Annotated in this window: 51 protein-coding genes and 2 tRNA genes (1 of these 53 cut by a window edge); 17 read left to right on the forward strand and 36 right to left on the reverse strand. The window is 69.6% G+C overall.

Features of this window, described 5'->3' with window-relative positions:
- Window positions 1–636: ISAs1 family transposase (locus ACFE8Y_RS03250; protein WP_375463030.1), on the reverse strand; the 636-nt coding region annotated here is incomplete at its 3' end.
- Window positions 637–815: 179 nt separating this feature from the next.
- On the opposite strand from ACFE8Y_RS03250, the gene ACFE8Y_RS03255 reads away from it, so the two are divergent.
- Window positions 816–899 (forward strand) — tRNA-Tyr (locus ACFE8Y_RS03255).
- Between the two features lie 97 nt (window positions 900–996).
- A tRNA-Gly gene (locus tag ACFE8Y_RS03260) sits at window positions 997–1,070 on the forward strand.
- 114 nt (window positions 1,071–1,184) lie between these two features.
- Here ACFE8Y_RS03260 and ACFE8Y_RS03265 read toward each other — a convergent pair.
- The 7 genes from ACFE8Y_RS03265 to ACFE8Y_RS03295 form a co-directional block, all read right to left on the reverse strand.
- Window positions 1,185–2,363, reverse strand: a complete 1,179-nt coding sequence (locus ACFE8Y_RS03265) for a hypothetical protein (protein WP_375462953.1) — start codon at window positions 2,361–2,363, stop codon at window positions 1,185–1,187.
- Between the two features lie 171 nt (window positions 2,364–2,534).
- Complete coding sequence (locus tag ACFE8Y_RS03270) at window positions 2,535–2,981, reverse strand: hypothetical protein (protein ID WP_375462954.1); 447 nt, start codon at window positions 2,979–2,981, stop codon at window positions 2,535–2,537.
- A 52-nt stretch (window positions 2,982–3,033) separates the two neighbouring features.
- Window positions 3,034–4,230 (reverse strand): restriction endonuclease, encoded by a 1,197-nt coding sequence (locus tag ACFE8Y_RS03275; RefSeq protein WP_375462955.1) that lies wholly within the window; start codon window positions 4,228–4,230, stop codon window positions 3,034–3,036.
- Window positions 4,231–4,395: 165 nt separating this feature from the next.
- Complete coding sequence (locus ACFE8Y_RS03280; protein WP_375462956.1) at window positions 4,396–5,319, reverse strand: McrB family protein; 924 nt, start codon at window positions 5,317–5,319, stop codon at window positions 4,396–4,398.
- 1 nt (window position 5,320) lies between these two features.
- Entirely contained in the window at window positions 5,321–5,962 is a 642-nt protein-coding gene (locus ACFE8Y_RS03285; protein WP_375462957.1) for a hypothetical protein, read from the reverse strand.
- Window positions 5,937–7,097, reverse strand: a complete 1,161-nt coding sequence (locus ACFE8Y_RS03290) for a DNA-methyltransferase (RefSeq protein ID WP_375462958.1) — start codon at window positions 7,095–7,097, stop codon at window positions 5,937–5,939. Before ACFE8Y_RS03290 ends, ACFE8Y_RS03285 begins: the two co-directional genes overlap by 26 nt.
- A gap of 489 nt (window positions 7,098–7,586) precedes the next feature.
- Window positions 7,587–8,060 (reverse strand): hypothetical protein, encoded by a 474-nt coding sequence (locus ACFE8Y_RS03295; protein ID WP_375462959.1) that lies wholly within the window; start codon window positions 8,058–8,060, stop codon window positions 7,587–7,589.
- A gap of 144 nt (window positions 8,061–8,204) precedes the next feature.
- On the opposite strand from ACFE8Y_RS03295, the gene ACFE8Y_RS03300 reads away from it, so the two are divergent.
- The 4 genes from ACFE8Y_RS03300 to ACFE8Y_RS03315 all read left to right on the forward strand — a co-directional run bounded on the left by ACFE8Y_RS03300 (window position 8,205) and on the right by ACFE8Y_RS03315 (window position 10,975).
- Window positions 8,205–8,693, forward strand: a complete 489-nt coding sequence (locus tag ACFE8Y_RS03300; RefSeq protein WP_375462960.1) for a hypothetical protein — start codon at window positions 8,205–8,207, stop codon at window positions 8,691–8,693.
- An 84-nt stretch (window positions 8,694–8,777) separates the two neighbouring features.
- Window positions 8,778–10,385: an AAA family ATPase gene (locus ACFE8Y_RS03305; protein ID WP_375462961.1), complete on the forward strand. Its 1,608-nt coding sequence runs from the start codon at window positions 8,778–8,780 to the stop codon at window positions 10,383–10,385.
- 10 nt (window positions 10,386–10,395) lie between these two features.
- Window positions 10,396–10,647, forward strand: coding sequence for a hypothetical protein (locus tag ACFE8Y_RS03310; RefSeq protein ID WP_375462962.1), 252 nt, complete (start codon window positions 10,396–10,398; stop codon window positions 10,645–10,647).
- Window positions 10,625–10,975 carry a hypothetical protein gene (locus ACFE8Y_RS03315; protein ID WP_375462963.1) on the forward strand — a complete coding sequence of 117 codons (351 nt, stop codon included), beginning with the start codon at window positions 10,625–10,627 and terminating at the stop codon, window positions 10,973–10,975. Before ACFE8Y_RS03310 ends, ACFE8Y_RS03315 begins: the two co-directional genes overlap by 23 nt.
- 497 nt (window positions 10,976–11,472) lie before the next feature.
- Here ACFE8Y_RS03315 and ACFE8Y_RS03320 read toward each other — a convergent pair whose 3' ends face one another.
- The 15 genes from ACFE8Y_RS03320 to ACFE8Y_RS03390 form a co-directional block, all read right to left on the reverse strand.
- Window positions 11,473–11,871: a dATP/dGTP diphosphohydrolase domain-containing protein gene (locus ACFE8Y_RS03320; protein ID WP_375462964.1), complete on the reverse strand. Its 399-nt coding sequence runs from the start codon at window positions 11,869–11,871 to the stop codon at window positions 11,473–11,475.
- 2 nt (window positions 11,872–11,873) lie between these two features.
- Window positions 11,874–12,071 (reverse strand): hypothetical protein, encoded by a 198-nt coding sequence (locus ACFE8Y_RS03325; protein WP_375462965.1) that lies wholly within the window; start codon window positions 12,069–12,071, stop codon window positions 11,874–11,876.
- 14 nt (window positions 12,072–12,085) lie between these two features.
- Window positions 12,086–12,280, reverse strand: coding sequence for a hypothetical protein (locus ACFE8Y_RS03330; RefSeq protein ID WP_375462966.1), 195 nt, complete (start codon window positions 12,278–12,280; stop codon window positions 12,086–12,088).
- The gene (locus ACFE8Y_RS03335; RefSeq protein ID WP_375462967.1) at window positions 12,277–13,569 is read right to left on the reverse strand and encodes a metallophosphoesterase; all 1,293 of its coding nucleotides are present in this window, start codon (window positions 13,567–13,569) and stop codon (window positions 12,277–12,279) included. The genes ACFE8Y_RS03330 and ACFE8Y_RS03335 overlap by 4 nt, the downstream gene beginning before the upstream one ends.
- The gene (locus ACFE8Y_RS03340; protein ID WP_375462968.1) at window positions 13,566–13,883 is read right to left on the reverse strand and encodes a hypothetical protein; all 318 of its coding nucleotides are present in this window, start codon (window positions 13,881–13,883) and stop codon (window positions 13,566–13,568) included. Before ACFE8Y_RS03340 ends, ACFE8Y_RS03335 begins: the two co-directional genes overlap by 4 nt.
- Window positions 13,880–14,035, reverse strand: coding sequence for a hypothetical protein (locus ACFE8Y_RS03345; RefSeq protein ID WP_375462969.1), 156 nt, complete (start codon window positions 14,033–14,035; stop codon window positions 13,880–13,882). The genes ACFE8Y_RS03340 and ACFE8Y_RS03345 overlap by 4 nt, the downstream gene beginning before the upstream one ends.
- Complete coding sequence (locus ACFE8Y_RS03350) at window positions 14,032–14,406, reverse strand: hypothetical protein (protein WP_375462970.1); 375 nt, start codon at window positions 14,404–14,406, stop codon at window positions 14,032–14,034. Before ACFE8Y_RS03350 ends, ACFE8Y_RS03345 begins: the two co-directional genes overlap by 4 nt.
- A complete protein-coding gene (locus ACFE8Y_RS03355) occupies window positions 14,403–14,777 on the reverse strand; it encodes a hypothetical protein (protein WP_375462971.1) in 375 nt (124 codons plus the stop codon). The genes ACFE8Y_RS03350 and ACFE8Y_RS03355 overlap by 4 nt, the downstream gene beginning before the upstream one ends.
- Complete coding sequence (locus ACFE8Y_RS03360; protein ID WP_375462972.1) at window positions 14,774–15,070, reverse strand: hypothetical protein; 297 nt, start codon at window positions 15,068–15,070, stop codon at window positions 14,774–14,776. The genes ACFE8Y_RS03355 and ACFE8Y_RS03360 overlap by 4 nt, the downstream gene beginning before the upstream one ends.
- Window positions 15,070–15,534: a hypothetical protein gene (locus tag ACFE8Y_RS03365; RefSeq protein WP_375462973.1), complete on the reverse strand. Its 465-nt coding sequence runs from the start codon at window positions 15,532–15,534 to the stop codon at window positions 15,070–15,072. The genes ACFE8Y_RS03360 and ACFE8Y_RS03365 overlap by 1 nt, the downstream gene beginning before the upstream one ends.
- 215 nt (window positions 15,535–15,749) lie before the next feature.
- Window positions 15,750–16,349, reverse strand: coding sequence for a lysozyme (locus ACFE8Y_RS03370; RefSeq protein ID WP_375462974.1), 600 nt, complete (start codon window positions 16,347–16,349; stop codon window positions 15,750–15,752).
- Complete coding sequence (locus ACFE8Y_RS03375) at window positions 16,349–16,636, reverse strand: hypothetical protein (RefSeq protein ID WP_375462975.1); 288 nt, start codon at window positions 16,634–16,636, stop codon at window positions 16,349–16,351. Before ACFE8Y_RS03375 ends, ACFE8Y_RS03370 begins: the two co-directional genes overlap by 1 nt.
- Window positions 16,633–16,881 (reverse strand): hypothetical protein, encoded by a 249-nt coding sequence (locus ACFE8Y_RS03380; protein WP_375462976.1) that lies wholly within the window; start codon window positions 16,879–16,881, stop codon window positions 16,633–16,635. Before ACFE8Y_RS03380 ends, ACFE8Y_RS03375 begins: the two co-directional genes overlap by 4 nt.
- On the reverse strand, window positions 16,881–17,156 hold the full coding sequence (locus tag ACFE8Y_RS03385) for a hypothetical protein (RefSeq protein WP_375462977.1): 276 nt from the start codon (window positions 17,154–17,156) through the stop codon (window positions 16,881–16,883). The genes ACFE8Y_RS03380 and ACFE8Y_RS03385 overlap by 1 nt, the downstream gene beginning before the upstream one ends.
- On the reverse strand, window positions 17,156–17,401 hold the full coding sequence (locus ACFE8Y_RS03390) for a hypothetical protein (RefSeq protein WP_375462978.1): 246 nt from the start codon (window positions 17,399–17,401) through the stop codon (window positions 17,156–17,158). The genes ACFE8Y_RS03385 and ACFE8Y_RS03390 overlap by 1 nt, the downstream gene beginning before the upstream one ends.
- Window positions 17,402–18,299: 898 nt before the next feature.
- On the opposite strand from ACFE8Y_RS03390, the gene ACFE8Y_RS03395 reads away from it, so the two are divergent.
- From ACFE8Y_RS03395 to ACFE8Y_RS03405, 3 genes are all read left to right on the forward strand, one after another.
- Complete coding sequence (locus ACFE8Y_RS03395) at window positions 18,300–20,441, forward strand: hypothetical protein (protein ID WP_375462979.1); 2,142 nt, start codon at window positions 18,300–18,302, stop codon at window positions 20,439–20,441.
- Window positions 20,442–20,689: 248 nt separating this feature from the next.
- Entirely contained in the window at window positions 20,690–21,022 is a 333-nt protein-coding gene (locus ACFE8Y_RS03400; protein ID WP_375462980.1) for a hypothetical protein, read from the forward strand.
- A 100-nt stretch (window positions 21,023–21,122) separates the two neighbouring features.
- Window positions 21,123–21,392, forward strand: a complete 270-nt coding sequence (locus ACFE8Y_RS03405; RefSeq protein WP_375462981.1) for a hypothetical protein — start codon at window positions 21,123–21,125, stop codon at window positions 21,390–21,392.
- A 111-nt stretch (window positions 21,393–21,503) separates the two neighbouring features.
- Here ACFE8Y_RS03405 and istB read toward each other — a convergent pair whose 3' ends face one another.
- The 4 genes from istB to ACFE8Y_RS03425 form a co-directional block, all read right to left on the reverse strand.
- Window positions 21,504–22,247 carry an IS21-like element helper ATPase IstB gene (gene istB / locus ACFE8Y_RS03410; RefSeq protein ID WP_375462982.1) on the reverse strand — a complete coding sequence of 248 codons (744 nt, stop codon included), beginning with the start codon at window positions 22,245–22,247 and terminating at the stop codon, window positions 21,504–21,506.
- 11 nt (window positions 22,248–22,258) lie between these two features.
- A complete protein-coding gene (istA, locus tag ACFE8Y_RS03415) occupies window positions 22,259–23,773 on the reverse strand; it encodes an IS21 family transposase (protein WP_375462983.1) in 1,515 nt (504 codons plus the stop codon).
- A 269-nt stretch (window positions 23,774–24,042) separates the two neighbouring features.
- Window positions 24,043–24,357 carry a winged helix-turn-helix domain-containing protein gene (locus ACFE8Y_RS03420; RefSeq protein ID WP_375463031.1) on the reverse strand — a complete coding sequence of 105 codons (315 nt, stop codon included), beginning with the start codon at window positions 24,355–24,357 and terminating at the stop codon, window positions 24,043–24,045.
- A gap of 17 nt (window positions 24,358–24,374) precedes the next feature.
- Window positions 24,375–24,677, reverse strand: coding sequence for a helix-turn-helix domain-containing protein (locus ACFE8Y_RS03425; protein ID WP_375462984.1), 303 nt, complete (start codon window positions 24,675–24,677; stop codon window positions 24,375–24,377).
- Between the two features lie 483 nt (window positions 24,678–25,160).
- Here ACFE8Y_RS03425 and dapB point away from each other — a divergent pair, with 483 nt between their 5' ends.
- Window positions 25,161–25,958, forward strand: coding sequence for a 4-hydroxy-tetrahydrodipicolinate reductase (gene dapB, locus ACFE8Y_RS03430; RefSeq protein WP_375463032.1), 798 nt, complete (start codon window positions 25,161–25,163; stop codon window positions 25,956–25,958).
- A gap of 421 nt (window positions 25,959–26,379) precedes the next feature.
- On the opposite strand, the gene ACFE8Y_RS03435 is transcribed toward dapB, so the two are convergent.
- The 5 genes from ACFE8Y_RS03435 to ACFE8Y_RS03455 form a co-directional block, all read right to left on the reverse strand.
- Window positions 26,380–28,752, reverse strand: a complete 2,373-nt coding sequence (locus ACFE8Y_RS03435; protein WP_375462985.1) for a TonB-dependent siderophore receptor — start codon at window positions 28,750–28,752, stop codon at window positions 26,380–26,382.
- 247 nt (window positions 28,753–28,999) lie between these two features.
- Window positions 29,000–31,003: a Fe(3+)-hydroxamate ABC transporter permease FhuB gene (fhuB, locus tag ACFE8Y_RS03440; RefSeq protein WP_375462986.1), complete on the reverse strand. Its 2,004-nt coding sequence runs from the start codon at window positions 31,001–31,003 to the stop codon at window positions 29,000–29,002.
- Window positions 30,996–31,880 carry an ABC transporter substrate-binding protein gene (locus ACFE8Y_RS03445; protein ID WP_375462987.1) on the reverse strand — a complete coding sequence of 295 codons (885 nt, stop codon included), beginning with the start codon at window positions 31,878–31,880 and terminating at the stop codon, window positions 30,996–30,998. Before ACFE8Y_RS03445 ends, fhuB begins: the two co-directional genes overlap by 8 nt.
- A gap of 4 nt (window positions 31,881–31,884) precedes the next feature.
- Window positions 31,885–33,147, reverse strand: a complete 1,263-nt coding sequence (locus tag ACFE8Y_RS03450; protein WP_375462988.1) for an MFS transporter — start codon at window positions 33,145–33,147, stop codon at window positions 31,885–31,887.
- A gap of 24 nt (window positions 33,148–33,171) precedes the next feature.
- Complete coding sequence (locus ACFE8Y_RS03455; RefSeq protein WP_375462989.1) at window positions 33,172–34,248, reverse strand: DUF2218 domain-containing protein; 1,077 nt, start codon at window positions 34,246–34,248, stop codon at window positions 33,172–33,174.
- Window positions 34,249–34,479: 231 nt separating this feature from the next.
- Here ACFE8Y_RS03455 and ACFE8Y_RS03460 point away from each other — a divergent pair, with 231 nt between their 5' ends.
- Window positions 34,480–35,214: a thioesterase II family protein gene (locus ACFE8Y_RS03460; protein WP_375462990.1), complete on the forward strand. Its 735-nt coding sequence runs from the start codon at window positions 34,480–34,482 to the stop codon at window positions 35,212–35,214.
- A gap of 8 nt (window positions 35,215–35,222) precedes the next feature.
- On the opposite strand, the gene ACFE8Y_RS03465 is transcribed toward ACFE8Y_RS03460, so the two are convergent.
- The gene (locus tag ACFE8Y_RS03465; protein WP_375462991.1) at window positions 35,223–35,747 is read right to left on the reverse strand and encodes a sigma-70 family RNA polymerase sigma factor; all 525 of its coding nucleotides are present in this window, start codon (window positions 35,745–35,747) and stop codon (window positions 35,223–35,225) included.
- Window positions 35,748–35,984: 237 nt separating this feature from the next.
- Here ACFE8Y_RS03465 and ACFE8Y_RS03470 point away from each other — a divergent pair, with 237 nt between their 5' ends.
- Window positions 35,985–36,746, forward strand: a complete 762-nt coding sequence (locus ACFE8Y_RS03470) for a GNAT family N-acetyltransferase (protein ID WP_375462992.1) — start codon at window positions 35,985–35,987, stop codon at window positions 36,744–36,746.
- Here ACFE8Y_RS03470 and ACFE8Y_RS03475 read toward each other — a convergent pair.
- Genes ACFE8Y_RS03475 through ACFE8Y_RS03485 form a run of 3 tightly spaced genes read right to left on the reverse strand, consistent with a single transcriptional unit; the run spans window position 36,677 to window position 50,764 of the window.
- The gene (locus tag ACFE8Y_RS03475) at window positions 36,677–40,861 is read right to left on the reverse strand and encodes an amino acid adenylation domain-containing protein (protein ID WP_375462993.1); all 4,185 of its coding nucleotides are present in this window, start codon (window positions 40,859–40,861) and stop codon (window positions 36,677–36,679) included. The genes ACFE8Y_RS03470 and ACFE8Y_RS03475 overlap by 70 nt on opposite strands.
- A gap of 1 nt (window position 40,862) precedes the next feature.
- Window positions 40,863–50,519, reverse strand: a complete 9,657-nt coding sequence (locus ACFE8Y_RS03480) for an amino acid adenylation domain-containing protein (protein WP_375462994.1) — start codon at window positions 50,517–50,519, stop codon at window positions 40,863–40,865.
- Window positions 50,520–50,554: 35 nt separating this feature from the next.
- The gene (locus ACFE8Y_RS03485; RefSeq protein ID WP_375462995.1) at window positions 50,555–50,764 is read right to left on the reverse strand and encodes an MbtH family protein; all 210 of its coding nucleotides are present in this window, start codon (window positions 50,762–50,764) and stop codon (window positions 50,555–50,557) included.
- Between the two features lie 188 nt (window positions 50,765–50,952).
- On the opposite strand from ACFE8Y_RS03485, the gene ACFE8Y_RS03490 reads away from it, so the two are divergent.
- From ACFE8Y_RS03490 to ACFE8Y_RS03510, 5 genes are all read left to right on the forward strand, one after another.
- Window positions 50,953–52,008, forward strand: coding sequence for a GNAT family N-acetyltransferase (locus ACFE8Y_RS03490; RefSeq protein WP_375462996.1), 1,056 nt, complete (start codon window positions 50,953–50,955; stop codon window positions 52,006–52,008).
- 65 nt (window positions 52,009–52,073) lie between these two features.
- Entirely contained in the window at window positions 52,074–53,387 is a 1,314-nt protein-coding gene (locus tag ACFE8Y_RS03495; RefSeq protein ID WP_375462997.1) for a lysine N(6)-hydroxylase/L-ornithine N(5)-oxygenase family protein, read from the forward strand.
- A 31-nt stretch (window positions 53,388–53,418) separates the two neighbouring features.
- The gene (locus ACFE8Y_RS03500; protein ID WP_375462998.1) at window positions 53,419–54,252 is read left to right on the forward strand and encodes an ATP-binding cassette domain-containing protein; all 834 of its coding nucleotides are present in this window, start codon (window positions 53,419–53,421) and stop codon (window positions 54,250–54,252) included.
- A 467-nt stretch (window positions 54,253–54,719) separates the two neighbouring features.
- Entirely contained in the window at window positions 54,720–56,093 is a 1,374-nt protein-coding gene (locus ACFE8Y_RS03505; RefSeq protein ID WP_375462999.1) for an IS66 family transposase, read from the forward strand.
- An 87-nt stretch (window positions 56,094–56,180) separates the two neighbouring features.
- Window positions 56,181–56,275, forward strand: the 5' end (the start) of a protein-coding gene (locus ACFE8Y_RS03510; protein WP_375463000.1) for a hypothetical protein. Its footprint extends 118 nt past the window's final position; 95 of the gene's 213 nt are visible here — the first part of the coding sequence; it begins with the start codon at window positions 56,181–56,183; its stop codon lies beyond the right edge, outside the window.

The raw sequence follows: 56,275 nt of genomic DNA on the forward strand, positions 1-56,275 counted from the left end.
CTCGTCGTGCAGGGTCGGCTGGTTGCGCTTGAGCGCCAGCAGATAGTCGCCGCCCCTGCGCGTGATCGCTTCGGCCATGGCCGGGTTGGTGGCGATGGCGTTGATGGTGACGAGGGCGCCGGCGATGTCGAGGCGCTCCAGGATGGCGTGCATGGCCGCGCACGCGTTCGCCTTGGTCTCCACGGCCTCCTGCGCCAGCACGAGGCGTTGGGTCGAGGCCCAGGCCGAGACGAGGTGGAGCGGCTTGAGCCCCGCGGACGCGTCGCCCGAGCGCCGCAGGCTCTTGCCGTCCATTGCGATCAGGTCGGCCGCGTCCGGGCGCAGTGACAAGGCCCAGCCTCGGAAACAGGCTTCGAACAGGGCCGGGTCGATCCGGTTGAGGACCACCCGCAGCCAGTCCTCCTTGGGCGTTCCAAAGAAGTACTCTGCATAGCTCCGCAGGAACGACCGGTGACGCTCGCCCCACAGGGCGATCTCGTCACAATCGTCGCAGCCCGCGATGGTCGCGCAGGTCACGAGGAACAGCACCTCGCGCAGCGGATACTTGACCTTGGCCGGTTCACGCGGGTCCTCGAACTGACCCAAACGGTCCAAAAGCAGGCGAAGGCTGCTCTGCGTGAGAGGGGGGGGCCAGATCCAGCGCGTCCAGCTCCAAAAATCCAGACGCTCCTGAATCACGCGTATCCCAAGATGGCCATCCCCCCAACAAACCGCGTTAACCTGACCACGGCGCCGTGCTGGGGTCGCGCGGTCGGTTGACACCTGCCCACCCCCTCACCATAAGGGCCCCGCGCGGCCCGAAGGGTCGTCCTTTGGGGGGAATGTCCCGAGTGGCAAAGGGGGCGGACTGTAAATCCGCTGCGTAAGCTTCGTAGGTTCGAGTCCTACTTCCCCCACCAAGCCTTCCTTCCCCCCGGCGGTGCGATCCGGATCTCGCGGGCCGGCCCTCCGATCCGTCTTCTCAAGCGGACGGTGCCGTGCTATCCGGCCAAGCGCGCGGGTGTAGCTCAATGGTAGAGCAGCAGCCTTCCAAGCTGAATACCCGGGTTCGATTCCCGGTACCCGCTCCACTCCCTTCACAGTCGAAACCGCAGTCAGATGAGTGCCTTAGCCTTCGACGGCAAGGCCCGGCTGGTATCGCCGTGACCCCCTTGATACCAGCCTGATACCAGCCGCGGGACGAATCAGGCCTCGGGTTGAGGTCCTCCGCCGCCGTCCGGGCACGGACCGTCCCCGCCGAGAAGCGCCATCCCGTCGACCAGCGCACGGTAGCTGATGGGCGTCATCCGGATCTCCGCCGACAGGTCCGTGATGATCGGTCCCGGCCGGTAGGCGGCATCCCGGCCTGAGACGAAGCGAGCGCGGCGAACCGCGCGCGTTGCTGCCGGGGCGATCCGGAACGTCACGGTGTCGACGTCCCCAGTCCCGAACCCGATCTCACCGGACGGCATGACCTTCGGGAACACGAGGTCACCCAGGTTGAGCTTGTAGGTGCCGTCCTCGTTCTGGGTCGTGTGCCGGGCCGGGTCCCCCCCGAGGCGGACCGTGATCGTTTCGACGGCAGGCTCGTCACGGCCGCGGAAGTCCATGGAGGCCTCGTAACCGGTGATGATGCCTTGCCTCATGGCGGCGCTGATCGCCTCGTGGCGTTCACGGCCCCTCAGGATCCGGAAAGGTTCATTCGGCCCCGTCCTGTAGAGCACCGCCCCATCCGGGCCCGCGGGCGCCTCATCGCGGACGTCGCTGGCCGGGCCGGGCGTCAGGAATCCGGACGACCCGCCCCCGACGAGCTCGACCTCTGTGAAAGGCGCATCGGAGCCGGCCGGGCGAACCATGATCCGTCCGTAGACGATGCCGGCGTACGGGTTCGCTCGCCTCGCCGTCTCGGCCTTCCGGCGCGGCTCGACGGCGTCCTGCAGGTCCTGGGGCGCCTTGTCCGGCCGCCAGGTCCGCCCGTCCGCGCCGGTCAAGGCGATCTTCTCCGGGATGCTCAGGGTCGCCCCGGCATCGCGGAAGGCAACGACGAGTTGGCGTAGCTGGCGGATCGACCAAGCGGAGGGCTGGCTGTTCTGCGGGCCCGCGGCGTTCTCGACCTCGGCCTGCGTTCCTGCGCTGTGGGTGTCGATCTCGATCAGGAGGTAGCTGAGCCCGTCAGCCTTCCGAAGGGACCAGAAGCCATCGGACACCATCCTCTCGTCGCCGGTGAGGCCCTGGCCGTAGCCCCGGCTGTCGAGACAGTTGCCCATGCAGACGCCCTCGCGGCGCAGGGCCTGCTTCGTGACGAGGCGAACCCAATACCCGCCGTCGTCGGCCTCGATGCGGTCTGCGGTGCCCTTGTCGGTGGCGGGCGTCCGGTCGGACATGCGTCATCCTCGCGATGCGAGGAATGGCGGTACGCCTTTGGCCGAGGACCCGGCATGACCTCGGGGTCACCGGCAGCCGCGCCTATCCAGAGGCACTCCCTGCGATTCTATGGAAGGCGTCGATTCGCACCAGTGCGGAGCTCCATCGCGTGAGGCCTATGCCCTCGCGGCTTATCCCTCAAACGGGGCAAGCCGGGCCGCCATCTCCGTGGACAGCAGCACGCCGTCCTCGGGCTCCAGCTTCTTGAAGGCGGTCCGGAGGACGTGTGTCCAGTGCGTCTTCCCGGCGGTCAGCTTGAGCCGTTCCCTGACGTCCGACATCGGGAGCCATCGGTCCTGAGGGAGCGTGAGAGAGGGTTTCGTATCGACGCAGAACGGCAGGGCGATGTCATAGTCGCCGCCGCCCCGAAGCGTCCTGAGGCCGGATTTCGTCACCAGGCGGACGTCGGCAAAAGAGCTCTTCCCAGACACGTAGGCGAAGAGGCGGTCACCCTCCTTCACGCGGTCTTTCAGGTATTCGAAACGACTAGTCACGCCGAAGAAGGTGAACCCGTTCTGGGCATCGATCTTCCAGTTCCCCGGGCTCTCGACGATGAGCCAATCCGTGTTGTCCGTCATACGCCCCAAGCCTTACTCTCGGCGCGGACAGCATCGGAACGTCCTATTCCTGTCAAGCTGCAACGAGGGCGGCCACCGCCTCCACGAAGGCCCTTTCCTCATCCATGATGCTTTCCGCACCGAGGTCGATGTGGCCGGTGAAGAGGGAGAAGGCGCCGATCCTACCCACGAAGGCGACATGCCCCTGGGCCGGCTTCCGGCCGGCATAGAGGATCATGATCCTGTCGCACCCGAACCTCGCGCCGTAGCCTATCACCTGGTTCCTCTCCGACGGGTCCGGCACGTCCTGCGACGGCCGGTACTTCACGTCGATGATCAGGCGCGTCCCGGCGGCGTCCGCGATGACGATGTCGGGCGTCGCCGGCGGGTTCTTCAGTCCCGCCCGCAGGTCCGTGAAGAGCGGAGCCTTGGCGCCCCCCGCGCCGTCCACGTTCCCGTTCAGGACGCGTGTGGCGCCATCCCGGGAGAGCCACTCGGCGAGGAGGCGGCGGGCGTACCGCTCGTAGATCTCCTCCATGTTGACCAGGATGCTCGGCAGGGACGCAAGGCCGCCGGCGCCGCGTATCGCAGGTCCCATGTCGGCGACGACGATCTGTGCGATCACGAGAGCGTCCGGGTATCCTTCGTGATAGGCCGGCAGGCGCCTCACGTAGCCCGTGACAGCCGACGCAGTGACCTCCGCAGCCGTTGGTCTCCCGACCCCTTTGAGCCGCTCAAGGCCCCGTCGGATGCGGGTGAGCCGGTCACGTTGGATCGCGGACCCCGTCGCAAGGCCGCTGTAGTGTCCCAGCAGCCGTTCGAAGGCCTGCCGCAAAAGGCGGTTCGCACCGTTATCGGGCGTTCGTTCGAAGGCGCTCGATGATGCCACGGGGCGGCCCGCCTTGGCCGTTCGCCAGGCACTCTTGAACGGATCGATCTTCCCGACCGGCGAGGATCCCACGCGCTCGCGACGAGCGTAGTCCTTTATCAGGCCGTGCTCCCAGACCTGGTCGAAGGCGTCGAGCAGTCGATTCGCCAGGACGTCGAACAGCGCCGAGGGTCGCTCGGCCGTCCGGGAGAAGTGGCGCAGGTAGGCCAGCGTTTCCGGTGCGTAGTCCGTCAGCCCGATGAGCCGTTCGAGATTGGCGACCGGGACCCGCGTCCCGACCTCCAACGCGTAGCGCGCGTTCAACGGGATGAAACCAACCCAGCGCCCGCACTGCACCGCGGGAACGCCGTCCTTGAAGCGCAGGTCGAAGCGCTTCAGCACGTCCCTGTAGATGTCAGGCCGGCCGCCCGGACCGATGATGTCGGCCGGCAGGAGCTTGGTCTCGTGCTCGACCGCGGTGATGACCGTCCGGGCGGCCTGAGGGGGGCCTGCGAGCCCACGGGCGACGAGGACGGTACCAAGCGCCTCGATAGCATCCACGGCGGGCTACGCCTCCCCGCCGGCGGGCGCTGGACCCTCCATCGCGTGCTGCCAGCGGGCCTCGATGTCGGCCATGACCTGCGGGTGGAGACGGCACGCCTTCTGGAAGAAGGGCCGCAGTCGAAGCGCCCAGGTCTGGCGGGCGCGGTCCGGCGTATCACACGTGAGGAGATAGGCGTGTCCAAGATGGCAGAGCTCGTTCTCGACGGTCTGCACGCCCTCGAAGAACACGGCCATGCGGTCGATGAGGTCCGGAGCCGTCCCCCGTTGAGCCAGGATGGTGCGCAAGGCGGCCACGCTCGGCAGCAGGTCTAGTTGGGCGAACCGCCGTTCGAGGGCCACGTCGAGCTCATCCACCCCCTTGTCCCAGGGGTTCATGGTGGCGAGGATCGCCAAGTTCCGCGGGACGTTCATCTCGTTCCCTGACGCGAGGAGGAAATCCCGCCCGCGCTTGTCGGTCTCCAGGTAGGTGAGGGCCTCCCCGAAGACCCGGGCAACGTCGCAGCGGCTGATCTCATCGATGACGAGGACATGCAGCAGGTCCGGACGCTCGCGAGCCGCCTCGCAGATCAGCGGGAAGGTCTTCGACTGGAGGGTGAAGCCGCCGCTCTCGCGCGGGACGAAACCCTCCATGAAGTCCTCGTACTGGTAGGACGTGTGGAACTGCACCGTCCAGACCGTGGTCGGATCGCCCGTGAGGACCTCGGCCACCCGGCTCGCGTACCAGCTCTTCCCGGTCCCAGGGGGACCCGACAGGATCACGCCGGCAAACCCAAGGTCGAGGGCCATCCGGATCTGCGCAAGGATGGCGTCACCCTCCAGTTCGGGATGGAGCGCGACCACCTCGGGTGCGGGCGGGGCGTCGTCCCCCGGCAGCCCGAGGTCCTGCTTCGTAAGCGCGCGAACGCGATTCTCGGTGACACCGTCCATGCTACGCCACCGCCTGCACGGCTTCGAGGTCGCCGTCCTGATAGTTGAGGCTATCGTCCGCAAAGAGCAGGTCGAAGGTCGCCGCCTCCGACGACGTATCGGGACGTAGGCCGAACTCGTCACGGAACAGCGCGACGGTTCGCTGGATATCACGCGCCTCCAAGCGGAAACCGTAGTCCCGGTAGAGGAAGGCGGTGAGCGAGACCACGGGGACCTTGTTGTTCTTCAGGAGGCGGTCGAGGGCGGCCCCCGCGTGGTCATCGAGCAGGTCGTAGGTCGCGCTGCGATGCGTTCCATCGACCCGGATGACGTCGATGAGCTTCCCTTTCGAGCGCAGCGAGCTCGGGGCATAGGAGCCGGCGACGTTGGCATTGAAGGGTTCGAGGCCCTTCCCCCGGGACTTGAAGGGCCGCACATATGGTGCCGTATCCGGGTGACCTTCGGCCCTGAGATAGCGGTCGTGGAACTCGTTGATGTCCGCCGCCCTGGCGGGGTGGCCGCCATTGGCTCTCAGGGCCCGCAGGATCGCAAGGTACCCAGCGAAGTGCTCATGGATCGGGTGAGCCGACAGGTTGGCGATGGCCCGGAGGACGGCGTCCTTGGTGAATGCGTAGGTCTCACCCGACCCTGGACCTGCTGCCACCTGACGTTGCCCTCTTCGGCTCGGGGGGATTCGCCAGATCTATACCGTACGCACTCCGACCAGCGGAAGCGGCTGCGCGCAATGTTGAGCCGGTTCCCGAGAACGGGTCCAGGACGATGCCTGGACGGTACGGACCTTCGCAGCCGCAGTCCGTCCAACCGGCCGTGACGCGCTTCGCGAATGTGAACTCCCGGAAGTAGCCGCCTAGGGCGGCCTTGGCCTCGGCCGCCAGACGCTGCACGGCGGCCGAGTTCCTCCCGGTGCCTGTCTGCGTCTTCATTGCCTTGCCCGCGTCCGAGATGCCCGTCGCCTGGATGGCCGCGATGTGCGCGTCCGTCAGGCCCTTCTCGGCCGCCAACTCCATGGCCCGGCGAGCCTGCGGCCGAGCGGTATCCAGCATCGCGGTGCGTTCCACGACCCGCCGCCTCGGCTTGCCACAGCACGTGCAGACCTGCTCCGGGCAGGCCAGGGTGAGGATGCGGTCGACCAGTTCGACAGGGTATGGGGCCAGGTGGGCGCTGGTGTCCCGCCGCAACCCGATGGTCCAGACGTCGGTCGGTCCCGTTCCGTTGCCGTACTTCTCAGCGTAGCCGAACTGGTCGTAGTAGTAATTCTTGTTGCGGACGAAGTGGAAGATGAACTCGTGGCGGCTCTTAAGCCGATCCTTCGCGGGATCGGGCATCCCGCCTTCCTTCACCCAGATGATGCGGTTCCGGAGCTTCCAGCCCGCGTCCTCGGCCGCGACCTCAAGCCTGGCCGGGGTGCCGGCGAGCGAGTTCCGGTGGTAGGTGTCCCCCAGGTTGATGAAGACCGAACCCCATTCCGGAATGACCCGCTTCCAGTCCTCCATGCATTCGAGGAGCGAGGCGACGAACAGGTCGGCCGTCGGTTCCTGACCGATCTGCCCCGTCACCCCGTAGTCCCGCTTCAGCCAATAGGGTGGCGAGGTCACGACGAGGTCGGCGTTCCCGGCCTTGAGAGGCACGGCGCGGGCATCGCCGAAGAGGGTCTTCACGAACGCCGGTTCGCACACCGGTTCGAGCGGCGTCGCCTTCCCGCGACGGGAACGGATCGTCGCCCCATCGGCCGTTCCGGGACGGGGGTGCAACTGGTCGAGCTTGAGGTTTACGTTCATCGCGATAGCGGCCTACGTGAAGTTGCATCGATCCATCTGGCTGGCGACCTACCTGTCGCCGGCGCCCGCTCTCACGTGCGTTTCGATTTTATCTGCAACTTCGTAGATCCTCGCTTGGCGGCGTGCTCCGTCCATCATGTATTAACGTAAGCCGAGGCGCCAGCGGAGAGTGGGAAGAGCGTTACCAACAGCCTGGACGCCGCCTCACCCCCTGCCAATCGGGGCACGCACCGGAGCCGCGCGATCTGCGACGCGCATGCGACGGAGCGGTAGCGCGCGAAGGCGGAAGGGAGGGGTTAACGGTCGGGGCGAAGACATCCTCGGGACCAACTCATAAACGAGTTACCCGACTTGGCGGTTAGGTTGTCCTAATGTCCTGATTGTCGGCGTGAATCAGAGTCGCCGCCACCCAGCCAGACCCTGGGCCTCAACTCGTTTATGAGTTTGTTTTCCGGCCAATTCCACGACATTTGAGAGACCGCGTTAACATTAGAGACCGCCCATCGCGCGCAGTGCATCCTTGTCCTCATCTGCGATTAGGGTGACTTTCAAGTATTCCGCAACGTCCCCCCAAAGGTACTTCGGGTTGCCATTGAGGTATCCCGCGATATGTCCGTTCACGATTGAGTAGTGATAGTCCCAGTGGTTCGACATCATGGGGTTATCCCAGGTGGTTATTGGGAAAGCCCCATCGTACGTGGCGTCATGCCAGGGCCGGTTTGCCGGCGAGCGCATTCCACTGAACTCGATCAGCGTGGCGAAATGCGTGTCACGCTTGGGGAGGCGAACGAACCAGGCGGTCATCGGGCGCTGAATGAGCAGGGCCCGCGCCTGGTCGGTCCAGTCGGCCCGCTGCCATTGCGGGTCGCATTCGAGTTCGAGGTTGGACGTCGTCATCCTTGCCTCGACTTTGTATCCGTGGATCGTGCGGGGGCGCCATGACGGGCGGCGAATGGTCGGCATGGGCTCTCTCCTGTTGCCGGGCATCCTCGGGGCAACGGGTTACGACCGCCGGAATCCCGCGCGGCCTCATCGCGCCAGGGTTTCCAGTCCGTGAACTGGCGACGAGGGCTCCCGGCCTTCTCACCGGCCTGCTATCCCGGGGACATGCGTGTCGCTCTCCATCCCGTCCCAGACGTCCCGAATGCCGTCGGCACGGTCGACGGCGATATCCTCATCGCCGTCGGTCGCGGTCTCCACGCCGGTGGGCGTTCTTTCCTGCCGGAGGATATCGGCGACGCCCTGGCCGAGGCGGTCGAGGTCGCCGGCAGCGCACTGTTCGGAAGTGACTACCTTGCCCCTCTCGCCCGCGTTCTCGGCCTCAATCGACGGTCCGTCGTCGCAGACCGCGTGGCCCGGAATGGCCTGCCGGACTGGGCCCTTCACGTATTGGGCTACGCCGCCGGGCACCCGACCCCGAGAGCCCTCGGCTACCTACTGATGGCCGCCGCCGAGCTACTCGATGCAGAGGCCAGGGACGCCCCAGCGGCCACGAGGCGCGCCGAGCTCGGGACGCTCGCCCGCCAGGGGTTGGAGGATGCGTTGGCCCTCGTGGAGCGGGCGCGCACGATGAAGCTGCTGCCGAGGTCTGAGTAACGATTCCTTCAGAGATGGTGGGGTAGAGCTTGGGCTTCTGTGTCGGATTTCTGATCCGGTGCGCGGTGCCAAGGATTACCCGAAATGACCAACGATGCTTCCCTCCGGGAGGCTGCCGCGTGGACGCTTGACGCGTTTCTAGTAGGCACGCTACCCGCCCCCATCACATCCGACAGCTTCCTCGCCCCGCTCGCCCGGGCGTTGCTGCAGGCGTGTCCGAAGCGCCCATCCCGGCACCGGGTGACCCACTTTCACGGTGACCTGGCCCTTGCGCTTCTGTGGCGCTCGGCCTGGGACCTGTCCGTCCGGTCGCAGGGGGCGTCCCAGCGCGACCGCCGGCAGGCGGAGGCAATCGCGCGCATCCAGGCCGCCGCGCTCCTTGACGAGCTCGTGCGGCGCGAGGCGGAGCTCGAACGCCTGACCGCGTTCGATATCGAGGGCTTCGACGATCAGCTCGCGGCCCTGCAGAACGTTCGATCCCTCGCCGGGGTGGTCGCCCTATGCCTCGCTGAGGCGGGAGTTAGGCAGGGCCAGGAATACGTCGCGCAGCGCGTCCGCGACCTGCTGCAAGGGCAAGGGGTCGACAGCCACCGTTACCTCACCGCAGCGATTGGGCTCCAGGTCGTCGGCCCGTGGGACCGCGGCCGCCGTAACCGCGGTTGGCTTGCGACCGTGCTGCAGGCCGGGGACACGCTCCTGGACATGGCGACGCCACAGCGGCCCCCGACGTGGGCGACCGAGGCGATGGCGAAGGCGGCGGCCGAGAAGGCCGAGGTGGCCCGCATCGACGACGGACCGAGCCTCCTCGTGCTCGCCTCGGTGCAACACCTGCCCGGCTCGGCCGAGGACGGAAAGGGCAAGCCGGGCGCCTCCACGTCAATGCATGCCAGGGGCGAGTGGGGACCCTTCGCGGCGCGCCGCTGGCCGCTCGTCTTGGTGCCCGACCTGGTTGAGGCGCGCGAGATCCTCGTCGGCGAGTTCCCCTACGCGGAGGGCGTAGTCGACGCGATCCTGCACGACCTCGCCGGGCGTTCGCACGTATGGCTTCGTCCGGTCCTGCTCGTGGGGGCACCCGGGGCCGGCAAGACCCGGCTGGCCCGGCGGCTCGCCGAGGTGCTCGGCCTGGCCTTCCAGGTCTATGGCTGCTCGGGCGTTTCGGACTCGTCCCTAATTGGCACAAGTCGCCAGTGGTCTACTGGCCGCGCGTCAATCCCCCTTCAACTACTGAAGCGGGTTTCGGCAGCCTGTGCTGTGATGGTGCTTGACGAAATCGACAAGGCCGGAACGGGGACGAACAATGGGTCTCTCGCCGATGGAATTTTACCTTTCCTATCTGACCCGGCGCGGATTTTTGATCCCTACCTTGAGTGCCAAGTCGACTTGAGCGGCATCTCGTGGCTCGCGACGGCGAACAGCATCGAGGGGCTGCGCAGGAGCCATCCGGCGCTGGTCGACCGCTTCAGGGTTTACGTGGTCCCTCCGCCTGGGCGCGAGCACCTGCCGGTCCTCCTCAAGGGCATCATGGGCGAGCTCCGGGCTGAGCGGGGCCAAGACGAGGTCTGGTGTCCAGACCTTTCGCCGGACGAGGCCGCGTTGGTGCTGGCGCATTACCGCGGCGGTTCCGTGCGCGGCGTACGTCGGCTCGTCGAGGCGGTCCTAGCCGGGCGCGAAGCCCTTGCGCAGCGTCATTAGGGAGAGCGCCATGACGACGCCAACCCCCGGCCTGGACCGTGTCAAGGAATGCCTCAAGACGGCCTCGCAGGAGCGGCGGGCCAGCCTCCTGATGCTCTCCGCTGCCAGCCTTGAGCTTCAGCGCATGTGCGAGGCGGTCCAGGCCGGCTCCGCGACGGATGACGGCCTGATGCGCGAGGCGGCCGCCCTTCTCGGCGCGGCCCTCTCGACGCCGTATCGCCCCTTACCGGAGTGCCACGATGCCAGCCTGTCTCGGCGCTGAGGTGCAGGCATACTACAACCGGACGCGCCACATTTGGAGCGTCCGGCAGGCCGGAATCGTCGTCGACCGGCGGCCTTCTATGGTCCTCGCCGAATGCGTCCTGCACGTCGGCGAGAGCGCGCGGCAGCGCGTGCTCCGGACAGGGGACCGCGACGTCCACGCCTGGGTCCTGGGTACGCTTGCGGACCTCGCGATGCCTCCCGACGTCGTGCGCATCGGGTACCGCCCGACCGAGCCCGGGTTCCGCCGACGGGACACCGGCGAAGTCGTCACCGCGGCGGCCGCCGTGTTCTTCCTGGAGGACGGGTCATGCCACGCCTCGCTCTGACGCTCGCCCTGCTGATCGCCGTCGTCCCGGCGCCGGGATGCCCGAGCGGCCGTGGCGCACTATCGTCCGGCGATTAAACCGGCGATCCTCGCTGGGGATTGGGAGCTCGGGCGATGGATAGGGAATGCGCGGTCGCCATGGCCATCGCCGCCATCGGGCTCGGGCTGTGCGCATGGGAGGGATCGCGCGTGCCGCCACGGCATGACGACGTGCTCTCGCAGCACGACGAAATGCTACGGCGTGCGCACCTGGTAAGAGTCAACGACCGCGAGACGTCCCGCCCGATTTATTTTCAGCAGCGGTCGCCCGGGTTCCATAAGGGCCGCTCGGGCAAGAGTGTTGGTGAAATCCACAGACCGGGGCCGTCCGCCTCGGTTTCAGCGGCCCTCGACATGGGCCCGTGGGGGCATTCCCCCTGCGGCGAGCATTCATCCGCCCGATTTCACCAACACGGATGGGGTGAAACTGTTGGTGATGAAGCATCCGGTGTTGGGGGTTTAAGCGGCCTTCCGCGCCTCGGCGTCCGCCACCCATTGGGCCTTGAGAGCCTGGACCTGCAGCATGACGTCCTCGAACCCCTCGATGGCGTAGCGGTCGTCGATGACGGTGCCGGCATGGAATGCGTCGAGGAGGATGATGCACCCAGCGGCGACGTGGGCGAGGTGCGGGACCTGGCTGTCGCTGGCGCGATCAACACCGGTGGCGAACTCGTCGAGGTGCCGCTTCATGGCGCTGACGTATGTGTTCACCGGGATGGCGGCGTCGCGCCAGTTGTAGGGCCCGTACTTGATCGCCCCGTTCTCCAGGGCGGCGTTGATCCATAGCAGCGCCACCGGCGACACTAGGTGCGGCTCGGGCTTCAGCCGGCCCATGCCGGTCTTGGGGTTCTCGGCCATGCTCAGGACCTCCGGATGCGAACGAAGAACCGGCGCCAGGCGTATCCCCGGGCCACGCTGACGACGGTGAAGATGGCGGTGAGGGCGAGGGCCTGCCCGGCGTGAACGGCGAACCCGAACAGCGGGTAGACGACGAGGCCGATCACCCACGAGACGACCATGCCCGAGCCGGTGTTCGCCAGGGTCTCAGCCAGGCTCATGCGGCGGGACTGGCTCATCGCAGGAGCGCCCAGACGAGCCAGGCCAGCAGCGTGCCGACGACGACCACGAAGGCCCGGAAGATCGCCGAAAGCAGGCCGCCAATGTCGAACGAGCCGCCAGAGCTCGGCAGGGGCATGAGGATGGCCCAGGCAATCATCGCCATGGTCATGGCGAGGGGAAAGGCCCACAGGCCGACTGTGATGGTCATTGCAGGGTCCCCCTGATGTTGACGCGGTGGCGGCAGACCTCGCCGTCGTCGGCATGGAAGGTCACGGCGTTGACCGAGCGATTCGAGCGGTACCCGCCGGCCGCCGCGTAGGCGTCCTTGGCCGCCGGGGACGTGAAGCTCTCGACCCGGACGGGGCCGACCTCCTTGGCCGTCTCATGGTGGATGTGGCCGAAGAAGAAGTGCCGGTGGTCGGTCTCGCCCCAGTCGCGCGGGCGGTCGGTGGCGAGCATCATCGCCATCCGGTCGGGCTTCATGGTGTGGCCGTGGGTGGCGCCGAGCAGGCAGCGCCCGAACCGCCGGAACCAGTGGATGCCCGACCCGGCGGCGACCGTGATGCGGTCGTGGTCCTCGAAGTAGAGCTCCAGGGCGACCGCCAGGGTGAGCGCCGCGTCCTCATCGTGGTTGCCGGGGAGGAAGGCGACCTCAACCTCCTGGTGGCGCTCGGCGACGGCCCGGGAGAGCTCCACCGCGACTCGGGCGCCGACGCCGTAGACCTTGCGCCAGCGGCCATCGACGTCGAGCGTGTGGCCGCTCCGGGGCGTGGCATTCTTCTGGTCGTTCATGTGGAAGTAGTCGCCGAGGAACAGCAGCACCGCATGCTTCGACGGCGGGCCCATCGTGAGCAGGCGTCCCACCTCGCGGCGGATCATGTCTGCGGCGATCTTCAGGTCGTAGTCCTCGCCGCACTCCGGGGCGTGCGCCATCATGCCGAGGTGCAGGTCCGAGATGACGTAGACGGTCAGCAGGTCCTCGTCCTGGGACGTCGGGGGACTCGCCAGCACCGCGGCGCCCCGGACGTCCAGCATGGCCTCGCGCAGGGAAGCGGCGAACGCGACCGGGTCGACGTCGGCGGTCTTGGTCTTGACCCACTTGGCGATCTCGCGGCCATGGGCGTCGACGAAGGCCGAGACCCCCTTCACGACCTGCCCCTCGGGTACCTGGAAGTGGTCGCCGTGGGACCGGGTCTGGACCACCGTCTGGCCCGCGAGCCGGCCGGCCTTGTCGTAGCGGGCCGAGGTCCGGTTGACCTTGAACCCCGGCAGCACGGGGTCGAACCCGAGCAGGCCGCGCTCGGCCGCCCATGCCCGAACGGAAGCTAAGCCGCCCTCGCTACCGATTACCTGACCGGGTTTCACGGCCTTGAGGACGTGCTTCCGGACCGCGTTTGGGGCGACCTTCAGCACCTTCGCGGCACCCCCGAACCCCCCGCTGGCGAGGTAGGCGGAGACGGCCTGCTCGGTGGTGATCTTGGACGGACCGGGCATCATGCGGTTCCCATCGTGACGGTGCGGGGGCTCAGCCCGAGGGCGGCCGCGGCGAGGGGTGTCGGCAGGTAGGGGCTGTGGACCTCGGCCCCATCCCATGCGGGGTTGAGGAACACGTGCCCGGTCGTCTGCAGGGCGTGGAGGTCGCCCACCATCCGGGCTCGCCCGGCTGCACGGCGACCCTCGACGGCGAGGCTCGACAGGGTGCTGACATCGAGCCAGCCCCAGCGCTCCCGGGCGAACGTCATCCCTCCGGCGTCGACGAGGTCGGCGACCGTGCGGGGCGACGGAGGGACTCGGAAGTCGCCCTCGTTCACCGGGGCCTCCGCCAGGCGAAGTAGAGGCGCTCCGTCACCTGCTCGATTGCCGCCTTGAGGACGTCCTTGTCGTAGGACGGCGCCGGCGGCATGAGGTTGGCCTTCAGGAGCTCGGCGGTGACCTTGAGGTCGGTCTGGTCGGCGATGCTCACGCTGCGTACTCCCGGCCGATGCCCTTGAGCTCCTGGAACCGGCGGACCAGGGCGACGAGCTCGACCGCCCGGGACCCGATGAGCTCGACGGCGGTGGTGCCGTCGCATGCCCGGTCGCCCGTGATGAGGATGAGGCCGAGCCCCCGGCTCCCGACGACCTGGACGATCCGGTCGGCGGTGTGGGGCGCACCCTCGGATTCGAGCCATGCCAGGACGGTGGGGACCAGTACCGCCGGGATCTCGGCGACGACGGCACCGGACGGGTACACGGCCTGCAGGCCGGCGATTGCCTCGGGGACCGTTCGGCAGGCCGCGGCGGCCGGCGTCGCCGCCAGCAACCCGAGGGCGAGGCAGGCGGCGACGCGGGTCATGCGGCAGGTCTCCGACGACGGGGCGGGGGCTCGGTCCCGGACAGGGCCGAGATGATGGTCGTGGCCGTGTTGCGAACGGTGTGCTCGACGTCGTCCATCCGCTTCGAGATGCGGGCCTCGGTCTCGCGCAGGCTGTCCTGACGGACGTAGTCGCGATGGAGCTCGTCCCGCATCGCGGACACGTTGGCCTCAATGCGCTCGACGCCCTTGGCGGAGGCGGTCGCCTTCTCCGCGGCGGAGTCGATGGAAGCCTGCATGCCGCGGGTGCGGTCGGCCTGCTTCCAGACCAGCGTGCCGATGGCGATGAGGGGGATGGCGATGACCAGGAGGGCGATCAGCACCTCGCCGGAGCCGAGGGTCGCGGGGTTCATGGTGTCGGTCTCCCGAAGGATGCCGAGACGTCCTTCATCCAGTTGAGCGCCCGATCCCCGCAGGCCGTCTTGGCGCGGTCGAGCAGCTTGGCGTCGGCGATGATCTGCACGGCCTGGCGCCGGCCGAAGCCGGACGCCGGGATCTCGGGGAACTCGCGGTGGAGGCACCCCTCCAGGTCCGCAGGGATGGGAGGCAGGGTGGGACGCACGGCGATGTCGAGGGCCGCCCGGTCGGGGCAGCCCCCAAGCATGACGCCGACGAGGACCAGGGCGGGGATGAGGGCGGCGCGCATCACAGGGCCCTCAGGCGACGGGCGTCGTCGGGGCTGACGCAGGTGCCGTCGGGCGTGCGGGCGAGGTGGCGCTGCAGGTCCCTGAGCCGGGACGCGGACGCCTTCGAGGCGGCCTCCGCCGCATCGGCCCGCGCCTTGTCCTGAGCCGAGATCCTCGCCGAGGCGGCGGCTTGACGCTGCTGCTCCCTCACGAGGGCTTCGGCGCGGTCCTTTTCGACCTTCAGGGTACGGGCGGCCTCGACGGCGAAGGCGTCGTGCGAGCCCTTGGCCTGGCCAGCCTGGAACAGGACCGCTCCGAGCAGGATGCCGATTCCGGAGCCGACGATCAGGTGGCGGAGCCATGACGGCAGGTAGGCGGCCGCGATGAGGCCGAGCACGATCAGGCCCACCGCGCCCGCGCCAACGATGGTGGCGACGAAGGAGAATGCGGTCCAGCCGTGCGAGATGACGGTCATGAAGTTCACCGGCGCGCCCTCCGCTTGGCCTTGGGCGCCGGGGCGCGGATTGCACGGATGGCCGCCTCGAAGGCGGGGTCGGTCGCGACGAGCTCGACCCGGGCGTCACCGCGCAGGGCCACCAGGACGTCCGCAATCGGGGACGTCGCGGGCCGATCAGCGCGGGGGCACATCGGGCCCGACAGGACCGCGGCGACGACGAGGGGGGCGAGCGCGCACATGGCTCAGACCCCCTTCAGGCACATGGCGCGCTCGGCCTGGCGGCGCTTGACCAGCCCGGCGAGGACGCGAAGCGGCTTCCCGCCCTTGTCGTAGAGGAGGAAGGCGTTGCAGGCGGCGCGGCGGTCGCCGGCATTGTAGTGGCGGACGACCGAGCTCTTGCAGAGGCCGCCTGTGCCGATGTTGTAGGAGAGGCTCAACGCCGCCACGTAGAAGTCGTCGCCCATCGGCCGGGTGATGCAGCGCTCGATGGCCGGGGCGAAGTCGGAGCCGAGGCGCTCGACCAGCATGGCCTGGCACTCGGCCAGGGTGAACCGCTGCCCCATGCGGACGCCCTTGGTCTCGCCGATGCAGACCGTAGGGATTCCGACGCTGTCCCGGTAGGCCGTGGTCCGCACGCCCTCGAACTGGGTGATGGTCGCGATGCCCAAGGTCGCGACCGCGGACCCGACGATGAAGCGCTTCGAGACCTTGCGGCGTCCGGCCGGCGCGGCGGCGACGATTGAGGGGCGGATTGGAGCCGTGGCGGCCGCCGTCGGGCGGGCCGTCGCGATCATGGCCGCGGCGGCGGGACCGCTCAGGGCTTGGAGCAGGCGGGCGAGCATCAGGCATCCCCCCCGGTGGCGGCAGGCGCGCCGGACACTGCGTTCTGGGCGACGACCCGGGCGAGCATGGAGGCGACGGTGGTGAGGCCGGCGAGCGCACCGAAGGTTCCCCGACCGACGGGCAGCACGCCGTCAAGGTAGGGGAATGCGACTTCCAAACCGCAGAGCACCAGCGAGATGGCCGAGTACCGGATCGACCAGCCGTAGCGGAGGACCGCGCGCCAGTTCGGGACGAGGCTGAGCTTGTGCCGGACCACGGCGACCAGGTTCGTGACGGCGGCGGTCATTGCATCCTCGTCGGGTACTGGTGCCAGCAGGCCGGGTAGGCCATCGCGATCCGCGCGGCGTCCTCGGGGTCGAGCCCGGGCCAATGGCGTTCGAGGCTGACGAGCGCTTTCGCGCGGACCTGGCCGAGGGCCTGGGTCTCGCAGTCAGACAGCGTCCGGCGGACGCGGGCCCGAGCCGGGAACAGCGTGGCGGCGACCGCGGCGAGGCCGATCATGGCGGCGAGGATGTTTCGCTCGCGGGCCATCAGTCGGCTTCCCTTTGGGCCTGGATGCGGTGATCGCGCAGGCGGTCGCGAAGGGTGCGGTGGAGGCGGGCGTTGGCTCGCTGGTAGTCCTCGACCTCCCAGCCGGCGTAGAACTCGGTCTCGGAAGCCACGGCCACGAAATGCAGGAGGCGGTCGCCGACCACGCGGGCGACGTAGGCCGTCGCGGTCATCTCGTGCCCGCCGGGGACCGCCGTCAGGGCCTCGTCGGAGATCCGCACCAAGGCGAAGTCGAGGTGTGAGCCTTCGGTCGCCATCAGTGCACCGCCATTAGATTGAGGGCGGTCGAGGCGGACATCGCCTGGATCGGGTTCACCGACAGGCAGTCGCACATCCAGAACAGGCGCTCGAAGCCGATACGCTTTAGGCGGTCCGGGCAGCGGCTCTTGATGTCGGAGAGGTCCCGGCAGAGTTGGCCGAGGTTTCCGAGGGAATCCCCGAGGGCGTGACGCACCTGCTCGGTGGTCATGCGCGAGACCAGCGGCGCCAGGGCGTTCGCCATGCCGAGCCGGGCATTCATGCTCGACGGCGAACGGCGCTTCCGCGTGTCATCCAGACGCTGCGGGGCCGTTCTAACACCTGAGGCGGCGGTTTGTTCCATGCAGATACGCTGCCAGGAACTTTGGATTCGTGTAGTGCCGCGCCGGGGGAATATGGTCCCACGCGTCGCTTTGCGCGGTAGAAACCATGCAATCCATCCATTCGGCGCCTCAGGCCCCTAGGGATGGATCAGCAGCGCGATCCTCCTCACCGGTGCCCGTCACCCCTTCGCGTCCGGACGCATCGCCGTGCCGGCTGCCTTCGGGTCCGGCGCGAGTTCAGGCCATCCCGTCCTTGGGGCACCCCGGAACGCCTGTCGGCAGGCATCGCAGGCGACGGGCGTGACAACTCTGTTTCAGGGGAAAACGACATTCCACAGAGGGGAAACGGCATGGGCGGGTCTCGGGCGTGCGGACCGGGCCATATCATAAGTCGGAATGGATGATCCGGGGGTTAGGCCTCCGGCCGGGAGGTCACCTGTCCCGGTCGATCCCGTGGCGGCCGGCGGGGGTCAGAGGTCCCTCCGGGCGTCCAGCGTGACAACCCCATCTCGGCGGAAACCGCGGTTCCACAGAGGGGGAACGACGGTGACGAGGAGGTCGGCGTGCGCACCTGCCCCCATCTTGAGTCGGAAGGGGATGGTCCGGGGTTCGGCCTCCGGCCCGAGGCTTACCTGTCTCGGTCGCCTCGGGATCGACCTGCAGGGCCCCCAAGGCCCCTACAGGGCACCGTGCGTGACAACCCTGTCGGACCAAAAATCGACGTTCCACAGAGCGGAATCGACACGGGGAGGCTTGTGGCGTGCGCACAGCCACATATCATAGGTCGTGAGGGAATGGTCTCGGGGGAGGCAGAACCGCGTGTCGGCATCGAGCGAAATCTTCGACCGGCTACGCGAGGCGGCTTACCCGTGGATCCGCGCGGAGCATCGCCGGACCGGCGTGCGGCCTGAACCGAGGACGGTCGATGCCTTCCTTGGCCGTGAGGCCAAGCTCATCGTATCGAATATCCGGGACCCCGACCTCACCGATTACGTCGTGTCGGACACGATCCGGTCTGTCGGAGCATACTGCCAACGTATGCGCCTCGGTGGCTACAGCCCCGCCAACCGGGCCCTGTTCACCGCGATGTCCGGCAAGGCCAAGGAATGGGCGAAGGCCGACCGCCGGGCCCGCCGCGCCCCCGTCGACCGCGACGGGTTATGCGCCTTCCTTAACCGCGAGGTTGGCGAGTACGTCCTCGTCGCGGGGCAGGACGTGCCCGAGGCCGACCGCGCCTCCGTCGTCGAGAGGCTCTCGACCTACTTCGCCCGGATGGGCGCGGGGAAGGGCGACCCGCTCCGCCCGGCCTCGACGTTGCAGGCGCGCGACCTTCGGGAAGTCGACGTCGAAGCGATGGAGGCCCACGAGGCGGAGCGGGCTGAGCGCGAGGGACGCGCTCCCCGGCGCCTCTCCATCAACGCGTTGCACGACCGCCTCGGCTTTGATCTCATCCGCGGCCCCGACGGCCAGCCCCACGCCCGTGACACGGGCATAACCCGCTCAGCGGTTCGTGGCGCCGTTGAGCGCCTCCGTGGGCAGCCCCTACGGGCGAGGCGGATCGACCTCCTGCCGCCCACGGCCCGCGACCTGGCCGGCGTCCTTGAGTGCGAGTGCCCTCAGAAGCGGGTCACGGTCGTCACCGTCGACGCCCTGGCCGCGAAGCTGTGGGCGCCGGCCCGTACGCCCGCCGCCCGCCGGCAGCATGTCCGGCGCCTACGCGTCGCCGGTGACATCATCGCGGAGGCTGGCATCGGCCTGCGCCTGGCCGTTGTCGGGGACCACGTCGTCGTCGGGCGCGGTCGCGTCCTCCCCACCGACGGGGCCCGGCTGCAGGCCCTAGTGGACGCCGCTCTCGTCGTCCGCCGGCAGACGGGACGCAACCGCGTGCGGCGCCTGTCCGCTGGTCTCGTCGCCCATCGCCAGGGTATCTGGGGCACCGAGGAGGGCGAGATCGCCAAGGTACTGGCCCGGACGGTCGCCAGCCATGGCGGGCACGACGACGCGTGGCTCACGCTCGCCGCGGCCGGGCTCACCGCCGGCGCCGACGACATGTCTGCTGTGTGGGACGGTGCGGGCGCGCAGGTTCAAGGCAACACCATGGTGCTCGCGACCGCCATCGAGCAGGCCATCGCGACGCAGGCGTACGGTCGTCTCTCCGGTCAGGCTTCAATGGCCACGTCCCTCCTGAAGGACCTGGTGACCCGTGCCCACGACGCCGGCCTCGATCAAGCGTGGGGCGACCTCGTCCGGTCTCGGGGCCTGGCGGAGCGCCTCTGCCGGGCGTCCGAGGCAGGCGCCCGGGAGCGTGTCAGGCGCATCGGCGCGGTCTTCGCGAAGGCGCCGATTCCCCAGGCCTGGGAGGCCGCCGTGCTGCTCTCCACCTGCGCCGCGCGTCCCGGACGCCGTCACAAGCACCCCCCGGTCGCCATGCCTGCAGCCAGACCCGCTCCCACTCCCGCCCCGGCGCCCGTCAAGGCCGAGTTCTACCCCACCCACGTGCCGGCCGCGAGGATCTCGGGCGAGCTCGCCGAGGACATTGGCGTCTATTGGAAGGTCAACGTCGTCCGGCCCTCCTTTCAGGCAATGAGGTCCGTCTACCAAGGCTTCGCGCCTAAAGACACGCGCGACCTCGACCTTGACGAACTGCCTCAGCCCTCGACGCCAGAAGCGGTACGGGATGGCCTGCGGCGGGTCTTGCAGTGGTGGGACCGGCCTGAGCTCGCCCAGGTCGCGCGGATCGACCTGGAGCTCAAGGGCGCCCTGAAGGCCGCCATCTTGAATGCCGGCATCGCCCTCCGCGACCAGGGCGCACCTGCACTCTATTACGCGGGCAGCGTCGTCCGGACGATTGCCCTACATTCGAGAAGCCCTGAGCGCGTCTGCGACCTTCCATGCCGTTTGGCTCACGACGCCGAGCGTCACCGGTGGAGCCTAGCGCAGGCCGCCAAGACAGCCGCTTAACTCCATGGTGCGCCCATGGACGTCAGATTTAACCCCATGATTTCCCCATGAGCCCCCATCTCATCTGAGCCACGAACCCCATGGCTGGCCCATGCCCCGGTCCATGGGCTTCATGGGACGGTCATGGGGCTGAGATGGACCGGCACGGTTCCGGCACCAGCCGTCCCTCATGGGATCGGCCGAAAGTCCCCGATGAGGGACGCTCCCTGCGGTTGGTGCCTTGCATGCCGCGGTGGGATGATGGCCGCATGATCGAGATCGAGCCCATGCCCATGCCAGCCGAGCCGTTCCAGTCTCGCGCCGCCCGTCAGCGGGAAGAGGCCCGTGAGCGTGCCCGGCGGTCACGGGAGCGCCATGCGAAGACCGCGGAGATGGGCGCCGCGATCCTCCGCGCGTTGGCGTTCGAGGCCGGGCTCAGGGGCAAGGACGGGAAAGTCATGGTCCGCGACGAGAGGGTGGACCTGACGGAAGTCGTCGCAACCGCCGCATACATGATGCTGGGGCCGGGCGAGCCCGGGCCGTTCCGGAAGCGGAAGGTCGAGCTCGCCGAATACTTGGCGTCCTTCGCAGACGAGGCCTGACACCGTCGCCAAGCCCACGAATCGCCCCTGAGTGCTACCGTGTGGGCACCACCCCGGCCCGCGCCGAACCGTCCGGGTCGACCTCAATTGGGGACGCCAAATGGCCGGCTTCAACGTCCAACTCAACGTCGCCGACGCCGTCGAGAACGCCCGGACCATGTTCGCCGGGTTCGAACGCGCCTTCCCCCGCGCCGTGCAGTTCGCCCTGAACCGCGTCGTCGTCGACGGCGTGAAACGGTTCAGGGACGACGAGATGCCAGCCGGCCTGCGGCACATGTCGGCGTTCACCCGGCAGGGTGTCAGGTACAAGCTCGACCGATCCCGCCTCGACTGCGTATTCCGACGAAGCCGGCCGGGTATTCCGATTTGAAGCCGGCCGTCATTCCGACGCGAAGCCGGCCACCGTTCCGATTTGAAGCCGGCCGGTGGCGGAGGCGCTCCCGCGGGTCTGGGGTGAAGATCACGAGGTTGGTTCAGGCGGTCAAGCGGCTTGCTCGGCAGCTTTCCGTTTGCGCAGGCTCTCGCCGACGAGTTCGATGCGGTGAGCGTTGTGGAGCAGCCGGTCGAGGACGGCATCGGCGAGCGTCGGGATGCCGATGATCTCGTACCAGCGGTCGACCGGCACCTGGCTGGTGATCAGGGTCGATCCGCTGTCGTAGCGGTCCTCGATGATCTCCAGGAGGTCACGGGCCTGCTCGGGCAGGAGCGGCTCGGGCCCCCAATCGTCGAGGATCAGCAGGTTCACCTTGGCGATCTGACGCAGCAGACGGCCGTAGCGGCCATCGCCGCGCGCGAGGCTCAGTGCCGCGAACAAGCGCGGCACGCGATAGTACAGCACCGAGAGATCGTCCCGGCAGGCCTTGTGTCCCAGCGCGCAGGCCAGCCAGCTCTTTCCGACGCCGCAGGGGCCGGTGATGACGAGATTGCGCCGGGTCCGGATCCAGTCGCCGGTGGCGAGCTTGAGGAACAGCGACCGGTCGAGGCCGCGATGGCTGCGATAATCGACATCCTCGATGCTGGCGGGGTGGCGCAGGCGGGCGGCCCTTGCGCGGGTCTCGAAGCGCTTCTGCCGACGGGCGGTGGCCTCGTGTTCGAGTAGGAGCCCGAGCCACTCGGCGTGCGAGAGCGCGCCGGCTTCCGGGTTGGCGTCGAGCGTCCTGTAGCCAGAGGCCATACCGGTCAGGCCGAGTTCGCGCAGGAGATCGAGGGTGGGATGAGTGAGCATCGTCGTCTCCGTCAGTGGAAGTAGCGCGGGCCGCGCAGGTTGGGGTGGAGCAGCACGGGGGCGGCCTCGGCGGAGGGCGCGGCGCGGTTGAGACCCATCCTGAGGATCGAGGCGATGCTCCTGTGGGTAAGCGCGCCGATGGCGACGGCCCGGGCCGAGGCGGCCTCCGCCCGTCCGGGGTCGAGCCCGCGATAGAGGCGCAGGATGCCCAGACAGGTGCGGAACCCCTGCTCCGGATGCGGACGGTCGTGGAGGATGGCCAGGACGAGGCCCTCGGTCTCGGGGCCAATGCTGCGTGCCCAGCGCCGGAAGCGCTCAGGGCTCCACTCGGCATAGCGCCGGTGGGCGCTCGGCATGTGCTCGGGATCGGTGCCGTGCCGCCGGCCGGCATAGCGGCGCTCATGGGCGGCGACGCGCTGGCCGCGGTGGAACACCTCGACGGTGCGCGCTGTGATGCGGACATCGACCTGCTCGCGGATCAGGGCGTGGGGCACCGAGTACAGGAAGCCGGCCGCTTCGACATGGTAGTCGAGGTTGACCCGGGCCAGCCGCCATTCGGCGAAGGCGTAGTCGTCGTCCGGCAGGGGACGGAGCGCCGCCCGCTCGACCGCCTCGAACAGCGCACGCCGGGTCGTGCCGAGCCTGCGCATCGGGTGGGCATTGATACGCTCGATCATCGCGGCGATGGCGGCGTTGCATTCGGCGAGCGAGAAGAACGTCTGCCGGCGCAGCCGTCCCAGGATGTAGGTCTGGGCAAAGCGCACGCCGGCCTCGACCTTGGCCTTGTCGCGTGGCTTCCTCGGCCGGGCCGGCAGGATGCCGACACCGTAATGGTCGGCCATCATACTGTCGGAGCGGTTGATCTCCGGATCGTAGAACGAGGCCTTGTGTACGGCGCTCTTGAGATTGTCGGGCACGACGAGCCGGGGCAGGCCACCGAGGAAGCGGAACAGGCGGACATGCGCGCCGATCCAGTCGGGCAGCGTCTGCGTCCAGGTCGCCTCGGCGTAGGTCAGGCTCGATGCACCCAGCACCGCCACGAAGATCTCGGCCTGGCGCACCACCCCGGTGGCCGGATCGACGATTCCGATCTTTTTGCCGGAATAGTCGACGAAGACCTTGTCGCCGGCCCCATGATGCTGGCGCATCACCGGGGTGAGGCGGCGCTCGAACTCGCGATAGAGATCGCAGAACCGCGAGTAGCCGTAGCCGTCGGGATGGGCCTCCCGATACTCCTCCCACACCACGGTGAGGTTGACCCCGGGACGGCGCATCTCCCGGATCAGCGAGGGCCAGTCCGGCTCGGCCAGCCGACGCATCCCTTGCTTCACCCCGGCCCGGGCGAACAGCCCCTGTTCCAGCACCGCGTCGCTGTCCTCGGAGCCGAGCGGCCAGGTCAGGCCGGCGGCGCTCGCCCGGGCGAGGTTGTCCTGAACGGTCGAGCGGGCGATGCCCAGCGTTCGTCCGATCTCGCGCGAACTCACCTCGTCATGGGCGAGCCGCAGCATCTGTTTGATCTGTCGCATGGTCAGCTCTCTCCTGGCCGGCATCCCGCTCTCCTCGTGGTCGAGGACAGGGATGCCGCGGTTGCTGACCCGCGGGGATGCGCCGTCGCCGATGCCGGCTACCGAGTGGCCGGCTTCATCGCGGAATGGTGGCCGACATCAGATCGGAACGCTGGCCGGCTTCGCGTCGGAATAGGTGGCCGGCTTCCGTCGGAATCCGCAGGCAGACGGCACCGAAGATGGAGGCCCACGTGTAGCGACCGTCGCGTGGCCCTCGCGGTCGTGTTCCCTTACGAGCCCAGATGCGGGTCGATAAGCCTTGCTGGCCAACCCCGGCTTCGTCCTGACCCGAAGGGCGCGAAACGCGAAACCAAATCTCGACGGGCTTGCTGCGAGCCTCTTCGGGGAGAATGGCGTCCACCTTCTGGGAGAAGTTTTTTAAATGCCTTCTGGGCCTCGGGGTCTGACTTGGGATGCTGCGGGCGCATCAACAGGAGCATATAGCCGAGCTTATTCAACGGCTTGCCGACGGTGTGCTCGTGCATCACCACGCCGAACCGTTCCGCGATTACCCGCCGAAGATCACATTGCCACCAACACGCCACGCCGTCCGTCTCGGGGTCTAGCCCTTTCTCGACGAGGGTCGCCAACTCCGAAAGCTGGGCTCGCTCAGATGGCGCGGTGGACCGGCAGAGCTCCGGTTGACCAGAGCCGCCAAGCCATCGGCCTTGTCGCGATGCACCCCGTCCTGCAGCGACTGGCGGTCCATCCCGCAGGTCTCAGCCGCCGTCGTGCGGTCGATACCTTCCAGGACCAGAGCCAAGGCCAGCATCCGCCGCGCCGCCCGCACATTCGGCGCTGTCCCAGACGCTGCTCGCAACTCGAAGGCGCCCAGTTCCAGCCGCGTGATGGCGATCCCCGACATCGCTACTGCCTCGCCAAAAAGACAGCGAATCAGCGTTTCCGAAATCTGGAAACCCCAGAAGGGTCAAAAATCGGGCAGTTGATATAATTTTCAATCTGCTCATCAATAAAATATATAAATTAAATCAATATAACATATTCTATATTTTTCGTATCGTATTTTTATGCAAAAAGCGGTGGCCGGTTTTACGAAATTAGATTAATTTTTGTCTTTGAGGAAGAGATCTCCCGTCTCAGGCGCGATCATAGCGCCCAGAACATCGCGCGGCTGCGAAGACTCGCCTTCACCATCGTCCGGGCCGTCGGCGAGAAATGGTCCATTAGGGCCGCCCACAAAGCCGCCAGCTGGAACCCCGACTTCCTCGCCTCCCTTTCGATACCCGAACACGTCGACCTGGATTCGTCGCCGTGTCGTCTCTCCACCCCGTCTTGGCACAGCCGGCCCCAGGCTGTACCGCCTGCGGAGGACGGTCGGAGGGTGAGCATGCGGCTCCTGGTGGTGGGCGCCGACGGGCGCATGGGGCGGATGCTGATCCGCGTGGTGGCCGAGGCCGAGGGCTGCACGCTGTCCGGGGCGATCGAGCGCGAGGGCTCGCCCGCCCTCGGCCAGGATGCGGGCACGCTCGCCGGCATCGGGACACTCGGCGTGCCCGTCACCGACGATCCGCTACCGGCCTTCGCCGCGACCGAGGGCGTCCTCGATTTCACCGTGCCGGCGGCCACCACCTTCTTTGCCGAGCTCGCCGCCCAGGCGCGGATCGTTCACGTGGTCGGCACCACCGGGATGGACGAGTCCCACCTCGCCCAGCTCTCGGCGGCCGCGCGCCATGCCAGGATCGTGCGCTCGGGCAACATGTCGCTGGGTGTCAACCTCGTCGCCGGCCTGGTTCGCAAGGTGGCCGCCGCGCTCGGCGAGGATTTCGACATCGAGATCGTCGAGATGCATCACCGCATGAAGGTGGACGCGCCTTCGGGCACCGCCCTACTGCTGGGCGAGGCGGCGGCGCAGGGGCGCGGCGTCGCCCTGCCCGACGTCCGGGTCTCGACCCGCGACGGCCATACCGGCGCGCGCCGGCCCGGCGACATCGGCTTTGCGACCCTGCGCGGCGGCAGCGTGATCGGCGACCACAGCGTCGTCTTCGCGGGCCCCGGCGAGCGCATCACGCTCTCCCACCACGCTGAGGACCGCGCCATCTTCGCCCGCGGCGCGGTGCGCGCGGCGCGATGGGCCTTCGACAAGCCGCCCGGCCTCTACGGCATGGCCGACGTGCTGGGACTGTAGGGTCCCTCGCCCGCATCCGGCGCGCTCACCGCGGTGAAGCCCGCCGGCCAGTCTCATCCTGTCATACTGAACGCCATAGCCGGACGCCGTCTGTCCGTGGCGACCGCCGCACGAGCAGCGCCGGCTGACGATCCTGACCGGAGTGCGATCGGCAGGTCGTGACGGCGCATCAGGCGCCCCACCCGCCCGTGACTGACCGTTCGGCCCTCCGCGCAAAGGGCGCGGCATGGACCGGAGGCCAAGCCGTATCACGCAGCCCGCGCGGCGCCTGAGCAAAACCGAAATCCGCATTGCGAAGCCATCGAACGGATTTCGTATGATGCTCGATGAGCAAGTGCTGCCAAACCAGGGCAATCCCAGACCTCGGCCCGGCGGCAGACCCGACGCCGGGGATCACGACCCGGGCCGTGCGGCTGCTCCGTCACCAGCGATAGGTCACCGAGCCGGTGATGCGGCGGCCATCGCCGTAGTTGCAGCCGGCATAGCCCGCGAGCTGGGCGCAGGTGCCGACGTAGACCCGGTCGAGCAGGTTGTTGGCGGCGACCTGGAAGCGCCAGTTCTCGTAGGTGTAGCGGATCGCTGCATCCACGAGAAAATATTCCGGCACTTGAAGCGTGTTCTGGGCGTCGGCGAAGGTGTCGCCGACGTAGCGCACGCCGACGCCGAACCCGAGGCCGCGGAACAGGCCGGTCTGGACGGTGTAGTCGGCCCAGTTCGAGATGACGACGTTGGGCACCTGGATCGGCCGCTTGCCCACCGCGCTGAGGGCGCCGCCGGGCGGCGAGTCCTTGGTGACGCTGGCATCGAGGGCGGTGAGGGAGCTCAGCAGGCGGAACCCGTTCGAGAGGTCGAGGGTCGCCTCGACCTCGAAGCCGCGCACGTCGACCTGGCCGGTCTGGTAATAGGCCTGCTGGAGCGGATCGGTCGCGTCGAAGGTGAGCGCATTGGTCTTCTTGGTGTCGAACACGGAGAACAGGAACGAACTCGTCGACCCCGGCGGCTGGAACTTGACGCCGCCCTCGATCGTCTCGCCGATCTCGGGCTTGGCCGGCGTGATCGCGTAGGATGTCGGCACCGGCAGGCCGAGGACGGGCTGGACGGTGCTCGACTGGATGTAGAACGGCAGCACGTTGAATGAGCGCGCCGCCGCCACGTAGGGCGTCAGCCCGTTGTCGAAGAGATAGGAGAGGCCGACGCGGCCGCTGTAGGATTGCGCGTCCTGGGCGATGCCGAAATTGGTCGGGATGGCGTTGGGCACGCCGAAGCCGTTGAGGAGGTTGCGGATGTTGTCGATGGCCGGGTTGAGCACGTCGGTCTTCGTCGTCACCCAATCGTAGCGGCCGTTGGCGCTGAACAGCCAGCCGTTGGCGAATTTGACCTGGTCCTGGGCGTAGACACCGACCTGTTCCTGGGTCAGGCGGCTGAACAGCGTGCGCGGCAGCGCCGAGACGGTCTGGCCGTAGACCGGGTTGAGCACGTCGATCGGCCCGATCAGCGGCGTGACGTTGCCGGTGAGCAGACCCGGATCGAGGAACGACGCCGAGGGGCCGCCCGTCTGATCGCTCTTGTGCTTGATGCTGCTGTAGTCGACCCCGAGCAGGGCGGTGTTCTTGACGAACCCGAAATCCTTCTCGTGCTGGATCTGGGTGTCGACGGTGAAGACGCCGTATTCCTCCAGCCATGTCTGGGCCGAGCGGGCGAGCAGCGAGGGCGAGGCCCCGTTCAGGCCGGTCGGGTAGATGCTGCGGTAATCGGTGGAGGCATGGGCGTAGCGCAGGTTCTGGCGCACGGTCCATTCGTCGTCGAAGCGGTGCGAGAACTCGTAGCCCGCCATGGCGCGTTCGGCCTTGAAGCCGTTGAAGTTCGGCTCGCCAAGGAAGCGGTCGCGCAGGTTCGCCCGCAACGGGCTGGTGCCGTTGGTGTAGTATTGCGGAATCAGGCGGTATTTGTCGCCGGTGTTGTCCTTCTGGTAGTTGCCGAGCAGGGTCAGGCTGGTATCGGCCGACGGCCGGAAGGTGACCGCCGGCGCGATGTAGATGCGGTCGAGGTCGGTGTAATCGGCCTGCGTGCCGCCGTTCCTGAGAAAGCCGGTGAGGCGGTAGAGGATGGTCTTCTCGGGATCGACCGGACCGCTCAGATCGAAGCCGAACTGCTTGCGGTTGTAGGTGCCGTAGGAGCCGAAGATCTCGCGCAACGGCACGTCGAGGGGCTTCTTGCTGATGAAGTTCACGAGGCCGCCCGGATCGTTGAGGCCGTAGAGCCCCGAGGTCGGCCCGCGCAGCACGTCGATGCGCTCGACGCCGTAGGGCTCCTGCGGAAAGCCCGAGAAGCTCGTGACGGGCAGGCGCAGGCCGTCGCGGTAGACGCCGCGGATCGTCTGATCGAACCCCCGGATGATGAGCTGGTCGAAACGGCCGTCGTCGCCCTGCGGCGAGGAATAGACGCCCGCGCTGTAGGCGAGCGCGTCGGCGAGACTCTGGGCGCCGCGATCCTCGAGCTGCTTCTGGGTGACGACGGAGATCGATTGGGGGACCTCGCGCAGGGGCGTGCTGGTCTTGGTGCCGGTCGCCGTCCTCGGCACCACGTAGGAATTGGCCGGCGTGGCCGCCGTGAGCCCGGCTCCGCCCGAACCGGTGCCCGCCCCGCTCACCGACAGGGTCTCAAGCTGCACAGCGGCGGCGCTCGGCGCGCCCTGCGCCCATGCGCTCCCGAGGCCGGGCGCCATCGCCGCGAGCGCCAGGAGGGAGACCCCGGCCAGACGTCCGTTTCCGCACCCTGCGGACTTTTGCTGCATGCCCTCTGACATCGAAACCGGCCCTGACACTGGAAAAGTTGCACTTTGGCCGAGGATGGACGCTGATCTGCGGTCATTGGATGTTTAGAATTATTCCAATGGAAAAGACCTTACCTCGACTAGAAAACCATTCTCAGAAATGCGGTCTTCTGCAAGGTTAGACTCGGAAATAGGCACCGATTGGCAGGGCGCGTTGCCGACGGACAACAATTCTTGTTTGGAATAATTAAACGATACCTCGGCCCCATCATCGCCGGGCCAGCATCACCATCAGGAACGGGCCGCCCACCAGCGTCGCGATCAACCCGGCGGGGAGCTGGTAGGGGAAGAACGCCATGCGCCCGACGACGTCGGCCACCACCATGGTCGCCCCGCCGATGAGGGCGGCCCCGGCGAGGTGGGTCGAGGCGCGGGACAGGCCCATCAGGCGCGCGATCTGGGGGGCGACGAGGCCGACGAAGCTGAACGGGCCGGCCACCAGTGTCCCCGCCGCGGTGAGGACGGCGGCGAGGGCCAGGATGACGAGGCGGCTGCGCCCGATCGCCAGGCCCAGCGACCGGCCCGTCGGTGCCCCGAGCGGGAGAAGGTCGAGCCAGCGCCGGACGAAGGGAATGGCGGCCAGCCCGAGGCAAAGGACGGCCGACGCCACGAGGGCGTCCTCGGCCGTCGCCCGCGAGGTCGAGCCCGCGGTCCAGCCCCGCAGCATCACCACCGAGGGGTCGCCGCTGATCATCAGGATGGTGAGGATCGCCCCGAAGCCGGTGGTCAGGCCGATGCCGGCGAGCAGCATCTGCTCGGGAGCCGACGCCGCCCGCCGCCCCAGGGCCAGCATCGCCAGAAGGGTGGCGCCGGCACCCAGGCTTCCGGCGCCGAGCAGGCTCGCCCGGTCGGGCGTGCCGAGGGCGAGGCTGACGATGAGGATGCCCAGCGCCGCCCCCGAACTGATGCCGAGCACCTCGGGGCTCGCCAGGGGGTTGCCGGTCAGTCGCTGGATCATCGCCCCGGCAATGGCGAGCATCGCCCCGGCCGCCAGGGAGGCGCCGATCCGCGGCGCGCGCCAGGGCATCAGCGCGTCGAGAGTCTCGCCTGTGCTCCAGCGCCAGCCGCCCGGATCTTGACCGAACGACAGGGCGACCCAGACGACGATGGCGAGGAGCGCGGTTCCCGAGAGGATCAGGCGCCAGGGATGAGCGATGCGCGGCCCGCTTCGGGTCGGCGTGGCGTGCAGCGAACCGATGCCCGTCAGCCTCGGCAGCAGCCACAGGAGAAGCGGCACGCCGACGAGGGAGGCGACGGCGCCGGTGGGGAGCTGGACGACGGAGCCCAGGGATTGCACCACCGCATCGGTGAGCCACAGCAGCACGGCGCCGAGCAGGGGGGCGGCCACGAGCCTTCGGCCGAAGCGGCGGGTTCCGGTCAGCCGCACCAGGATCGGGGCGGCGAAGCCGACGAAGCCGATGACGCCGACGCCGGCGACGACGAAGCCGCCGAGCGCCACCGCGACGGCGACGGCGGCGAACCGGGCCTTGCCCAGGGACAGGCCGAGGCTGCGGGCATGGGCGTCGTCGAGGTCGAGGAGGGCGAGGGGCCTCGCCATCAGGGCGACGAGGGCCGCCGCGCCGGCGAGCCGCGGGGCGAGATAGGCCGGGGCGCTCCAATCGTTCATGGCGAGCGAGCCCGCACCCCACACGAACAGGCCGAACAGCCGTTCCTGATGCAGGATCACGAGGAGCGTCTCGACCGCCCCGCAATAGAGCTCGACCACGAGCCCCGCGAGCAGCAGGGCGAGCGGCGCAAAGCCCCTCGCCCAGCCGAGGGCGAAGACGGCGAGCGCCGCCAGCCCCGCCCCGGCGAGGGCGACCGCCTCGCGTCCCTGCGAGAACAGGCCCGGCGCGAACAGGGACGCCAGTGCGAGGGCGAGCTGCGCCCCGGCCGAGACGCCCAGCGTCGAGGGCGAGGCGAGGGGGTTCTTGAGGGTCTGCTGCAGCACGGTGCCCGACAGGGCGAGCGCCGCCCCGGCGAGCCAGGCGGTCACGAGGCGTGGCAGCCAACTCTCGCGCAGGATCACATGGCGGATGTCGCCCCAATCCGGGTTCCACAGGGCGCCGAGGGCCGCGCCGAGGGGCAGATCCGCCGTGAGGCCACGCAGGCTGAGGAGGCCGGCGGCTAGCGCCAACCCGCCGATCAGCAGCGCCGTGCTGTTACGGCGGGCAGGGGTCGGCGCGCCCAAGCCGAGCGCGGCCTCAGCCACGGTGGCACTCCTCCCGGACGAGGTCGGCCATCAGCGTGGCGAAGCGTCCGATCGCCGGCAGGCCGCCGTAGAACCAGACCGGCGCAAGGGTCGCCATCGGCCGCTCGCGCAGGGCCGGCAGGCTTTGCCAGAGCCGGCTGTCGGCGAGCGCCCGGGCCGCATCCGATTGCACCGGGCCGATATGGATGAAGCGCGCCCCCGATACGCCCGCGAGTTGCTCGACGCCGACCACGGCAAAGCCGTAGCCGTTGGTGGGGCCGGTCCAGCCGTTGACGAGGCCCATGCGATCGAGCACCGGCTGGAACAGGCTCTTGGTGCCGTAAACGACGACGTTGCGATGGTCGACGATCCAGATCAGGTAGACCGCACGCCCCTCGCCGGGACAGGCGCGCGAGGCGGCCTCGAGGAGCGCATCGGTGCGCGCTTCCAGTGCCTCGCCTTCGGCGTCGCGCCCGAGCCGTGCCGCCAGACGGCGCGTCTCGGCTCTGGCGCCCTCGTAGGGAGAGCCTGACCCGGAATTCGCCGAGACCGCCTCGGTCGGCGCGATGCGCCGGAGGAGATCGCCCTGGGCCGCCACCTGGAGCGGATTGCCCAGGATGATGTCGGGCTTCAGGCTCGCCAACAGTTCGAGGTTTGGCTCGACCACGAGGCCGAGATCGACGACGCTCGGAGGCAGGGTCGGCGCGACCACGGCGCGGTTGTAGCCCTCGGGCTGCGTCACCGCGACGGGCACGAGGCCGAGGCCGAGGATGAGTTCGACGGCGCCCCAATCGAGGGCGGCGATGCGAAGCGCCGCCGGTTCCGCCGCCGCGCGCGGGAGGGGGGTGAGAAAGACGAAGAGAACGAGGACGTTGGCGAGGACGCGCAACGGGAGCATGCCATCACCGGGCATTGCAGGCGACGTCCGGTTCGGCCTCCGGCGCCAGGCTCGCCCGGCGCAGGGCCGGCACGAGGGCGGCGATGATAGCGGTCGCGGCGAGGCAGGCCGCACCTCCGGCCAGCATGGCGACGCGTGCCGACGTGGCATGGGCGCTCGCCCCCGCCTGCATGCCGCCGAGCGCCGGTCCGATCGTCTCCTCCAGCACCCAGAGGCTCGACACGCGCCCGAGCATCGCGTACGGCGTCGACCGCTGGATCAGCGCCGCGCGCAGGATGCCGGCGAGACTGGCCGCCCCCCCTAAGACCACGAGGCAGGCCACGGCCGCCGGGACCGACGAGGCTCCCGCCAGCGCCATGCAGGCGAGCGCCCAGACGGCGACGCAGGCAACGAGCCAACGGCCGGCATGGGGGCTCGCGCCGGCCGGTCCCGAACCGAGCGCGCCGATGAGGGCGCCCACGGACGGGGCCGCATAGAGGAGGCCGATGCTGTCCGGGCCGCCGCCGAGCCCCGTCGTCGCGAATTCCGGAAGCAGCACGTAGGGGACCGCGAGGATCAGGGCGGCGAGATCGATCAGGAGCAGGCTCGACACCAGGGGCGAATGCCGCAGATACCGCAGACCTCCGAGAAGGCCGTCGTTCCCGGCCCTGGCTCCGGCCGGTCCCGGCGGCAGCGCGGGCAGCAGCGCCAGCAGGATCGGGGTCAGCCCCGAGGCCACGGCGACGAAGGCGTAGCAGGCCAAAAGTCCGGCCGAGGCGGTGATCGCGCCGGCCAGGAACGGGCCGGTGATGGCGCCGGCCTGCGCTGCCACCGCCGTCAGAGCGGCCGCCCCGGCCAGGTGCTCGCGCCCGACGAGGGCCGGGGTCGCCGCCATCAGGGCCGGCATGCCGAAGCCGAAGGTGACGCCCCCGACGACGGCGGCCAAATAGATCGGCCAGACCAGGGGCTCGCCCAGGACGGCATTGCCCATCAGGATCAGGATGCACAGGAGGTGGGCGCCGCGCGACCACACCATGACCGCGCGCCGGTCGAACCGGTCGGCCAGCCAGCCGCCGGCCATCAGCGAGACCGCCATCGGCGCGGCCACTGCCGCGTTCAGGAGCGCGACCTGGAGCGAGGAGGCCGTCAGCCTATACATCTGGAGGCTGACGGCGACGCCGAGCACCCCGAACGCCAGGAAAGACGCGGCCCGCGCGGCATAGAGCAGCCGGAAGCCATGGCTCGCCCTGAGCGGTGCGAGGTCGATCATCCCAAGGACTGCGCTCACGCGTCGTCCCTCATGCGTCGTCCCTCATGTATCGTCCTTGGCGTCCTCGGCCGCGCCGCGCCGCCAATAGGCCACCGCCAGATGCTGGGTCCGGTCGAGCTTGCACGTCTTTCGCCAATGCGCGCGCAGGGCCTTGAAGGTCTCGAACTCGGTGCCGGACCAGGCGAAGACGGTGCGGTCATCGGGGATCGGGATCGCGCGCAACGCATCCTGGAGCAGCGTCGTCGAGCCCGCCGGTGCGTTGCCGCGATGGAGCCAGCGCAGGGCGACGCCCTCGGGATGGACGAGCGGCAATTCATCCACGGCGTCCCCGACCTCGATCACCGCGATTCCTTCGGCCTGCGCGGGCAGGCGTTCGAGGATGCGGCCGATCGCCGGCAGGGCGGTCTCGTCCCCGACGAGCAGGGTCCAATCGGCCGGTCCCGCGCTGCGGCCGCCGGGGCCGAGGAGCCCCGCGACGTCGCCGGGCCGGGCCCGCCGCGCGAAGGACGCGCCGGGACCGGCATCCTCGTGCAGGGCGAAATCGATGTCGATCTCACCTGCGGCCACGTCGATCCGGCGGAGGGTGTAGCTGCGAAGGGCCGGCGCGGCCTCGCCCTGCGGCCAGACCGGAATGCCGTCGATTCCAGGGACCGGCCACACCGGGGGCTGCCCCTCGGGCGGGATCAGCAGATGGACGTGCATGTCGTGCGCGTCGTAGCGGGCGAGATCGGCGCCGTGGAACGTGACGCGGCGCATCCGCGGCGTCAGGTCGGCCACCCGGCGGACACGGACTTCGCGCAGGCTCGGCAGGGTCGCTTCCCCACAGCCGTCGCCGGTCCAGACGATGGGGGCCGTCGATGCCGAGGGCAGTTCCTGAAGGTGGGAGGCCAGCATGAACTTGACCACCGCCAGGCCCAACGCGTCGCCGGCCTCGGCCCGCAGGGTCAGACCGTCGGGGGCGGCTTCCAACTGGCCGGTGCCGACGTCGAAGGCGATGATGCCCTTCCCCGGCCATTGGTCCACCGGGATGTCGTGGTCGAGGAAATGCGCGCACAGGGTGGCGATGGCCTCTCCGGCATCGGCGAGCGGAACCCGGGCCTGCGAGACCAGTGCTGTCACGGCGAGATCCTCGTCTGGGGCGTTTCGACCGGATGTCCACGCGGCGCACCGCCTTAGACGATGCCCCCTGGAACGACAACATGTGCGATCTACTTTTCAGGCATTCTAAACCACGGATGGCAAGGTCGATGCTGTCGATCGTCTTTGACGACGACCGATAGTCTATGCTTTGACGACCGCTATAGTCTTTGGAATCGAACCCGATCGCCACCCTCGTGGAGACGTGACCGCTTGCCCGGACCGACCCTGACCCGCCGTCCCCGCAACCGGGCGGCCCCGGCCCGCCTGGTCTGCCTTCCCTTCGCGGGCGGCAGCGCCTCGTCCTATGCGGCGATCGAGGTGGCCCTCGCCGGAACGGCCGAAGTCGCGACGGCCGAGCTGCCTGGCCGCGGAACCCGTTTCGGCGAACCCTTCGCCACGGACCTGGTCGGCCTCACCGCCGGGATCGCGGACGAGATCCTGGCGCTCCCCGAAAAGCCGCTGGTTCTCTTCGGGCATTCGATGGGCGCTTTGCTCGCCTTCGAGGTCGCGCGGACCCTGGTCGATCGGGGATCGCGGCCGGCGCACGTGGTGCTGAGCGGGCGGCGGCCGCCGGAGGCTGCCACCGCCGAGGCGGACCTCACCGACGCCGATCTGGTGGCGCGGATGACGCGTCTGGGCGGCACGCCGGCCGAGGTGTTCGCCCGCCCCGACCTGCTCGCCCTGGTCCTGCCGGTGGTGCGGGCCGATTACCGCCTCGTCTCCGGCTACCGCCCGCGCGAGGCCGCGCCGCTGCCGGTGGAAGCCACCATCCTCGGGGGCGAGGACGATGCCGACAATCCGCCGGGCCTTCTCGCGGGCTGGGGACGCGCGCTCGGCGGCTCGCTCAACGTCGAGATCTGGCCCGGAGGCCATTTCTTCATCCGCGCCCACGAAGAAAAATTGATCGCGCGCCTGCGCGCCACCTTCCTTGCCGCCACCGCCTGATCGAGCGGTCACGCCGTGGCGCGGCACAGGGCGGTCCCATCCCGGATCATGAAATTGACCAGCGTCGGCGAGACACCGATTTCCCGGGCGAGGTCCTTCTGCGGAACGCCGTCGAGGCGATGGGCCAGGAACACCCGCCGTGTCCGCTCCGGTGCCGCTTCGAGCGCCGCGAGGACGGCCTTGAGGGCCTGGCAATCCTCCAGGCGCTGATGCGGGCAAGCGCAGGGGGCCGCGATCGTCTCGGCCTCGGCGTCGGAGATCGAGTGGCATCGCTCGCGAAGCGCCCGGCGGGCGCAATCGATCGCGGCATTGCGGACCATCCGCCGGAGATAAGGGGCCGGTGCGCCGACCGCATCCGGACAATCGGCCTGGCACAGCCTCAATGTCACCTCCTGCACCACGTCCTCCGCCGAGGTCCGGTCGTGAAGGATGCGGGCCGCGTGAGCGACGAGATCGGCCTGCTCGCGGACCACCGCATCGAGCAGGGCGGTCGTCCGAGCCGCATGAGGGTGCGCAACCACCTGTCCTGCCATGGCCTGCCTTCTTTCGTGTTCGTGCCGGCACGGCGTCCGGCAGCGTGACGCCCGACCCGACCGCTTCGCGCCGTTTATGTGAACGAAGAGCCGCTGATTTCAAGATCAAAATCCTGAGACTATTCTGGAAATGGAAGAGTTCTAAACTCCAAACTATCAGCGAATGTGATGACTAGCCATAAGCGATGGTGGTATTACCCTCACCAGGACTGAGGCAAAACCAGAAAGGGGACGAGTATGGCGTCACTGGGGTTCGAGCGGATGCTCGATGCGCATCTGCGCATGCAGGCGGGGTGCTATGTGTCCGGCGTCGACGAGGGCGAAGATGGTGCGCGCTACCTCTGGTCGGACGGGATCGCGGAGCCGGGGTTCAACCTTGCCGTGGGCAGTCACGATATCGCCTGGGTGCGCGTTATGGCCGCCCGGCGCGAGCGCCTGCCGGCGATCCTGGCGCGCGATCCCGGCGAGGCTGACCGCCATGCCGGCCGGCCCGACCTCGCCGGTGTCTTCCACACGCGCTGGATGGCGCGCTCGTGCGCGGCGACCGAGGCGGCCCCCGCATCCCTCGACATCGGCACCGATCCGGCTCCGGGTTCCGCCTTCCTGAGCGTCTGCGGCGACCTCTTCGCCGATCCGGCGATCAATGCCGTGGCGCAGGCCGTCTTCGTGCCGACCTTACGCGGCGCGCGTGCTGTCGAGGGCGTGGCGGCGCGCCACCTTACCCTGAGCGAGGCCGACGAGCCGGTCGCCTGCGCCTCGGTCTACGTCGCCGGAGACCTCGCGGGCCTGTACAACGTCGGCACCCGCGCGAGCCGGCAGGGCCGGGGTTGGGGCACCGCCGTCACGCGTGCGGCCATCGCAGCGGCGGCGGAGGCAGGCGCGCGGACGATCGTCCTGCAATGCGTCGCCGGCGGAACCGTCGAGCGGCTCTATGCCGGGATGGGTTTCGCTGTCGTGGCCGAGCCGGTGATTCTGGTCTTCTCACCCGCTCCATCGTGATCTGCCGAGGCCGGTCGGAGGCGGTTGTCCGGATCTCGCGGCCTGGTCGTGAGGCGACCCGCGAAGCTGTCGTGGAAGGCGGGCGCATCGACGATCTGACGGTGCGTGACCCCTGCGATGACGTCGACGCTCTCGACGCGAGGGGTGAGGCGGCTCCAGTCGACGTGGTTGAGGCCGCGGGCAATCGACTCGCCGGCGAGCCAGACCCGCACTGGACACGCGAACGGCCGTGCCCGGTAGCGGCGGAACAGCAGCGTGTTGTCGACGAAGGTCCAGAACTCGTATTCCTTGCTGCCGAGGCCGGGGCCGTCCAGCGGCAGGGGCGCGCCGCTCGCCTGGACATAGGCCAGGAGCTGGACCCTGAGGCCCGGGTCCATCCGCCCGAACAGGTCCTCCCAATCGCCCCGCATCGGCGATCGTTCAAGCCAGGCGCCGACCTGGCGCTCCAGGCGTTCTGTCGCCTCGGGAGTGAGGTCGGGCAGGGCGCCGACCGCGAAGGACACGTCGAGGTCGCAGACGTCGAGCATGCCGACGAAGTTCAGATCGATATCCGACCCGAGCATCCGCGCGGCTTCGAACGCGAGCACACCGCCCCAGGACCAGCCGAGCAGGGTGCAGGGCCGCCCGCCGCACTCCGTGCGGATGACCTCGGCGTAGCGTGCGGCGATGTCCTCCACCGAGACGACGCTCTTGCGCGCCTCCGTGAGGGAGTAGCAGACGAAGCCGCTCACCGGCTGGTCCGGCCCGAGCCGGCGGGCGAGCGGCGCGTATTCGCGGGTGTTCACCATCAGGCCCGGGAGGCAATACAGCAGCGGCTGCGTGCCGGACCGGGTCAGCCGCACCACCTGCGCCGTGCCGACCGCATCCGCGGCAAGCGCGGCGGCCAGCGTCGCGACGGTCTGGTTGTTGAAGAGGTCCGCGATGGTGGGCGAACGGCCCGGAAACGCCGCCTCCAGCGCGGTGAGGACGCGCAGCGCGATCAGCGAGTTCGCGCCGGCCTCGAACACGTTCTGATCGGGTGGGATGCCGGGCAATCCCAGCGCCTCGGCCCAGATGCGGGCGATGCGGCTTTCGGTGTCGGTGAGGGGGCGGGTGTCGCCGGGATCGGCCTCGGGCAGGGGTTCGGGCTCGGGCAGGGCGGCCCGGTCGAGCTTGCCCGCAGGGGTCAGCGGCAGGCGCTCCAGGGGCACGATCCGCGCGGGCACCATGTAGTCGGGCAGGCGCCGCGCCAAGGCCGCCCGCAGCGCCGCGGCGTCGAGCCCGGCCCCCGGTGCGGGCACCACATGGGCCACCAGCATCGGCCCGGCCGGACCCGGCCTCACGCAGGCGGCCGCCGCCGCCACCGTCTCCTGGGCCAGGAGCGCCGCCTCGACCTCGCCGAGCTCGATCCGGAACCCGCGCAGCTTCACCTGGGCGTCGCTGCGCCCGAGATACTCCACCGTCCCGTCCGGCCGCCAGCGCGCCAGATCCCCGGTCCGGTACATCCGCGACCCCGGCGCCCCGAACGGATCGGGCAGGAACCGCGCCGCCGTCTCGCCGGGCCGGCCGAGATAGCCCCGCGCCAGGCCGTCGCCGCCGAGATGGAGTTCTCCCGTCACCCCCACCGGCACCGGTTGCAGCGAAGCGTCGAGGATCAGCGCCCGGCGTGTCCCCACCGCCCGGCCGATCGGGGCGTGAGGCCTCTCCACCGCCGCCTCGGGGCCGACCTTCCACACCAGCGGCGAGATCACCGCTTCGGTCGGTCCGTAGCCGTTGATGAGGAACGTCGGCGCCAGCGCCCGCCCGATCAGCCCGAAACTTTCGCGGGACAGCGCCTCGCCGCCGAAGGCGTAGGAGCGCGGGGTGGGGGGCGTGCCGGCGCGGGCCGCCTCGAGGGCGAGGGGGTGCATGTAGGCGGTGGGAAAGCCGGCATGGGTGACGCCGAACCGCTCCATCGCGTCGAGGGCCTGGCGCGGGGTCCAGAGCCCGTCGGGCTTGAGCACGACGCAGCCACCGAAGGCCAGCGGCACCATCCAGCGTTCCTGGGCGCCGTCGAAGGCCATCGACAGGACGTGGAGTTCGCGGGTGTCGGGGCCGGTCTCGTAGACGGCGCCGGTGGCGCGGACATGCATGGCGAGCGGCCCATGCGCCACGCCGACGCCCTTGGGCGTGCCGGTGGAGCCGGAGGTGAAGATCACGTAGGCGAGCTGGCCGGGATGCAGGGCCGGCATGGGGACGGGATCTTCCGTCTCGTCCGACTCTTCGGCGTCGAGGTGCGCGACGCCGTCGAGGGCCGGCAGGTCGTCGAGGGCGCTGCCGGCGCCGACGACGAGGCGGACGCCGGCGGCCTTCAGGATGGCGGTACTCCGCTCGGGCGGCTGGGCGGGATCGAGGGGAAGGAAGGCGGCCCCGGCCCGCATGATCGCGAGGAAGATCGCAATCTGGGCGGCGCCGCGCGGCATCGCCACCGCGACCGGCTCCTCGGGACGCAGGCCGCGCCGAACCAGCCGGCGGGCGAGGCGATCGGCCTCGGCCTCCAACGCGGCGAAGGTGGTGGTGGCCTGCCCGCAGATCACCGCCGGGGCGTCGGGCCTGGCGCGGGCGGCGGCGGCGATCAGCTCCGGCACCGTTGCTTCCACCAGCGGCAGCGGGCCGGGGAGGGGGCTCGAGAGCCGCGCCAGCTCCGCCGCCGATACGAGCGCGAACCCGTCGACACGCGCGTCCGGACACGACACCGCGGACGTCAGAAGCCTCAGGAAACCGTCGCGCAGGCGCTCCATGGTGGCACGCTGGAACAGGTCGCGGGCATAGCCGAACGCGCCCGCGATTCCGGCGCCCGTCTCGACGCTCTCCAGCGCGAGATCGAACTGGATCCCCCCGGTTTCGCGTGCGAACGGCTCCACGGCGAGACCGCCGGCCCGCAGGGCGGTCCCGGCCTCGACCCGGTGGGTGTGCATCACCTGGACCAGGGGGGTGTGACTGACGCTGCGCTGCGTCTGCAGGGCCTCGACCAGTTGCTCGAAAGGCAGATCCTGGTGCTCTTGCGCCTCGACGAAGGCGGCACGCACGCGGCCGACGAGGTCGGCGAAGCTCTCGGCCGGATCGACGGCGATCCGGATCGCCAGGGTGTTCACGAACAGGCCGACGACGTGCTCGGTCTCGGGCCGGCCCCGGTTGGCCACCGGTACGCCGATCCTGAGATCGCGCTCGCCGGTGTAGCGAGAGAGGAGGAGCGCCAGCGCGGCAAACAGCACCATCGCCTGCGTCGCCCCGGCCGAGTGGGCGACGGCGCGCAGAGACTCCGCTCCTGCGGCATCGAGCGAGAACGTCACCGCCGCGCCGCGAAAGCTCTGGAGCGCCGGCCGCGGCCGGTCGCTGGGCAGCGCGATCACCGCGTCGCCGGTCCCGAACTGGGCACGCCACCAGGCGAGCTGGCGCTCGCGTTCGCCGGCCTCGAGCCAGTCGCGCTGCCAGCGGGCGTAGTCGCCATAGGCGATCGGCAACGGGGGAAGCTCGGCCGCAGGGCCGTCGGTGTAGAGGCGGAGCAGGTCGTCGAGCAGGATGTCGACGGACCGGCCGTCGCAGACGAGATGATGGATCGTCAGGAGGAGGCGATGGCGGTCCGGGCCGAGCCGCAGCAGCAGGGCCCGCATCAAGGGTGGGGCGGCAAGGTCGAAGGGCCGGCGCGCCTCCTCGACCGACAGGGCGGCGGCGCGCTCGTCCCGCCTCGCGGCGTCGAGGGCCGAGAGGTCCTCCACGCGCAGCACGCTCGCGTTCACAGGCGCGACGAAGGCCTCGACCCCGTCGCCGTCAGTGGCGCGAAATCCGGTGCGCAGCCCGTCGTGCCGCGCGATCAGCTGCCCGATCGCGCGGTCGAGGGTGGCCGTATCGAGCGCGCCCGTCAGATCCAGGCCGCCCGCGATGTGGAGCAGGGCCGGGTCGCCCCCCATGCGCCCCATCAGCCAGAGCCGTTCCTGGGCGTAGGAAAGCGGCGCGGGACCGGCCTCCTCGGCGGGCACGATCGGCAGGCTCCCGAAGGCGATGCCCTTCTCCGCCAGGGCCGCCAGGAACAGCCGGCGCTTGTCGGCGGGAAGGCGGCGGAAGCGCCGGCTCAGATCGGTCGCGGCGATTCCCATCTCAGGCCTCCAGGCCGGCGAGGAGGTCGTCCATCGCCGCAATGTCGGCGGCCTCGTCGCGCCGTGCGGACGCGGCCTCGTCGATCACCCGGCCGAGGTCTCGAAGGGTCCGCGCCTCGAACAAGGCCCGGATCGGGATCGTCAGGCCGAGTTTTTGGCGGATGCGCATGGCGACCTCGGCCGCCGTGAGGGAGTGGCCGCCCAGCGCGAAGAAATCGTCGTCGCGGCCGATCTTGGCGAGATCGAGCACCTCCCGCCAGATCGCGGCCATGGCGGTTTCCGTCGACCCCTGCGGCGGATGGCGCAGGTCCGGCAGCGCCGCTGGGGCGGGCAGGGCCGCGTGGTCGAGCTTGCCGTTGGGGGTGAGCGGCAGGGCCGGCACCCCGACGACATGGGCCGGCACCATGTGCTCGGGCAGGCGCAGGGCGAGGGCCGCGCGCAGAGCCGCCGGATCGGGCGATTCGCCCACCACATAGGCCACGAGCATCGGCCCGCCCGGGGATTGGCGCAGGACCACGGCGGCATCGCGGATACTAGGCTCTGCCCTCAGCGCGGCGGCGACCTCGCCCGTCTCGATGCGAAAACCCCGCAGCTTCACCTGACCGTCGGCCCGGCCGAGATAGTGCAGCGTCCCATCCGGCCTGCGCAGGGCGAGATCGCCGCTGCGGTAGAGCCGGGCGCCCGGCCCGCCGAACGGGTCGGGCACGAAGCGCGCGGCGGTGAGGCCGGGCCGGCCAAGATAGCCCTGCGCGAGGCCGGCTCCCCCGACGCAGATCTCGCCGGGCACGCCGTCCGGTACCGGATCGCCGGCCTCGTCGAGAAGGTGCAGGGCGAGGTCGGCGAGGGCCTCGCCGATCGGGCTGCCGGCCCCTCGCGCATCCGCCGTCGCGAGGGGACGGTCGGTGACGTGAACCGTGGTCTCGGTGATGCCGTACATGTTGACGAGGCGGGGGGCGGCGTCGCCGAACCGCGCGAACCAGGGCGCCAGGCCTGAGACGTCGAGGGCCTCGCCGCCGAAGATCACGTGGCGAAGGGCGAGATCGGGGCCGTCCGCCCGTGCGAGCGCGGCCTGCATCAGCGGCCGGAAGGCCGACGGCGTCTGGTTGAGCACCGTGACGCGTTCGGCCACGAGCAGATCGAGGAAAGCGTCCGGCGCGCGGGCGACCGCGTGCGGCACCACCACGAGCCGGCCGCCATGGCAGAGCGCGCCGAAGATTTCCCAGACCGAGAAGTCGAAGCCGTAGGCGTGGAACAGCGTCCACACGTCGGACTTCCCGAACCCGAACCTGTCTTGGGTGGCGGCGAGCAGCCGGGCGACGTTGCCGTGGCTGACGACGACGCCCTTGGGCCGTCCGGTCGAGCCGGAGGTGTAGATCACGTAGGCCGGCTGCTCGGGAACGGTGTCCGGCAGCGCGACCGGGCCGGTCTCGTCGGGCAGGGGGCGGTCGACGAGGATCGGGCGCGGCGCACCGGGGGGGAGCGAGCGGGCGGCATCGGCCGTCGCCACGATGGTGGACAGGCCGGAATCGGCCAGCATGAAGGCGAGGCGCTCGGCCGGATAGGTCGGGTCGAGGGGCAGATAGGCGGCCCCGCTTTTCAGGATCGCCAGGAGGCCGACGACGAGTTCGAGGGAGCGGCCGGCGCAGAGACCCACCAGCGTCCCCGGCCGCACGCCCTCCCGCACGAGGTGGTGGGCGAGGCGGCCGGCGCGGGCATCGAGATCCGCATAGGTCAGGGACCGATCCGCATCGGTCACGGCGATCGCCTGCGGACGGGCCTTGGCCTGATCAGCGATGCGCGCGTGGACCGCCGGCATCGCGGGCAGGTGCAGACGGGCGCCCGCCCGGCGGCGGGCGGCGGCGACTTCGTCGGGCAGGGCGGGAACCAGCCTCCCGAGCGGCAGGGCGGCCTCCTGCGTGAGGCGGTCGAGCACGTGCAGGAGCGTGGCGCTCAGCCGGGCGACGTCGGCACGGGAGATCGCGGCCAGGTCGACGCTCCAGCTCAGACGCGGATCGGCATCGAGCAGGAGCGAGAGGGTGAGCGGTACGTCGGTCGCCTCGATGGTCGAGACGGGACCGAAGGCGAGGCCGCCGAGGCTGCGCTCGCGCACCACGGCATCCATGGGGTAGTTCTCTACGACGAGAAGGCTGTCGAACAAGGCCCGTCCGCTGCGGCCGGCCCAGCCCTGGACCTCGACGAGGGGCGCCAGGTCGTGGTCGCGCAGGGCCACCGCCTCGGCCTGGATCCGCCGCAGCCAGTCGCCGATGGGCTCTTGAGCTGGCAGCGCCACGATCCGCGGCAGGGTGTTGATGAACAGGCCGAGCACGTCGTGCAAGGCCGTCTCGTCCGCCGGGCGGCCGGAGACGGCGATCCCGAAGACCACCCTAGCGCGGCCGGTGAAACGTCCGAGGGTGATCGCCCAGGCGGCCTCCATGAGCGTGGCGAGCGTCACGCGCTCGCACCGGGCGAGATCCCTCAGCCGCGCCATCCGCGCCTCGCCGAGCGCCGTCTCGATGACGGCGTGACCCATCCGGCCACCCTCGCCGGTACAGGCCGGGGCGAGGAGGCTTGGCTCGTCGAGGCACGCCAGGCGGCCGCGCCAGTAGGCTTCGTCGGCCGCGCGAGCGCGGCGCGCCAGCGTCGCGAGATGGTCGCGGAACAGGGCTCTGGGCGCCGGCACCGCCTCGCCGGCATAGGCGCGCAGCACCTCCGAGACGAGGCGGGCGTTGCTCCAGCCGTCGAGGACGAGGTGGTGGCACGTCCAGATCAGACGGTGCCGGCCCTCGCCCAGGGCGACGAGGACGAGGCGCATTAGGGGAGGGGCCACGAGATCGAAGCCGAGGGCGCGCTCGCTCTCCGCCAGATCGGCGAGGGCCGCCGGCGACAGGCCGGCTCCGTCGACCTGTCGCACCGACAGCGTCGCGCGGGCGTGGACGACCTGGAGCGGCGCGGCGAGTCCCTCGGCCCAGAGAAACCCGGTGCGCAGGACGGGGTGGCGGTCGATGGCGCGTTGCCAGGCGGTCTCGAAGCGGGCGGGGTCGAGACCGTCGATGGTGACGCTCAGCTGATTGACGTAGAGCCCCGAATCGGGTGCCGCCAGGGCATGGAACAGGATCCCGGCCTGGGCCGGGGTGAGCGGATAGAGATCGGCGACGGTGCGCCAGGGCAGGTCGAGGGCGTCGAGTTCGCCTTGGGTCAGACCGGCGAGGGGGAAATCCGAGGGTGTCGCCCCGCCGATGGCAGGGTCGCAGCCATGTTCGGCCAGCGCCGCGAGATCGGCTTTCAGCCTGTCCGCGAGACCGGCGATGGTCGCCGGCTCGAATTGCGCGCCACTATAGCCGAGACGCAAGGTCAGTGCGCCCTCGGACACGAAGCTGTCGACGACGAGTTCGGCCCCGATGGGAGCATCGGGATCGGTCGAGAGCCGCATCGACCCTCGGTCGATGGCAAAGAGGTCGCTCCGCGCGACGCCGTCGACCTGCCCGAGATGGTTGAACGCGACCTCCGGTGCGGGAAAGGCGGCGAGGGCGGCCCGGTCCTGCGAATCGCCGCAATAGAGCAGCCGACCGAAGCCGGCGCCGTCGTCCGGCACCGCACGCAAAGCCTCCTTGACGGCCTTGCAGGCTCGGCCTGGATCGCCCGACACGTCGAGACGCACGGGAAACACGGTTGTGAACCAGCCGACCGTGCGGTCGAGGGGGAGCACGCAGCCGGATCGCCCGTGGCGCTCGATCGACACGCGGATGGCATCGCCGCCGGCCCAGCCCGCGATGGCGCGGGCGAGTCCGGTGAGGATCATCTCATCGAAGCGCAGGCGATAGGCGGCCCTCGCCCGGTCGAGGCGGGCGGTGACGACGGGATCGAGGGTGACGACGGTCTCGCATGCCTGGCGCCGGGTTCGGGCGCCTTCGGGATCGTCCACCGGCAGGCGGACGGACGGACCCGCCAGGGCCGCGATCCAGACCTCGCGCTCGCCGGGCCTCGGGGCGAGGCTCGTCAGGTGATGGGCGAAGGCGCGGGAGGAGGGGGTAGTGGGCAGCGGGGCAGTCTCGTCCCGGTAGAGCGCATCGAGATCGGCGAGCAGGATGCGCCACGAGACGGCATCCACCACGAGATGGTGCGCCGTCAGCAGAAGGCGCTGGCCGCTCGCGGAGTCGCCCGCCAGCACGGCGGCGAACACCCGGCCGCTGGCGAGGTCGAGGCTGCGTTCGGCTTCGGCAAAGGCGGGGCGAGTCTCGCGCGCGACGGTGAGGGGCGCCCCCAGGGTCTCCGGCGCGACCGGTTCCTGTGTCCAGGAGCCGTCGGCGTCCTGGCGGAACCGGTGCCGCAGGGCGTCGTGATGCGCCACGAGTTTTTGGAGAGTACGGCCGAGGCGGTTGCGGTCCAGGGGCTCGCGGATCTCGAGTTCGAGGGACTGGTTCCAGTGGTCGCGCCGGGACATCGGCTGGTCGAAGAACCAGCTCTGGATCGGGGTCAGCGGAGAGGGGCCGTCGGGGACGGGAGGAAGGGCCGGTGCCGCATCCAAGGGGACGAGACCGGCGGCCAGGGCGGCGACGCTCTGGTGCTCGAAGACCTGGCGGGGGGTCGCCGAAAAACCGGCCTCGCGCAGGCGTGCGACGACCTGGAGGATCAGGATGGAATCGGCGCCGGCCTCGAACACGTTCTGATCGGGCGGGATGCCGGGCAATCCCAGCGCCTCGGCCCAGATGCGGGCGATGCGGCTTTCGGTGTCGGTGAGGGGGCGGGTGTCGCCGGGATCGGCCTCGGGCAGGGGTTCGGGCTCGGGCAGGGCGGCCCGGTCGAGCTTGCCCGCAGGGGTCAGCGGCAGGCGCTCCAGGGGCACGATCCGCGCGGGCACCATGTAGTCGGGCAGGCGCCGCGCCAAGGCCGCCCGCAGCGCCGCGGCGTCGAGCCCGGCCCCCGGTGCGGGCACCACATGGGCCACCAGCATCGGCCCGGCCGGACCCGGCCTCACGCAGGCGGCCGCCGCCGCCACCGTCTCCTGGGCCAGGAGCGCCGCCTCGACCTCGCCGAGCTCGATCCGGAACCCGCGCAGCTTCACCTGGGCGTCGCTGCGCCCGAGATACTCCACCGTCCCGTCCGGCCGCCAGCGCGCCAGATCCCCGGTCCGGTACATCCGCGACCCCGGCGCCCCGAACGGATCGGGCAGGAACCGCGCCGCCGTCTCGCCGGGCCGGCCGAGATAGCCCCGCGCCAGGCCGTCGCCGCCGAGATGGAGTTCTCCCGTCACCCCCACCGGCACCGGTTGCAGCGAAGCGTCGAGGATCAGCGCCCGGCGTGTCCCCACCGCCCGGCCGATCGGGGCGTGAGGCCTCTCCACCGCCGCCTCGGGGCCGACCTTCCACACCAGCGGCGAGATCACCGCTTCGGTCGGTCCGTAGCCGTTGATGAGGAACGTCGGCGCCAGCGCCCGCCCGATCAGCCCGAAACTTTCGCGGGACAGCGCCTCGCCGCCGAAGGCGTAGGAGCGCGGGGTGGGGGGCGTGCCGGCGCGGGCCGCCTCGAGGGCGAGGGGGTGCATGTAGGCGGTGGGAAAGCCGGCATGGGTGACGCCGAACCGCTCCATCGCGTCGAGGGCCTGGCGCGGGGTCCAGAGCCCGTCGGGCTTGAGCACGACGCAGCCACCGAAGGCCAGCGGCACCATCCAGCGTTCCTGGGCGCCGTCGAAGGCCATCGACAGGACGTGGAGTTCGCGGGTGTCGGGGCCGGTCTCGTAGACGGCGCCGGTGGCGCGGACATGCATGGCGAGCGGCCCATGCGCCACGCCGACGCCCTTGGGCGTGCCGGTGGAGCCGGAGGTGAAGATCACGTAGGCGAGCTGGCCGGGATGCAGGGCCGGCATGGGGACGGGATCTTCCGTCTCGTCCGACTCTTCGGCGTCGAGGTGCGCGACGCCGTCGAGGGCCGGCAGGTCGTCGAGGGCGCTGCCGGCGCCGACGACGAGGCGGACGCCGGCGGCCTTCAGGATGGCGGTACTCCGCTCGGGCGGCTGGGCGGGATCGAGGGGAAGGAAGGCGGCCCCGGCCCGCATGATCGCGAGGAAGATCGCAATCTGGGCGGCGCCGCGCGGCATCGCCACCGCGACCGGCTCCTCGGGACGCAGGCCGCGCCGAACCAGCCGGCGGGCGAGGCGATCGGCCTCGGCCTCCAACGCGGCGAAGGTGGTGGTGGCCTGCCCGCAGATCACCGCCGGGGCGTCGGGCCTGGCGCGGGCGGCGGCGGCGATCAGCTCCGGCACCGTTGCTTCCACCAGCGGCAGCGGGCCGGGGAGGGGGCTCGAGAGCCGCGCCAGCTCCGCCGCCGATACGAGCGCGAACCCGTCGACACGCGCGTCCGGACACGACACCGCGGACGTCAGAAGCCTCAGGAAACCCTGCTCCAAGCGCGCGATCGTGTCGGCATCGAACAGTGCCTGATCATAGGCGAAGGTGCCCCTCGGCGCGCCGTCGACCTGTGCGATCTCGAGGACGAGGTCGTAGGGCGGCGCGCCGGTATCCTCGCCGAAGGCCTCCAAGGTGAGGCCGCCGGCCCGTCCGAGCACCCCGAGACCAGCGGGCTGCTGGCTGATCATCACCTGGGCCAGCGGGTTGCGGCCCGAGGCGCGGGGCATTCCCAGGGCCTCCACCAGCCGCTCGAAGGGCAGGTCCTGATGGCCCTGCGCCTCGCTCAGGTCGGCGAACACCCGACCGACGAGGTCGCGCAGGGTCGCGGAGGCGGCAACGGTGACCGGGACCACCAGAGTGTTGACGAACACACCGACGAGATCCTGGCTGCCCGGGTGATGCCGGCCGGCCACCGGCATGGCGATGCGCAGATCGCGGGTACCGCCGAAGCGGCCGAGGAAGACGGCGAAGGCCGCCACCATCACCGCGAAGGGCGAGGTGGCGGTTTCCTGTGCGCATCGTGCGATCCCGTCCCCGACGGTCACGTCGATGACGAAGGGATGCCGTCCGGTCGGTCCCCGCGCCTCCGTCCGGCGTTGGCCGAGCATCAGTTCGGCGACGGGGGCGGCGAACCGTTGCCGCCACCAGGCGAGGTCGGTCTCCATCGCGCCCCGCCGAACCTCGTCCCTCTGCCAGGCGGCGAGGTCGGCGGGCTGGATCGCGAGTGCGGGCAGATCGGCTTGGCGCCCCTCGACGGCCGCCGCGTAGAGGGCCGGCAGGTCGCGCAGCAGCACGCGCATCGAACAGCCGTCGCAGACGATGTGGTGCATCGTGACGAGGAGCACATGCGCGTCCTCCCTCAGCCTCACAAGGGCGAACCGCATCAGCAGGCCGCCGTCGCGATCGAACGGCCGCTCGGCTTCTTCGCGAGAGAGCAGGGCCAGATCCGTCTCGCGCCGATCCAGCGGACGAGGCGACAGGTCGGTGACGGGCAGTGCCACGGCGGCGGGCACCGCGTCGATCGTCTGCATCGCGCCTCCGTCGGGGCGCCGATGCAGGCGGGTACGGAAGGCCTCGTGGCGGCTGGCGAGCGCGACCAGGGCCTCGTCGAGCGCCCGCCGATCGAGGGGACCCGTCAGCCGCAGACCGCCCGCGATGTGATGCCCGACGCCCTCGCCGAACTCGGCCTCGACCCAAAGCCGCTCCTGCGCGAAGGACAGGGGAAGCATGCCGCCGCGCGCCGCCGGCGGGATCGCGATGGGGGCGGTCCCAGAGGCCATCAACCGGTCGACCGCCTCGGCAAAGGCCCCTAGGCGGGGATGCGCGAACAGGATTGGCGCCGGCAGCGCCACCGCCATGGCCTCGCGAATGGCCGTCAGCAGGCGGATCGCCGCCAGGGAATCGCCCCCGAGCGCGAAGAAGTGGCTGTCGGCGCCGATATCCTCGCGCCCGAGCACCGAGACCCAGAGCGCGGCGAGGCGCGCCTGCGTTCTCGTCGACGTCGCCGGAGCGACGGGTTCGGCGCCGACCCGGCGACCGCCCTCGACGATCGCATAGGCGTCGAGGCTGCCCTCTTCCCAGCCGCGACGGGTGGCGGCCCGTTGCAGCTTGCCGCTCGAGGTGCGGGGTAGTGCGCCCGGGTTGAGCAGCACGACGACGCGGGCGGTCTCCATGAAGGCGTCGCCGACGGTCTCGGCGACGAGAGTGGCGAGCGCCTCGGGGGCGACCAGCCTCTGCACAGACCGCGACACCTCGACGGCGACCCCGATGCCCTCGCGGCCGTCCCGCTCGATCGAGAAGGCTGCGACCCGCCCCTGGCGAAGGATCTCGACACCCTCCTCCACCGCCCGCTCGACGTCCTGCGGATAGACGTTCTGGCCGCGCAGGATGATCAGGTCCTTGGCGCGCCCGACCAGGAACAGCCGGCCGTCCTTCAGGAACCCGAGGTCGCCGGTGCGCAGGGTGCGACGGCCGTCCCGTTCGACGAAAGTCTCGGCCGAGGCCCGCGGGTTGCGCCAGTAGCCCTGGGCCAGGCTCGGGCCGCAGACCAGCACGTCGCCCACGGTCCCGTCGGGGACCGCCGCCCCATCGGGGCCGGCGACCAGGATCGGATGGTCCGGCTGGGCCAGCCCGCAATCGACGATCCGGCTCCCGTCCTCGTCGGGCACGGCCCTTCCCTCGGCAAGTCCGTCGGGGTCGAGGGCGAGGCTGCGCAGGCCTTCGCCCCGATGCCCGGCGCAGACGAACAGGGTCGCTTCCGCCAGTCCGTAGCAGGGGCGCAGAGCGCGGGCATCGAAGCCCGCCGGAGTGAAGCGTGCGACGAAGGCCGCCATGGTCTCGGCCCGTACCATCTCCGATCCCGAGAAAGCGATCTGCCAAGTCGACAGGTCAAGGCGGGCCAGCGCGGCGTCGTCGATCCGGTCGGCGCAGAGCCGGAAGGCGAAGTCCGGGCCGCCGCTCACCGTGGCGCCAAAGCGCGTGATCGCCTCAAGCCACCGCGCCGGCCGGCCGAGGACGTGCTTGGGCGACATCAGCACGGCGGGAATGCCGGCATGGATCGGCTGCAGCATCCCCCCGATCAGGCCCATGTCGTGGTAGAGGGGGAGCCAGCTCACCATCACGTCGTCGGGCCGGAACGGGAACCCGTCGCCGATCAGGCGCTCGTTGGCCATGAGATTGGCATGGGCGACGACGACGCCCTTGGGGCTGGCCGTCGACCCCGAGGTGTATTGCAGGAAGGCGATCGTGTCGGGCGTCGGCAGCCATTCGCGCCAGGCCTCGGCCTCGGCCGTGTCGATGTCCTCCACCGCGATCACCTGCGCGCCGGAGCCAGCCATGGCCGGCACCGTGTCGCGAGCCTGCCGATGGACCAGGATCACGGTGGGCTCGCAATCGGCGACGATCGCGGCGAGCCGGGCCTGGTGCTGGGCCCGGCGCGGCTCCGGCGGGAAGGCCGGGACGGCAATCGCGCCGGCATGGAGGCAGGCGAGGAAGCCGGCGACATAGTCGAGCCCGGTCTCGAGCATCAGGCAGACGCGGGCGCCGGGCGTGACCGACGCCTGCAGCCGCGCCGCGATCGCCCTGGTGCGGCGATCGAGGGATGCATAATCGACGCAGAGCTCCCCTCCGCTCGGATCGTCCAGGAAGCGCAGGGCCTGCGCCCCGGGATGATGCGCGGCGAGCCAGCGCAGGTGGCGCACGTAATCCACGACGGGCGCAACCGCGATCGGCTCGCGCTGGACGACGTCGGTCATCGGGTGTCCTGGTCCTGAGGGTGTCGTGCCTGGGGTCAGTGGGCGCCGTCGAGGGCGCGGCGCAGGCTCATCGGCCGCATGTCGGTCCAGACCTCGTCGATATGGGCAAGGCAGGCGGTCTTGGTTCCCGAGAACCCCGACGCCGACCACCCCGCGGGGACGGGACGGTAGGAAGGCCAGATCGAATATTGCGCCTCGTCGTTGATCACCACGAGGAAGGTCGCGTCGCCGTCGTCGAAGGCCATGGATCCCGTCCGTTGCTCGGTCTCGAAGGTAAGGACGGCGGAGCGGCACGGAAATTTACCCGAGGGATCGCGAAAAAACTTCGCGCCGCCCCTAAATCGGCGTCCCGTCCGAACGTCCTCTCCTTCGACGACCGACCCGCGACGCGCCACGAGCGCCGCCGGACCGGTCCCCCAAAAGACCACGGGACGTGCCGTTGCCGACGACCTGCGCCTTTCGCTGCTATGAATCCTCGGGGCGACCGCTCGACGTCCATCGTGACGGCGATCGCCTCAGCGTCGTCGGCGAGGGCCGTGTCGGACTGCGCCTTCGGTTTGCCGACGAGGCGATCCCGCGCCTGGCCGTGGAGGACGGCTCGGCCCTTCCGGAGGGCGACGTCCGCCATGCCACGGCGGCCTTCGCCCTGGTCTCGGCGACCCGGCCCGAGGCCGACCGCATCGCCCTCGACCCCACAAGCTTCGCGCCGATCGCTTCGCCCCTACGCGCCCAGGGGCTCGCGGTAGCCGAGGGCGAGGCGCTCACCGTCCATGTCGACATGCTGTGGCAGCGCCCCGAGCCGTGGCTCGCGACCCTGGCGCAGCGTGATTTTCCGGCTCGCCTCGTCATGAGCGAGGGCAAGCGTCACCCTTTGAGGGCGCCCAAGCCCGACGGCCTCGTCTATGCCCGCTTCATCCCCTGGCTCGGTCGTACGCTGTCGTTCCGTGCCGCGACGCTCGATCACGACCTCGACACGCTGCATCGCTGGATGAACGACCCGCGCGTCGACGCGGCCTGGGGCGAGGCCGGCGAGCGGGCCAAGCATGCGGCCTACCTGTCGGCGCTGATCGCCGACCCGCACATGATCCCCCTGATCGGCGCCTTCGACGGCGAGCCGTTCGGCTATTTCGAGGTCTATTGGGCCAAGGAGAACCGTCTCGCGCCATTCTACGACGTGCAGGACTACGACCGCGGCTGGCACGTCCTGATCGGCGAGGACGCTTTTCGCGGCAGGGCGTTCGTGTCGGCCTGGCTCCCCTCCCTGATGCATGCCCTCTTTCTCGACGATCCCCGGACGGAGCGCATCGTCGGCGAACCGCGGGCGGATCACGTCCAGCAGTTGCGCAACCTCGAACGTTCGGGCTTTGCCCGGATCAAGAGCTTCGATTTTCCGCACAAGCGCGCGGCCCTCGTCATGCTGCTGCGCGAGCGCTTCTTCGCCGAACGGCTCTGGGCGCCGTCCGGCGGCGATCCGGGAGCGGCGCCATGACCGACGCCTTCGATCGCGCGCCGTCCGACCGCAGCACTCACCGCAGACAATCCGAGGACGGCGGCATGGATCGGCATCCGGATACCCGGGGTCATGACGGCCCGGAACCGGTCCACGACGTCATCGGGATCGGCTTTGGCCCCTCCAACCTCGCCCTCGCGATCGCCCTCGACGAGGCCGGCGGCCGGCGTAGCCTCAGACCCCGCGTGCGCTTCATCGAGCGCCAGCCCGAGTTCGTCTGGCATGGCGGCATGCTGCTGCCCGACAGCGGGATGCAGATCTCCTTCCTCAAGGATCTGGTGACCCTGCGCGACCCGACGAGCCCGTTCACCTTCGTGAACTACCTCCACGTCCACGGCCGGCTGATCGACTACATCAACCGCAAGTCGTTCTATCCCAGCCGCATCGAATTCAACGACTACCTGCGCTGGGTCGCGGCCCGGTTCGCCGACCGGTGCGATTACGGCCGGACCGTCGTCGCCGTGGAGCCGGAGGGCTCGGGCGACGTCATCCGCCACCTCGTGGTGAAGGCCGTCGACGTCGAGGGCCGCGAGCACCGGAGGCGGACCCGTGCCGTGGTCCTGGCAACAGGTGGCGAACCCCGCATCCCGCCGATGTTTACGGGGTTCCGCGACAGCCGGCGCGTGTTCCATTCCTCCGGCTATCTCCGGCGTATCGCCGACGTGCCTGAGGCGCCGAGCCCCCGCATCGCGGTGATCGGCGCCGGCCAGACCGCGGCCGAGATCTTCCTCGACCTGCAGACGCGGCTGCCGCAGGCCCGTGTCGAGATGATCTTTCGCGGGCAGGCGCTCAAGCCCGCCGACGACAGTCCGTTCGTGAACGAGATCTTCAACCCCGACTTCACCGATTTCCTATACCGCCGGCCCGCTGCCCAGCGCAGATCCATCATCGATGAGTTCCGCACCACCAACTACTCGGTCGTGGACGGCGACCTGATCGCGCGGATCTACGATCTCCTCTACCAGCAGAAGGTCTTGGGCGACCCGCAGCACGCCCTGCATCCGCGCACCACCGTGGCGTCAGCCCGAGAGCACGTGGACGGGGTGTCGCTCGACCTCGTCGACGTGACGGGTGCCGTGCGGCAGGCGCGCTACGACGCGGTCGTGCTCGCTACCGGCTATCGCCGTGACGGCCTCGACAGCCTGATGACGGACCTGAAGCCCTACCTCGTCGAGGGCGCGATCGACCGCGACTACCGCCTGCGGACGAAGGCCGGGTTCGAGCCCGCGATCTACCTTCAGGGGTTCAGCGAGCCGACCCACGGCCTGAGCGATACCTTGCTCTCCGTCCTCGTCATGCGCGGGGCCGAGATCGCGGAATCGCTTTTGACAAACCGGCCCCTGCACGCCACGGCCTAACGCGCCCGCCCCTCAACCAGACCACGGCCGCATGCTCCGGACCAGCGACGATCACGCCTCGACCACCGGGACCGGCTCGAGACCGGCCGGCGGCCCGCTCTACGAACTCGACGGCGTCTCCTTCCGCATCGGCGGCCGGCCGTTGATCGAGCCGCTGGACCTGGTCCTACCGGCGCGCCGCGTCGTCGGCCTGATCGGGCACAACGGGTCGGGCAAGTCGACGCTGCTCAAGCTCCTCGGACGCCAGCAGGCGCCGAGTACCGGGCGCATCCGCTTCGACGGGCGACCAATCAATTCCTGGGGCGACCGCCCCTTCGCGCGGGAGGTCGCCTACCTGCCGCAGACGCCGCCGCAGGCTCCCGGCATGCTGGTGAGGGAACTCGTCGCCCTCGGGCGCTATCCCTGGCATGGGCCGCTCGGGCGCGTGACCTCCACCGACCGCGAGACGATCGCCGAGGCCATGCGGCTCGCCGACGTCGCGCCCTTCGCCGAGCGCCTGGTCGACAGCCTGTCGGGGGGCGAGCGCCAGCGGGTCTGGCTCGCCATGCTGGTGGCGCAAAATGCCGGCTGCCTGCTCCTCGACGAGCCGATCTCGGCCCTCGACATCGCGCACCAGATCGAGGTGCTGGCCCTGGTCCGGCGCCTGTCGAGCGAGCGTGGGTCGACGGTGATCGTGGTGCTCCACGACGTCAACATGGCCGCCCGCTTCTGCGACGAGATCATCGCCCTGCGGGCCGGACGCCTCATCGCCCGCGGAACGCCCAGCGAGATCGTCACGCCCAAGATGCTCGAGCAAATATACGGTCTCAAGATGGGTGTTTATCGCAGTTACGATGAAGGTTTTCTTGTTTCCTTTGCGGAGTAGTAAATATTGTATCGTTGATAATTATGATAATTTAAAATTAAATATTTGATAAATCTAAATGTTAAGTATGAGCTAACCGGAAATTTTAGTGGCACATTCTCTGTGTCGGCATCACAAGATATTCTGGGATGGACTTTGTCAATCGAGGGCAATCTGTCGAGTTTTTTGAGGCCAACGGCCCGATATGAGGTCGCCAGCTCACCCGACACTTGGCCTTACCTCGCCAATTCCGGGGCGCCATTCCCGGCCCTTTCTATTCCAGTCCCTGTCTCTGTCTCTGTCTCAGCAGGATCGCGTTGGCGAGCCAACACGTCACCCGTAAGCGGGGCAAATTCCCGGGTAGCTTGGCAGTGTTGCCGACTCGCGTGGAAAGCGGCCTCAACGTTTTCAACGGCTTGCAGAACACCAGTTCCGGGCAAGCGTGGCGCTTGCCCGGGAATTTGCCCCGGTTACGATTCAACCTTTGGATGGTTCTGCCGCCGCTCCCCGACTTGACCACGCTGTCTCACGCCGAGAAGGACGCGCTCATCGTCGCGCTTTGGGAGCAGGTCGGCGCCTTGATGGCGCGTGTGGCGATGCTGGAAGCCAAACTGAACGAGCCGCCCAAGACCTCGGACAATTCCAGCGTCCCGCCGTCGAAGGGGCCCAAGGCCAATCGTGAAGGTGAGACGAAGCGGGAGGGGCCGCGCCAGGGCAGCGTGGGCCGCAAGGGCGGCGGTCGGCCGCTGAGCCGGGACCCCGATCAGATCGTGAGCGCGAAGGCGACGGCGTGCCGGCATTGCCACGCCGCCCTCGGCGAGGACGATCAGCTTTTGCAGAGCCGCTACGACAAGATCGATCTGCCGCCGGTGCGCCCCGTCGTGACCCGGGTGGAACGCTATGCCGGACACTGTTCGTGCTGCGGGGGAACCACCCTGGCGCCGGTCCCCAACGGGATGGACGAGGGCACGCCGTTCAGCCCCCGTATCGTCGCGACGGCGCTGTACCTGCGCTTCACCCACGCGATCAGCTATCAGCGCCTGCACCGCCTGTTCGAGCCTCTGTTCGGGCTCGTCATCAGCGAGGGCGCGCTCGACGCCATGTTCCGTCGCGCCAAGCCGGCGTTCGATGACGCGGTCGTTGCGATCCTGGGGCGATTACGCCGCTCGCGGATCGTCTGCTCGGACGAGACCAGCGTGCGCATCGATGGCAAGACCTGCTGGAACTGGGTGTTCCAGAACGATCAGATGGTCATCCACGTGATCCGCAAGACCCGGGGCGCCGGCGTCGTCACCGAGGTGATGGACGGCCACCGCCCCGTCATTTGGGTCTCGGATCTCTACGGCGCCCAGCAGGGCCATGCCGACCGATGGCAGGTCTGCCTGGCTCACCAACTGCGCGATTGCCAGTTCGCCATCGACGCCGGCGACACGATCTTCGCCCCGCGCATGAAGGCGCTGCTGCTGCGGGCCGTCGTCCTGGCGCGGCGACGCAAGACCTTGGCCGAGAGCACGCGGCGCGAATATCGGCGGCGCCTCGACGAGGACCTCGACGCCATCATGGCCCTCGTACCGGAAAACCGGCATGGCAAGCGCCTCCGCAAGCGATACGGCAAGGTCAGATTCGACCTCTTCACCTTCTTGATCGACCCCGACGTGCCGCCCGACAATAACGGCTCCGAACGCGAACTTCGGCCGACCGCCACGTATCGAAAGGTGACCGGCGGCTTCCGATCCGATTGGGGCGCCGAACTCTTCGCCGGCATCCGATCCGTCGTTGGCACCGCCGCACGCAACGGCATCGACGCCTATACGGCCATCCAAAACACGCTATCCGGCAGCACGGCATCCAAGCCGGGATGAGCAGATACGACCCGCGCCGCCCGGCAGCGTGAGGAGGCAAGGGATCGTGCCCGCAAATTTCGTGAGCGTCAGGCACGGTCGGCCGAGATGTGCGCCGCGCTCCTCAAGGCCATCGCGTTCGAGGCCGGGCTGCGTATGCGCGACGGCAAAGTTTTGGTGCGTGCCGAGGCCATCGACCTCGC

The organism is uncultured Methylobacterium sp., from assembly GCF_964242245.1.
GTDB lineage: Bacteria > Pseudomonadota > Alphaproteobacteria > Rhizobiales > Beijerinckiaceae > Methylobacterium.

Coding starts and splice junctions, on each gene's coding strand:
- ACFE8Y_RS03380 (WP_375462976.1), bottom strand. CDS start 16,881: ATGGCCCGCGAGCGAAACATCCTCGCCGCCATGATCGGCCTCGCCGCG.
- ACFE8Y_RS03470 (WP_375462992.1), top strand. CDS start 35,985: ATGGCGTCACTGGGGTTCGAGCGGATGCTCGATGCGCATCTGCGCATG.
- ACFE8Y_RS03305 (WP_375462961.1), top strand. CDS start 8,778: ATGACCAACGATGCTTCCCTCCGGGAGGCTGCCGCGTGGACGCTTGAC.
- ACFE8Y_RS03425 (WP_375462984.1), bottom strand. CDS start 24,677: ATGTCGGGGATCGCCATCACGCGGCTGGAACTGGGCGCCTTCGAGTTG.
- ACFE8Y_RS03350 (WP_375462970.1), bottom strand. CDS start 14,406: ATGACCCGCGTCGCCGCCTGCCTCGCCCTCGGGTTGCTGGCGGCGACG.
- ACFE8Y_RS03335 (WP_375462967.1), bottom strand. CDS start 13,569: ATGATGCCCGGTCCGTCCAAGATCACCACCGAGCAGGCCGTCTCCGCC.
- ACFE8Y_RS03320 (WP_375462964.1), bottom strand. CDS start 11,871: ATGGCCGAGAACCCCAAGACCGGCATGGGCCGGCTGAAGCCCGAGCCG.
- ACFE8Y_RS03375 (WP_375462975.1), bottom strand. CDS start 16,636: ATGACCGCCGCCGTCACGAACCTGGTCGCCGTGGTCCGGCACAAGCTC.
- ACFE8Y_RS03295 (WP_375462959.1), bottom strand. CDS start 8,060: ATGCCGACCATTCGCCGCCCGTCATGGCGCCCCCGCACGATCCACGGA.
- ACFE8Y_RS03265 (WP_375462953.1), bottom strand. CDS start 2,363: ATGTCCGACCGGACGCCCGCCACCGACAAGGGCACCGCAGACCGCATC.
- ACFE8Y_RS03355 (WP_375462971.1), bottom strand. CDS start 14,777: ATGAACCCCGCGACCCTCGGCTCCGGCGAGGTGCTGATCGCCCTCCTG.
- ACFE8Y_RS03435 (WP_375462985.1), bottom strand. CDS start 28,752: ATGCAGCAAAAGTCCGCAGGGTGCGGAAACGGACGTCTGGCCGGGGTC.
- istA (WP_375462983.1), bottom strand. CDS start 23,773: ATGCGACAGATCAAACAGATGCTGCGGCTCGCCCATGACGAGGTGAGT.
- ACFE8Y_RS03315 (WP_375462963.1), top strand. CDS start 10,625: ATGCCAGCCTGTCTCGGCGCTGAGGTGCAGGCATACTACAACCGGACG.
- ACFE8Y_RS03300 (WP_375462960.1), top strand. CDS start 8,205: ATGCGTGTCGCTCTCCATCCCGTCCCAGACGTCCCGAATGCCGTCGGC.
- ACFE8Y_RS03280 (WP_375462956.1), bottom strand. CDS start 5,319: ATGGACGGTGTCACCGAGAATCGCGTTCGCGCGCTTACGAAGCAGGAC.
- ACFE8Y_RS03400 (WP_375462980.1), top strand. CDS start 20,690: ATGATCGAGATCGAGCCCATGCCCATGCCAGCCGAGCCGTTCCAGTCT.
- ACFE8Y_RS03500 (WP_375462998.1), top strand. CDS start 53,419: ATGCTCCGGACCAGCGACGATCACGCCTCGACCACCGGGACCGGCTCG.
- ACFE8Y_RS03290 (WP_375462958.1), bottom strand. CDS start 7,097: ATGAACGTAAACCTCAAGCTCGACCAGTTGCACCCCCGTCCCGGAACG.
- ACFE8Y_RS03330 (WP_375462966.1), bottom strand. CDS start 12,280: ATGACCATCACAGTCGGCCTGTGGGCCTTTCCCCTCGCCATGACCATG.
- istB (WP_375462982.1), bottom strand. CDS start 22,247: ATGCTCACTCATCCCACCCTCGATCTCCTGCGCGAACTCGGCCTGACC.
- ACFE8Y_RS03505 (WP_375462999.1), top strand. CDS start 54,720: ATGGTTCTGCCGCCGCTCCCCGACTTGACCACGCTGTCTCACGCCGAG.
- ACFE8Y_RS03480 (WP_375462994.1), bottom strand. CDS start 50,519: ATGACCGACGTCGTCCAGCGCGAGCCGATCGCGGTTGCGCCCGTCGTG.
- ACFE8Y_RS03445 (WP_375462987.1), bottom strand. CDS start 31,880: ATGCTCCCGTTGCGCGTCCTCGCCAACGTCCTCGTTCTCTTCGTCTTT.
- ACFE8Y_RS03385 (WP_375462977.1), bottom strand. CDS start 17,156: ATGGCGACCGAAGGCTCACACCTCGACTTCGCCTTGGTGCGGATCTCC.
- ACFE8Y_RS03325 (WP_375462965.1), bottom strand. CDS start 12,071: ATGAGCCTGGCTGAGACCCTGGCGAACACCGGCTCGGGCATGGTCGTC.
- ACFE8Y_RS03475 (WP_375462993.1), bottom strand. CDS start 40,861: ATGGGAATCGCCGCGACCGATCTGAGCCGGCGCTTCCGCCGCCTTCCC.
- ACFE8Y_RS03405 (WP_375462981.1), top strand. CDS start 21,123: ATGGCCGGCTTCAACGTCCAACTCAACGTCGCCGACGCCGTCGAGAAC.
- ACFE8Y_RS03495 (WP_375462997.1), top strand. CDS start 52,074: ATGGATCGGCATCCGGATACCCGGGGTCATGACGGCCCGGAACCGGTC.
- ACFE8Y_RS03390 (WP_375462978.1), bottom strand. CDS start 17,401: ATGGCGAACGCCCTGGCGCCGCTGGTCTCGCGCATGACCACCGAGCAG.
- dapB (WP_375463032.1), top strand. CDS start 25,161: ATGCGGCTCCTGGTGGTGGGCGCCGACGGGCGCATGGGGCGGATGCTG.
- ACFE8Y_RS03270 (WP_375462954.1), bottom strand. CDS start 2,981: ATGACGGACAACACGGATTGGCTCATCGTCGAGAGCCCGGGGAACTGG.
- ACFE8Y_RS03465 (WP_375462991.1), bottom strand. CDS start 35,747: ATGGCAGGACAGGTGGTTGCGCACCCTCATGCGGCTCGGACGACCGCC.
- ACFE8Y_RS03485 (WP_375462995.1), bottom strand. CDS start 50,764: ATGGCCTTCGACGACGGCGACGCGACCTTCCTCGTGGTGATCAACGAC.
- ACFE8Y_RS03360 (WP_375462972.1), bottom strand. CDS start 15,070: ATGCGCGCCGCCCTCATCCCCGCCCTGGTCCTCGTCGGCGTCATGCTT.
- ACFE8Y_RS03370 (WP_375462974.1), bottom strand. CDS start 16,349: ATGCTCGCCCGCCTGCTCCAAGCCCTGAGCGGTCCCGCCGCCGCGGCC.
- ACFE8Y_RS03310 (WP_375462962.1), top strand. CDS start 10,396: ATGACGACGCCAACCCCCGGCCTGGACCGTGTCAAGGAATGCCTCAAG.